Raw genomic sequence first — 57,671 nt, forward strand, 5'->3', positions numbered from 1 at the left:
TGTATGAGGCAGCTGAGATTGACGGAGCGAACGTCTTCCAGCGGATCTGGCATATCACCTTGCCGAACCTGTTCCCAACCGTTATTATTCTGGTGCTGCTTGCGGTCGGCAATATTTTCAGAGGCGATTTCGGGATGTTCTACAATATGGTCGGCACCAATGGCTTGTTGTTCTCCTCGACTGACGTTATTGATACTTTCGTCTTCAGGTCGCTGACGACCTCGAACGAAATCGGATTATCGGCGGCAGCCGGCTTCTATCAATCCGTGCTTGGCTTTGCAACGATCTTGCTGGCTAACTATGCGGTACGCAAATACGACAAAGATCATGCTTTGTTCTAAAAACACATGCTTACGAAGCAAGAATTATCACGAACAGCCTAACTCACTCTGTTTGTGTGCTAATTCTTTTGAGGAGGGATTACAATGAGTGCAATTGCCCAAACAGGGAAAAGCGGGGTTAAACGTCAGGCGGACATTGTGCTGCTGCAAGTGATAGGCTATATCTTTATATCGCTCTTGGCTGTCATTTGCTTCATACCATTCCTGCTCGTCGTATCATCCTCATTATCGCAGGAAAGCTCCATTGTGGAGAAAGGTTATCAGCTCATACCGGCAGTGTGGTCCACCGAGGCCTACAGCATGCTGTTCAAATATCCGGAGCAGATGCTTCGGGCGTATGGGGTCACCATTATGGTGACAGCTATCGGAACGCTGGTCGGATTATTCGTAACGGCGATGACGGCTTACGTCCTGCAGCGGAAAGATTTCAGATGGCGCAACCAGTTTGCTTTCTTCTTCTTCTTTACGACATTGTTCAGCGGAGGTCTTGTACCCTGGTATATGCTGATCGTTACGTATCTGGATTTGAAAGACAAATTGCTCGTGCTTATCCTCCCGATGCTGCTGAACGTGTTCTATATTATCGTGATGAAAACGTTCATGAGCAGTATTCCGGAGGCGATTACCGAATCCGCCAAGATCGACGGCGCAGGGGACTTTCGCATTTTCGTCCAGCTGATCCTGCCCTTGTCCAAGCCTGTGCTTGCCACCATCGGTTTATTCATCGCTTTGGCTTACTGGAATGACTGGTACAACGCGCTGCTGTTTGTCAGCGATGAGAAGCTGATGCCGCTGCAGTATTATTTGTACAAGATGCTTGGCAACATGGATGGCATGCGCAAGGCGATGGTTGCATCAGGAGCTGTCGTGACGACGAACATTCCGACCGAGAGCCTGAAGATGGCGATGACCATTGTCGCAACCGGGCCAATCCTGCTCGCTTACCCGTTCATTCAACGTTATTTCGTGCAAGGTCTTACGCTTGGCGCAGTGAAAGGATAGGATGACCTCAGGGCAACCTGGTTATCATACATGACTACCATTATTAGGGGGATACACATGCGAAACAAAAAATCGGCCATGATGCTGGCAGCAACATTTATCGTGTCTGCTTCAGTTCTAGGTGCATGCGGCAACAACAATGGTAATAACGGTGGAACAAATGCAGAAGCGACACAATCGCCGGCTGCAGAATCGCAATCTCCAGCTGCATCGGCTGATGCCGGCGCTGTCGACACATCCGAAGAGCTCAAGATTAAAATGCTCATGGTTGGCGGCAAACCCGTTGATTATGATGCTGTCTTCGGAGAGCTGAACAAAAAGCTGAAAGAAAAAGTAAACGCAACCGTTGAAGCCGAGTTCCTCGACTGGGCGGACTGGACGCAGAAGTATCCGTTGAAATTCGCAGCGAATGAAGATTTCGACATTGCTTATACAGCAAACTGGGCGTTCTATAACGACCAGGCGCTTAAAGGCGGCTTTATGGAGCTGACCGACGATATGCTAAGCAAATTTATGCCGCTTACGATGAAAGCAATGCCTGCGGTTGCCTGGGAGCAGTCGAAGGTGAACGGCAAGCAATTCATGGTGCCAAACAATAACCCTGAAGTAACGGACAAAGCGGTACTGATCCGCGAAGATCTGCGCAAAAAATATAATCTCGAGCCGGTTAACAGCCCTGAGACTTATGCAGCATACCTGAAGGCGATTGCGGCTAACGAAAAAGGCATCAACGGCTTTAACGCAAAAGGCGCTGACGGCTGGAAATGGCATGAGCTTGACCAAGTCCTGCTCGAGCAGGCGAACGACTTCAACCTGGTAGACTACAGCATGCCGCTTGCTTACAAGCTGGATGATGCGACAGGCAAAGTATTCAACATTTATGACACACCGGAATTCAAATCGCTTCTTGCTTATTATAAAGATCTGGCGGATAACGGTGCATGGTCCAAGAACATCGTCTCCAACAAAAATGACGTATGGCAGGACATGAAAGCTGGTAAAACCGCTTCTTACTCACATAACCTTGGTACTTTAGCGATGAACCTGGCCGAACTGAAACGCGAGCAGCCGGATGTTGAGCTGGCTATTGCGGATTTGACGCCTAACAACAAGAAAATCGCGGCGATCTCGACGCAAAACGGCTTTGCGATTCATGCAACGTCGAAGAAAGCAGAACGTTCGCTGATGGTGCTTGACCTGCTGCAAAATGATAAAGAGATTCACGACCTGTTCATGTACGGCATTGCCGGCACGAACTATGAGCCGGTAGGCGATGACAAATTTAACGCTTTGCCTGGCACACCTAACTACACGGGCTTCTCCAACTGGGGCTCGAACTCCCCGCTGAACCGTAAGGATGCCTCGTATCCGGCTGAAGCGGATGCGATTGCAAAAGACTGGGAGCAAAAGGTATATCACTTCAAGCTTGAAACCTTCGTCTTTAACGATGCCAATGTGAAAAACGAAGTCGCTAACGTTGGCAACGTTATGCTCCGTTATGCGATTCCGCTCGAGTACGGCCTGATCAAGGACATCGACAAAGGCCAAGCGGATCTGATTGCGCAGCTGAAAGCGGCTGGTATCGAGAAAGTGCAGGCAGAGCTGCAGAAGCAGATCGACGCGTTTTTGGCGGCTCAATAAACTGAAGAGAACGAGAGTTGCGCAGGTAAGTGGTATCCCCTTCGGTCGCTGTTGTCTGCAGGAAATTTGAATTTAACTTTCAAAGGAGATTTCCCGCAGACAAAGGCGAACGCTTACGCTCCTTAGTGGACACCACTTTTCCTCGCGCAAAACCGTTCTCAATTATGACACTTCTTACCGGTAGTAGGAGGGGACTAATGTCTCCTCCTTTTTTAAAACCTTCAAAGGAGGAAAAAGGATGAAACGAATGGCACAAAAAGGCATTCTTTTATTTTTTATATTTGCGTTAGCGCTTACATCGCTACTGGGTGTGGGGCCGGTGAAGAAAGCCGAGGCAGCGGAGAGTAATTTGTCCGATCCCGACACGTTTATCAAAGGCGTAGATATTTCGACGCTGCAGGCGCTTGAGGACAAGAATGTGAAGTTTTACGATGGAGGCGTTCAGCAGGACCTGCTGACAATCATGAAAAATCATGGCGTTAATTATGTTCGGCTTCGCCTCTGGAATGATCCGGTGCAAGCGGATGGTTACAATGACAAAGAGCATTTGCTGGCGATGGCGGAACGGGTGAAGGCTGCGGGCCTAAAGCTGCTGCTGGACTTCCATTATTCTGACTTCTGGGCGGATCCGGGACAGCAGGTGAAGCCGGCGGCCTGGAAGGATCTCAGCTTCGCCGATCTGAAGACGGCGGTGTATAACTATACGCAAGAGGTGATGAGCGAACTGGCTGCAGCGGACGCTTATCCGGATATGGTGCAGATCGGCAATGAAATTAACAGCGGCATGCTGCTGCCCGACGGCTCGACCGGTAATATGGATAATCTTGCTCAGCTCATTAGCGAAGGCGTGAAAGCGGTAAGGGATACAACGCCTAATGACCAAACGACTCAAATCATGCTTCACTTGGCGGAAGGCGGCAATAACGGCAAGTTCCGCAGCTTCTTTGACGCTATGGAAGCGCGTGACGTAGATTACGATGTTATCGGCATGTCTTATTATCCGTTCTGGCATGGCACGTTCCAGCAGCTCAAGTCCAATATGGATGATGTGGCGGCAAGATACAGCAAGCAGATCGTCGTTGCGGAGACGTCTTACCCGAATACGCTGGAGAACGGTGACGATCATCCCAATACGGTTGGCGAGAATGAAACAAAGCTGGTTGGTTTCGAAGCATCGGTTGCCAATCAGAAGCTAGTAACCGAGACCGTGCTGAATACCGTAGCGCATGTTCAAGACGGACTTGGTCTTGGCGTCTTCTACTGGGAGCCGGCATGGCTTGCGGGAGTAGGCTGGAAGCAAGGCGAGGGCAATGCCTGGGAGAATCAGGCGATGTTTGATTATGAAGGCAATGCTCTTGCTTCACTGGACGCGTTCCAATATGTACCGGGAAGTATCGGCACGGTTGATCCGATTCTCGTCTACCCGGCAACTCCAGTCACGATTGCGACAGGGGATGTCCTGGTGCTGCCGGCAGACACGAAGGTGCTCTATAACGAAGGCACAATCACGGCGATAGCCGTTGAGTGGGACGAATTTGATTCGGAGCAGCTGAATACACCGGGAACATTTACGATTGAAGGCGATGTAACGGGCACGGATCTTCGGACCTCTGTTGAGATTACGGTCACGGGAAGCCCGAATCTGCTGAAGAACGGCAGCTTCGAGAGCGGTACACTAGCGGATTGGACGGTAACGGGCGATTCCGGAGCTGTGAAGATCGAACATAATGCGGGTAATGCCAAATCCGGCGAATATTCCTTGAATTATTGGTCGGGTTCCCCTTTCTCCTATCAGGTAGCCCAAACGGTAACCGGCCTTGAGAACGGAACCTATGAGCTCCGTGGTTATGCATCCGGCGGGGAATATGCGGAGCAGGTCATTTCGCTAACGGCAGAGACTAGCGGCCAGACTTATAGCACTCCGGCAACGAATGCCGGCTATAACGTTTGGAAGCAGTATACGATCGGGGATATTCAAATTGCGGACGGTCAGGTGAAGGTTGGTATCAGCGTGAGCGGTCCTGCAGAAGCATGGGGCTATTTTGACAAGCTTGAGCTGGTAAAGGTCGAAGCAGCAGAAGTTAACGTTGTGCAAAATCCCGGCTTTGAGAGCGGCGCTCTTGCACCATGGACAGTAACCGGGGAGACGGGTGCGGTAAAGGTTGAGCATAATGCAGCTAATGCCAAATCAGGTGAATATGCACTAAATTATTGGTTTGGTACGGCGTTTAAGTACACAGTAACGCAGTCGCTTGAGAACCTTGAGAACGGTGTATATGAGCTTCGCGCATCGGCGTCCGGAGGTGTCTACGATGATCAGAAGATTGCTTTGATCGCAAAATCCGGCGGGAAAACCTACACTACCGATGTGGTGAATACAGGCTGGAATGACTGGCATTCCTATACGGTCGGCCATATTGAAGTGAGAGACGGGAAAGTTTCCTTTGGCTTTGATGTAGATGCTCCGGCTGGCGCTTGGGGCTACATGGATGATATGGCATTGGTTAGAGTTGGCGATCTGCCGCCTGGTGGTACGGATAGTGGAAACGGTGGCAACAGCAACGGTAATAGCAATGGCAATAATGGCGTTGCAACCATCACCCCTTCGCAACTAACCGCAGACGGAAAAGGCGGCTATTCGGTTGCATTGCCGGCAGGAACAACGCAGGCTGTTCTGTCATCCGGTTTGTATGATCAATTGGAGAAGGGGCCAATCACACTTGCAACAGGAGACTTGTCGGTAACAATCCCTTCGGCGGTTATTGCTGATCTGCTTGGAAAGCTGAAGACGGAAGCGGGGAGCAAAATTACCCTAAGCTTTGTGCCTGTAAAGGAAGAAGCCGTGGATAAGCTGCTTGATAGCAGCAAAGGTGTGGACGTGAAAGCACTTGGTACGATTTATGACTTTGAATTGTCCGTTACTGACGAATCCGGTAAAGTAGAGAAGTTGTCTAGGTTTGGCAGCCCGCTCACCTTACGGATGAAGGCATTGCAAAATGGTAATGCGGAACTTACCGGCATCTATTATATCGCCGAAGACGGAACGATCCAATATGCTGGCGGACAATTGGTTAATGGCGTATGGGAAGCTCCGGTAGAGCATTTTAGCCCATATGGATTGCTTGAAGTGAAAAAGTCCTATACGGATGTGCCAGGCAGTCACTGGGCAGCGCAAGCCATTACGTCCCTTTCGGCAAAGCAGATTGTGAATGGTATCTCCGCAACAAGCTTTGAACCGGAACGTGTAATTAGCCGTGCGGAATTTACGTCGATCCTCGTTCGCGCATTGAAGCTTGCAAGCAGCAGCGATCATACCTTGCACTTTAGCGATGTGCCAGCTTCAGCCTGGTACGCTGACGGCGTATCTACTGCTTATAAAGCGGGTCTTGTGCAAGGACGGTCGGCAGAGCTGTTTGAACCAAACGGTTCAATTACACGCCAGGAGATGGCTGTTATGCTGAAAAAGGCTTATGAGATTAGTCATCCGGGTTCTGCAAAACCAGTGGCTGGGGTTGATCTCCCGTTCCTGGATGAAACGTCGATTGCAGATTGGGCGCTGCCTTCTGTACAATGGGCTTATGAGCAAGGACTGTTGAAGGGACGCGGTGATGACCGGTTTGCGCCGGCAGCCTCGATGAAACGTGCGGAAGCAGCGGAAGTGATCTACCGCTTGCTTAAATAGAATCAGGAGTTTTGAAATGCAGCTTGATGAACTTGTATTTGTATTTATGATTGTTCTGCTTGCGGGCTTTGTCCAAGGACTTACGAGCTTTGGCTTTGCCCTGATCTCCATGCCTCTGCTTGTGAAGCTGATGCCGATGCAGCAGGCTGTACCGATTGTGGTTGTATTAAGTTTGCTGACCAATATTGCCGTATTGTACAGCAGCCGAAAGCATGTCCGGATCAAGCAGATTTGGCCGCTTCTTATTGCCAGTCTGCTTGCCGCACCGCTTGGAACCTATGCGCTGATCTATGTTCCCGCCCATTCGCTGAAGCTTGGCGCAGGCTTGCTTGTAGCCGTTGTATCGATCCTGATGCTGAGCGGAAGAAGCTTTCCGCTCAGCCGGATCGCGTATGCGCCTGTTGGTGCATTAAGCGGCTTCCTGAACGGGAGTATTTCGATGAGCGGACCTCCGGTAGCCCTCTTTTTGACCAATCAAGGCCTCGACAAGATGACTTTCCGGGCGAATATAACGGCCTATGCTCTTATCCTGAACATCATTACGATAGGGACCTACGTGTATGAAGGACTGCTTAACCAGACCTCCGTGGAGACTGTCGGGTGGTCGGTTCCTGCGCTAATTCTCGGGGTGATCATCGGGATCAAAGCGGTTGGAAAGCTTAATGAACGGCTGTTCAAAACAATTGCGTTATGGCTGATCCTGGTTACGGGCATATGGACAGCGGTCAACGGAGTCATTGGATAAACGGCAAAAAACCTTGGAGATAAGCTTCTATCTTCAAGGTTTTTTTCTTGTTTGCTTCATCTGATACATCGCTTGATCGGCGTCCATAATCAGCTGTTTAAGGCTGGCATACCGGCCTTGGTTAGAGCTGACCCCAATACTGGGCGATATAAAAACCGGCTGACCGTTAATGATAAACGGATCAAGGAAAGAGGCGCTGATCTTATCGTAAACAGCCCGAACGCCGTTTTCTTCATTCAAGTTCTGGAAGCAAATAATGAATTCATCGCCTCCATAACGAATGATACGGTCGCTTTGTCGAATTTGCTGCTTGAGCCGTTTGGCGATTTCAATCAGTAACAGATCACCAAAATCATGGCCGTAATTATCATTAATCTGTTTGAATTCATTCAGATCGATAAATATGACGCCAAGCGGAGCATCAGTATGCCGCTGAAATAACTCATCCAGAAATCTACGGTTGTACAGCCCGGTTAGACTGTCTGTGACCGTTGCGTATTCCAGATCAATGGTGTAGCCAAGCAGCGCAGCCATGGAATTCAGGACCGTAACATCATCCCCGCTAAGGGATAAGCGATCCCGGTCAACCAGATAGATCGCGCCATGAATCAAATGATCACTTGCAGATATAGGGACAAAATAGGTTGATCGTTGTCCGATAATCGTGCTGACATCCGTGCGATAGGTCATTCCGCTTTGTACGATCACATCCTTGCGGTTATAGGCTTGTACAATCCGGTGGCCTGATCCTTCTTTAATCGCGATGAAGAGAGTGTCGACATGAAAAAATCGGGTCAATAGCTGTAAGACATGTCCGGCTGCATCGTCGAGTGAGCGAATGTTGCTGGGCATTTGTGTTTCATCTCCTGCGATAAATGGCGAACCATCTGGAAAATTACCTGCTGATCCCAGTTTAGTCGAAACAAGCGGCAGACTCAATAAAGAACTTCTTAATAATGGGCATATCAGGAAGGTAGAGGGAATTTATAGATATAGGATTAATGTATTTATTAATTTATCTATATTTGAATTCGCTATTGAATTATTGCACTCACTGGTGTTTAATAAAGATATTCTTCCTAAAATTCCATTTTTCACGAGGTGATTCTTTAATGGCGAACCATGCAAAAATGATCGTTGACAAAGATTTTATCGTTGGAGAAGTAGATAAACGAATTTATGGCTCTTTTATCGAGCATCTGGGGCGTGCGGTTTATGGCGGTATTTATGAGCCTGACCATCAATCCGCAGACGAGCAAGGCTTCCGTTCCGATGTGCTTGAGCTTGTAAAAGGATTAAACGTGCCGATTGTCCGCTACCCTGGCGGTAATTTTGTATCCGGTTACAACTGGGAGGACGGGGTTGGCCCGGTTGCTGACCGTCCTAAACGTCTTGAACTGGCATGGCGCACGGTCGAGCCGAACCTGGTAGGCTTTAATGAATTTGTTGACTGGTGTAAAAAAGCGAATACCGAGGCGATGATGGCTGTTAATCTCGGAACCCGCGGACCGGAGGAAGCACGCAATCTGATTGAGTACTCCAATCATGCTTCCGGTTCCTATTGGTCGGATCTGCGCATTAAGCATGGTTATAAAGATCCGCATAAGGTGAAAACCTGGTGCCTGGGCAACGAGATGGATGGCCCATGGCAGATTGGCGCCAAGACTGCCGTGGAATACGGCCGTATCGCCAATGAAACGGCAAAGGTAATGCGTTGGGTTGATCCAACCATTGAGCTGGTTGCCTGCGGCAGCTCGGCGCTTGGCATGCCAACCTTCCCGGATTGGGAAGCTACGGTGCTGGATTTGACGTATGATAACGTTGATTACATTTCGCTGCATCAGTATTATGGAAATAGAGATAAGGATACGGCGAACTTCCTGGCCCAATCCATGGGCATGGATTCCTTCATTCAGACCGTTATTTCTACAGCCGATTTTGTAAAAGCGAAAAAGCGGAGCAAGAAGAACATTAATCTCAGCTTCGACGAATGGAATGTCTGGTTCCATTCCAATGAGAGCGACCGCAAGATTGAGCCTTGGTCCATTGCACCGCCGCAGCTGGAGGATATTTATACGCATGAGGACGCGCTTGTTGTCGGCTGTATGCTAATCAGCCTGCTGAAGCGTGCGGACCGGGTGAAGATGGCTTGTATCGCTCAGCTCGTCAACGTTATCGCGCCAATCATGACCGAGAACGGCGGAGCTGCCTGGAAGCAATCGATCTACTATCCGTACATGCATGCATCCGTGTTTGGACGCGGTACGGTGCTCGTGCCTTTGCTTAAGTCGGATAAATACGACTCCAAGGACTATACGGATGTTCCTTATGTGGAAGCCGTTGCGGTTCATAACGAAGAGCTTGGAGAAGTAACGGTATTTGCAGTTAACCGCGATCTGGACAATGCAAGAGCGTTTGAAATTGATCTTCGCAGTTTTGGCTCGTTCCGCGTAATCGAGCATATTGTCCTTGAGAATGACGACCTGAAGGCTGTTAATACAGCGGCTAATCCGGATCGTGTGAAGCCTCACGCTAACGGCAATGCCAAGCTTGAGCAGAACGGGACGATCGAGACTTCGCTTGGCAAAGCCTCCTGGAACGTCATTCGCATCAAACTTTAGGTAACAGGATGTGAACCATGTTAATCAAAGCCGATACAGACCTTGCCTGGCTTCCGCTTTATGAAGCACTGGCTAGTCCTGTACGATTAAATATTCTGGATCTGCTTGCGGCAGCCCCTGAGCCGATGAACGTGAAGGATTTGGCTACCGCGCTTGGGTTAAGCAGTGCCATCGTCACGATGCATGTCCGCAAGCTCGAGCAGGCGAATGTCATTCAGACGAAGATGGTCCGCAAGCAGGGTGGCACGCATAAAATTTGCGAGATTTCCGCCTCCCGGATCCAGATTGATCTGCCGCAGGCCGGTTTTATACCGAAGAAAACTCATGAGATCAGCATACCGGTCGGACATTTTACCGAGTTTGAGGTGTATCCGACCTGCGGCATTGCGACTACGGAGAAGGTTATCGGTCAATTCGACGACCCGAGGTATTTCATCGAGCCGGAGCGGATGAATGCCGGTATTCTATGGTTTGGCAAAGGCTATGTCGAGTATCGAATCCCAAACTATCTGCTGCCGGGCCAACGTCCCGAGGAGCTGGAGATTGTGCTGGAGATCAGCTCGGAGGCGCCGGGCTATAACGAGAACTGGCCTTCAGATATCGTATTTACGTTAAACGGTGTCCGGATAGGCATGTGGACGAGTCCCGGCGATTATGGCGCTGCTAAGGGGAAGTATACACCATCGTGGTGGCAGGATTTTGTCAACCAATATGGACTTCTCAAGATCATCCGCGTCCAGAAAAACGGCACCTTCATCGATGGCCAGCAAATTTCGGACATCGGGATCGACCAGATTGGCTTAAGCCGCAATCAGTGGGTATTCCGTCTTGCCGTCGAAGACAACGCCGTCCATGTCGGCGGCCTGACGTTGTTTGGCAAAGGCTTCGGCAACTACAATCAGGACATGATTTTCCGTGTGCATTATAGTGAGTGAGTGGTGGGCTCGCAGATGGTGTCTCTACGTAAGTGAATATTCTTACGATTGCTGTGGTTTTCGGATTCCTTGAATTAAGTTTATTATTGTTAGAATCCGAAAACCAAGGCAAACGCTCCGCTTCTCCAGAACATTCACTTACTCCGTTCCAAAGTTGCTCGCCCCTGTGGGGTGGGCCGTTTAAGGACTGCTGATGACCCAGCAGTCCTTTTTTCTTTTTGTAATCTTTTCTGGGCTGTCGGCAGGAGCGAATGAGCTGCATTTAAATAAACAGGGGACGTTCCTTGGTCATTTTAATGACTTAAGGGACGTCCCTTTTTTACCTCTGACTTTACAACTTCATTACAACTCAACCATATTGCGAATATATCCCCGTCCTATACTGTGTTTGCACCAGGGAAGACAAGGAGGAGCTTAAAGTGGGCAATAAAGCAGCAACAGGGGCTCGAAGGAAATGGATGATTTGGGTTAGTATCGCTGTTTTGATTCTTATTGTTTCAGGCTATATCGGGTATCAAAGTGTGGGAGTGTACAGGGTGCTCGATAGTTTTGATGCGCCAAAGAATGAACTTCAAATCGGCGCGCATCAGGAGGATGAATCCATGAAACCCGAAGAGTGGACGGGAGCAGAGCCCGTTAACATCCTGCTGATGGGAGGGGATAACCGGGAATTAATGAAGAACGAATCCGCGCGTTCGGATTCCTTGCTGGTAGCTTCGATTAATCCCTTAACGAAGCAAGCCCGTTTGTTTTCTGTGCTGCGGGATACTTACGTCGCTATCTATAGAAGGCCACGGTGAAGGACGAATCAATACAGCCCTTGCACTCGGCGGTCCAAATTTGGCGATGAAGACCGTGGGGGATTTGCTTGGCCTGAATATTCAATATTATGTATATACCGATTTTGAGGGTTTCAAATCACTGGTCGACGCTATTGGCGGTATAGATTTCGACGTAGAGAAGGATATGAATTATACAGACAACGCGGACGGCAACTTATACGATATTCATTTGAAAAAAGGCATGCAAAAACTGGATGGGACAAAAGCCCTGCAATATGTCCGTTTCCGCCATGACGCAATGAGCGATTTTGCCCGCACCGAACGGCAGCGCAAGTTGCTTGCAGCCGTTGCAGACAAGCTGAAATCCGGCTGGAATTTGTCCCGTATGAAACAAATAGCGGAAAGTGCCGCCCCTTATATTCAAACGAATTTGGATATCTCTAACATGCTGAAGCTTGCGTCCCTTGGCTCCAAAACTCAAATGGCAGGAACCGCGCAAGTGCCGCCAATGGATCTGCTCGAAAGCAAGAAAGTGAATGGTGCCTCCATTCTATCCGTCAAAAGCGAAGATAAGGTGCAAGAATATGTACAAGAATTGCTTTCCGGTGCAAACGCAAGGAACGGAGGGGAATAATGTGCCGCAAACGAAAAACCGATATATGCCTGGCCTGGATGGTTTGCGTGCCATCGCCGTACTCGCCGTAATCGCTTATCATTTCGGTTGGCCTGTGGCATCAGGAGGCTTGCTCGGGGTTGGAGTTTTTTTCGTCTTATCCGGTTACCTCATTACCGATTTGCTTCTGGAAGAAAGAAGAAGAACCGGAAGAATCAATCTCCGTCGGTTCTGGGTCAGGCGGTCCCTTAGGCTGCTTCCGGCTTTGCTGCTGATGCTGTTTGCCGTAACCGTCTATCTGGCGCTTACCGCCCCCGGAAGATTGCCCGATATTCGCGGGGAGCTGTTGTCCGCCCTAACCTACACGAGCAACTGGTATCTTATCTACCGGCAAGTTTCTTATTTCGAGAGCTTTGGTCCGTTATCGCCAATTGGCCATTTATGGTCGCTGGCGGTGGAGGAGCAGTTTTACCTGCTATGGCCTTTGTTCCTATGGGGGATAATCCGCTTCATTCCTTTCCCGACGCGAGGTAAGCTGGCAGCAGTGACTTTGGTTGTTGCAGCCGCTTCTCTCATAGCCATGGCGTTCATGTACGTGCCGGGGACTGATCCGAGCAGAGTCTACTATGGTACAGATACACGTGCATTTGGGCTGTTGATTGGTGCAGCATTCGCCATTTTCATTCCTAGCCGCAAGCTTGCCGAGTCCCTCGGGAGGGTAAGCGTTTTGCTGGATGTTATAGGGGCAATTGGACTTTGTATCTCGCTTTGTATGATTGTGAGCGTAGACAAATATGACGATTCGCTGTACAGGGGCGGTATGCTTGTCCTGTCGGTGGCTTCCGGACTTGTCATTGTCGCTTCAGCGAGCCCGTTTAGCAAGATAGGCAAGTTCTTGTCCTGGAAACCGCTGCGTTGGATCGGGATTCGCTCCTACGGCATTTATTTATGGCATTATCCGGTGCAAGTGCTGATGAGTCCAAAAAATCCTTATGAAGATTCCAATTTTCTTTATCAGCTTGCTCAATTTATCATGACTGTTCTCTTATCCGCTCTGTCTTATCGTTACTTCGAGCAGCCGATTCGTAACGGCAAACTCTTCAAATACAAGAAAAAGGAGAAAAAAAAGATGAAATCCAAATCCATGAAAAAAGTTATTCGCATAATCACATTGCCGGCTATCCTTATGATCGTTATGATTTGCGCAGCATGCGAGGGAGCAGGAAACAATCAGCCTGTCCATTCCATTGAACCAACCACTGAGGCAAATGCAGATGATACGGGAACAACGTCGGACGTTACTTCGAGTCCCACGCCTAGCGGGACGCCGGAGTCGACATCCAGCATGGCGCCGGAAACACAAGAATCCGGCGGAGTAACAGCGATTGGCGATTCTGTAATGGTGGGAGTAAAGGCGGAATTGGAAAAGCTCATCCCCGGCATCGTAGTTGACGGCAAAGTCAGCCGGCAATTATCGGATGCTGCTGAAGTAGTAAATTTACTGAAGTCAGAAAATAAGTTGGGGCATGCGGTAGTGGTCGAGCTGGGCACAAATGGACCGTTTACCGCAAAAAAACTGAATGAGCTCTTGGAAACAATCGGAGACGATAAGCAAATATATCTTGTTAACACGAGTGTCCCAAGAGATTGGCAGGATACGGTGAACAAGACGCTGGCCAAAGCGCCGGATGAACATTCGAACGTGAAATTAATTGATTGGCACGCTTTAAGCATCGGAAAATCGGAGTGGTTCACGAAAGACGGCGTTCATCTGCAGCCAGAGGGAGCCAAAGCTTACGTGAAATTAATCGCTGATACGATTGGTTAGTTAAATGGAGTTATTAGGCAGCTCTTGGGACAGGTCCATCTCAGCTTCTTTTAAGATTTGAAGTATACAATGAGAGTTGCCAATAACTTGATAAGCGGGGAGTCCGGCACCATGGACAAAAAAATTCTGATCGTCGAGGACGATCCCAATATTTCGAACATTATTAAGATGAATCTTACTCTCGTTCATTATCAGACGGAGCAGGTTTACGATGGAATGGCAGCGCTTGAGATGCTTGAACGGGAAAGGTTCGATCTCATTATTCTGGACGTTATGATACCTAAGCTTGATGGCTTTACTCTGATGGAGAAAATCAGGCCCAAAAATATACCTGTTATTTTTTTGACTGCAAAAACCGCGGTATTCGAGAAAGTCAACGGCCTGAAATTAGGCGCCGACGATTATATGGTAAAACCATTTGACGGAATCGAGCTGCTTGCGCGGATTGAAACCGTGCTTCGCAGATACGGCAAGGAAGACGCGGAGATTAGTATTGACGATGTTCGTGTGTTTCCGGACAAGCGATTAATTACTTTAAAAGGCGAGCCTGTAGAACTGACGCCTAAAGAGTTTGATCTGCTTGTTGTTCTCATTATAAACAAAAATATCGCGCTTTCGCGTGAGCAGTTTCTCGATAAAGTATGGGGCATCGATTATTACGGCGATACGAGGACCGTAGATATGCATATTAAGTCGCTGCGCAAAAAGCTTGGATTTCAGGACCGGATTAAAACCATTTTCAAAATTGGTTACCGGTTGGAGGATTAGCCATGAAGTTTTGGCTAAAGATTTTTACGTTCTCGATCGTCATCTTCATTCTTATATTTAACGCGACATCTTTTATTGTTATCGAACGGAATCATAGCAAGATGCTTAATCGTGAAATCAATAACGCTTTAAGCCAGAACATGAATATTCATTCTAGCGTAAATGCTATCGTGCCCATTGTCCTTATCTATGATTCCGAAGAGTATGAGGAGAAAGTACTCGCGAATATTGCCAAAGGATTCGTTGGGAAAGTCGGGGATCAAGGCGTCTATATGACGATTACAAACGATAAAGGAAAAACGGTCTATAACAATACAGATTTCGAGATGCCTGTAGACCGAAACGAATTGGAACAGGTGAAGGAGGATGAAATTAAATATATTTTGTGGGATATCGGTAATCGCACAATTCTGTTTACATCGAACCTTGTGAAGATCAACCGGAAAGATTACACGTTTACCTATATGAAAGACATTACTTCCGTGTACAAGGAGCATGCTGATCAATACCTTTTCTATTTGAAGGTTGATGTCATTGCATGTTCAGCTTATATGCTCATTATGTTTTTTGTCAGCAGAAGACTGACGATACCTATCTACCGTCTTAATCGTACTGCACAATTTATTGCTGCCGGAGCTTTTTCCGAGCGGGCCGAGTCGAGGTCAAAAGATGAAATCGGCGTATTAGCAAACAATTTCAACGTAATGGCATCGGTTGTCGAGGATAAGATCAAGGATCTCGAACGGCTTAACCGGGAAAAGCAATTGTTCATCGATAACTTCACGCATGAGCTAAAAACGCCATTAACATCGATAATCGGATATGCGAACATTCTTAGAACGGCAAAAATAGACCCCTCTCAGCTGCTTGAAGGATTAAACGTCATTCTATCGGAGGGGAAGCGTCTGGAATCCCTTTCCTTAAAGCTGATGGATTTAATCATGCTTGAGGGATCCGAATTTCCGTTGAAGGAGCTGGATTTCTGCTCTATTCTTGCTGAGATTATGCCTGTTCTGGAGATGAAAGCAAGTGAAAAACAAATGACAATTAACATGCATTGCGAGAATGCACGCTTGAGACTGGAAAAGGATTTGATTAAAGCCTTAATTTTTAACTTCGTCGACAACTCCATCAAGGCATCATCCGAGAATCAAAACATAACAATCCGGGCATTCCGTCAAGGCGTAAATTATGTTCTTGAAATCGAGGATGAAGGGGTCGGTATTGAAAGCGAGCATCTAGACCGCATCTTTGAACCATTCTATATGACGGATAAAGCCCGATCGAGGAATAACAACGGCGCCGGACTTGGGCTTTCAATATGCAAAAGCATAGCGAGTCTGCATAATGCCGCTATCGGCGTGAGAAGTGAACCGGACCGGGGAACGACGTTTATAATTACGTTCAAGCCGGGAGGAACGACCATATGAACAAGCTGGCGTTACTATTCGCTTCTGCTTCACTCCTGATTTTCATATCCGGCTGCAGTTCCTTTATGGATCCTGTCCCGAAGAATGTCTTTATGATTAAAAAATATAATGAAGGCAATAAAAATAACGCAACTTCAATAACCGGAGGCGTGCTTTCAGTAGAAACAACAAAATCTCTTGGGCTCAATGCGGTCGAAAAATATTTAGGGATTAGGCTTTTGCCGGATGAAGTTCAATTTGATGTGACCGTCGTTGATTTAAACGCGCTGAAAGAGCTTGTAGAACATGATATACGCCAGGATGAAAAACAAAATGCCGAAGAGAGTCTTAAAGAAGTACCGGAAGGTTTATTTTATCTAACCATTACCTCCCCGAATAATGAAAGATACGAGCTTGTATTAAACGCGGGAACCGGCGATGTGCTGAAAATCTCAAATGAACCGCAAATGAGGGAAGTGAGCGGTGGTATTCCCAGCGACAAGACAGTAAATTCTCATTCAGAAATCACGAATAAGTTCCTTCAAGAAAAGGAAGCTTTAAATCCAAGAGACTTTCAGGAAGATGGAGGATTGTTTGTCGAGGATAAGAAAATTGCCTATTACTGCTTCAGGAGCATTAAAGACAATAGCTTGAAATACGTGATCGAGATTGATTTAGCCAAGAACAAGATAACGGGGTTCAATAAAGACATCATGGCCTTGCTTACTTGGAATGCTAAAGTCTCAGTAAAGATGCCATCCATGCAAGAATAAAAATAAAAAGGGCCGTACCCAAGTCATAACGACCAGGTACGGCCCGTCCTATATTAGCCTTCTAGAAGAAGAGTTTCTGGATCTTCGAGCATTTCTTTCACTTTCACAAGGAAGCGAACGGCTTCTGCGCCGTCAACGATACGGTGATCGTAGGTGAGGGCGATGTACATCATTGGACGGTTCTCCGAGCGTTCAGCGTCGATCGCTACCGGACGAAGCTGGATTTTGTGCATACCCAGAATACCAACTTGCGGAGCATTCAGGATTGGAGTCGACAAGAGCGATCCGAACGTGCCGCCGTTAGTGATCGTGAACGTGCCGCCTTGCAGCTCATCCAGGGACAGCGAGTTGTCGCGTGCTTTTTTAGCCAGAGATACGATCGATTTCTCGATCTCGGCGAAGCTCAGGCGATCCGCGTCGCGTACGACTGGAACAACCAAACCTTCTTTTGCCGATACCGCAATGCCGATATCGTAGTATTGTTTTGCAATGATGTCGCCGTTGTTGATTTCTGCGTTCAGAAGAGGGAACTCTTTCAGAGCGCCAACAACAGCTTTCGTGAAGAAGGACATAAAGCCAAGACCAACTTCATGTTTATCCAGGAACGATTGCTTACGGCGTTTACGAACATCCATAATCGCAGTCATATCAACTTCATTGAAGGTTGTCAGCATAGCTGCTGTATGCTGCGCTTCAACGAGGCGGTTAGCGATGGTCGCACGACGGCGGGACATCTTCGTGCGCGTGAAAGGCTTGTTCGACGTGAATTCAGGTTGCGCTGCTTTTGCCGCAGGCGCCTGAGCTGCCGGTGCTGCTGCAGGAGCCGCAGTACGGAGGTCAACGCGTCCAAGCGTCGATTGAGCTTCGTTAATGTCGATGCCTTTTTCTCTTGCAAGCTTACGCGCTGCAGGGGAAACATTCAGCTGGCTTCCAGCAGTTGGTGCTGGAGCAACTGCCACTGCCGTAGCTGGAGCAGCAGCTGGTGCCGCAGGAGCCGGAGCTGCTGCCGGCGCAGGCGCTGCTTCAGCTGTAGGAGCAGCCGGTGCCGGAGCTGCAGCACCGCTGCCAGCTCCGATTGTGCCGATAACTTCACCGATTTGAACGGTGTCGCCTTCGTTCTTTGCGATTTCTTGCAATACGCCGTCAGACTCGGCGCTGATTTCAATGTTTACTTTGTCCGTTTCAAGCTCAAGAAGCACATCGCCTTGTTTAACAGCGTCTCCTACTTTAACTACCCATTTGGAGATTGTGCCCTCCGTAATTGATTCACCCATTGCCGGTACTATGATTTGTTGCACGTGAGCTTACCTCCCAGTGTTATATGTCAACGACGGACTATATTTTAATGTTTGCAGTAAAATGTGCTGCTGCTCGAAGCTGTGTACTTGCTGGAAGCCGCTTGCCGTACTCGAGCGTTCCGGACGGCCGATGTAGCTTACGCTTGCAGCGGCTGGCGCGATTTTACGCAGACGAGGCTCCATGTAGAACCACGAACCCATGTTTTGCGGCTCTTCCTGTACCCAAACGATTTCTTTCAGATTCGGCAGGCGTTCGATAATCGCTGCGATTTCTTTGTCAGGGAACGGATACAGCTGTTCTACGCGTACAACATGCAGCCAATCCAGATTTTGATCGCCGTTTTTCTCGATCGCTTCTTCAATATCAATCGCCATCTTGCCAGTAGCAAGAACGAGGCGTTCTACGCGGTCCGGCTTAGCACCGAGACCCTTCTGTTCCACAACAGTCTTGAACGATCCGTTGCTGAGCTCCGTAATTTCCGAAGCAACGCGCGGGTTACGAATCAGGCTCTTAGGCGCCATGATGATCAGCGGACGAGCAGCATCGCTCTCTGTGATCGAAGCTTGGCGGCGAAGCAGATGGAAGTAGTTCGCTGCGCTCGACAGGTTCACAACCGTCCAGTTCTCTTCAGCGGACAATTGCAGGAAGCGTTCCAGACGGGCACTGGAGTGTTCCGGACCTTGACCTTCATAACCGTGCGGAAGCATCATGATCAGGCTCGATTTTTGCTGCCATTTTGCACGGCCAGCCGAGATGAACTGATCGATCAGCACTTGAGCAACGTTCGTGAAGTCACCGTATTGTGCTTCCCAGATAACCATTGTTTCCGGAGCGTGCACGTTGTAGCCGTATTCGAAGCCAAGAACCGCTGCTTCGGACAATGGGCTGTTATGAATCGCAAACGATGCTTTTGCTTCAGGCAGATGGTGGAGAGGGCAATAAGTATCGCCAGTCTCTGCATCATGCAGGACCAGGTTACGGTGAGCGAATGTTGCACGTTCAACGTCCTGTCCGCTGATCCGGATCGGCTTGCCTTCTGCCAGAATGGATGCGAACGCAAGCGTCTCAGCATGGCCCCAATCCATTTTTTCACCGTCGTTCACAGCAGTTGCGCGGCGTTCCAGGATGCGCTGCAGCTTCGGATAAACGGTGAAGTTCTCCGGCCATTTCAGCAGGTTCGCATTGATCTCGCGAAGCTTCTCGACCGAGACGGGAGCTACTGCATCGCCAGCTGCCAGATCGTTTGGCAAACCTTGCGTTTGATGAACAGGCTCTTGGCCTTCGCGGCTCTTCATTTCATCGTAAGCTGCTTTCAGGCGGCCGATAACTTCCTGCTTCAAGCCTTCAGCTTCTTGCTCGGTAAGGGCGCCTTCCGCAATCAGTTTATCCGTGAAGATGCGGCTTACTGTCGGATGAGCTTTTACCTTTTTGTAAATCGTTGGTTGCGTTGTTTCCGGATCATCAGTTTCATTGTGGCCGTATTTACGATAGCCGATCAGGTCGATAAGGAAGTCCTTTTTGAACTTCGTGCGGTATTCGCTTGCCATACGGGCCGCCGTAATAACCGCATCCGGGTCATCTGCATTAACGTGAACGATTGGAATCTCGTAGCCCTTCGCAACGTCACTTGCGTAATGCGTCGAACGGGAATCGTGGCTTTCTGTAGTGAAGCCGATTTTGTTGTTGACGATAATATGAAGCGTGCCGCCGTGCGAATAGCCGTTAAGCTGCGACAAGTTCATCGTTTCTGCTACGATGCCTTCGCCAGGGAATGCGGCGTCACCGTGCATAATGATTGCTGCAGCAGAATCCAGGTTTTGCGTCGGATAGCCAGGTGCCGTACGGTCATCTTGCGCTGCGCGAGTAAAGCCTTCGACAACCGGGTTGACGAACTCCAGATGGCTCGGGTTGTTCGCCAGCGTAATGCGGGTCTTAACCGTTTCGCCGGTACCGATCGAGCGGTTTGCGCCAAGGTGATATTTCACGTCGCCGGTCCAGCCGTAGTTGATACCGATGGAGCCTTCGGACGGGCTCATTTTCTTGTTTGTTGCATTATGGAACTCGGAGAAAATTTTGCTGTACGGCTTGCCAAGCACATGCGCCAGAATATTCAAGCGGCCGCGGTGTGCCATGCCCATCAAAATATGTTTAACGCCGTCATTGGACAGCTCATGAACCATCTCGTCAATGAGAGCCACGAGAACGTCGTTGCCTTCTACGGAGAAACGTTTCTGGCCGACGAATGTGCGTTGCAGGAAATCTTCGAATTGTTCGGCTTCGAACAGCTTCGTCAGCAATTTCTTGCGCTCGTCTGTGCTCAGCTTAGCTGCCGGAATTTCTTTCTCGACGCGCTGCTTCAGCCATGCGCGTTCTTCTTCGTTATGAACGTGGCTGAATTCGAAAGCGATCGTGCCTGTATAGGCTTTGCGCAGCTTTTCGATGGCATCCCAGCCATTGGAAACGTCAGCAGGCGCTTTTGTCCAGACAAGCTCTGCCGGCAGTGCAGCCAGATCAGCTTGCGTCAGGCCGTAGGTTTCCAGTTCAAGCATGTTTGTGCTTACTTTCGGACTGATACCGAGCGGGTCGATATCCGCAGCTAAATGGCCGAAAGCGCGTATGTTCCATACAAGCTTACCAGCCGCTACTAGGTTTTGAAGTACTTTTGCATCGATAGCTGCGCCGCCGGAAGCTTGTGCTGCTACGATTGGTGCCGTTTGCCCTGCATATTGAGGCGGTTCGCCATGTTGCTCGAACAGCTCGCGATACTCGGCTACGACGGATTCGGGATTTTGCTTATACAATTCATATTGTTCTTGGACATATCCAAGATTGGGTCCGTAATAGGAAGCCCAAGGGTCTTGCTTGTGCAAATTGCCAGATGACATCGACAGATACCTCCGTCTAGGATTTTGAAGTTCAAGGGACGGAAATTAGAACTTTCTTATGCATCTATTATAGTATAAACATGCCTTAAAACTTAAATAACGAATATGTATCATTATTATCTTGAATATAGATTGATTCAGCGGGGCGGGCGGCATTTTTCATTCTTATTATGCTCATGTTGGCAATTTCCAACACCTAAAGCGTACAGAAAGCTGTCGATTTCGTTTAAAGCGCATTCATGATCGAGAACGATTCCGGTTTCTCTCTTTTGTAACGATAGAAATTTCCCCCACCTGCCGCAAAAAAATAACCCTATTTCACGCAAATCAAGGACTATAATGGATAGGGATGGACATATTGATCAGCGGGAGTGAGGAATCGTGAACGTATCAATTGGAGGCTATTCGTTCAACAACACGAATTTGGAAGGCAAGATGGATGTATTCGGTTATTTGGAAACGGTAAAATATCGCTACAAGCTGGATGTTGCCGATCTATGGAACGGCTTCTTTATCGACCGCAGCACAGGGCCGATCTACCGGCTTGCCGAGGAGAGTTATATCCGCAAGATCCGCGAGGCGCTGGATGAGAAGGAAATGTCGGTAGTTAATTTTGCCGTTGACGGTGCTCATCTGTGGGATCCGGACCCGGAGATCAGAAAGCGTCTTTATGAGAATGCGCTTGTCCATCTGCGCGCTTCGGTTATTCTCGGGGCGAAGACCGTCCGTATAGATACAGGCGGCAGCTATCATGACGTTGAGACGATGAGCGAAGAGCAATTGGACTATACGGTCAGGACGTACCGGGAGTTTGCGCAGTTTGCTTCCGATAACGGCTTCCTCATCGGCCCGGAGAATCATATGGGCGCATCCTTGCTGCCCCGCGAAATGAAGCGGATCGCTGAAGCCGTTGATCATCCGGCCTTTGGCTTCCTTGTCCATCTTGGACGTTGGAGAGCCGACCAGGAGGAAGGCGACAGGCTGGTTGCGCCATGGGCATACCATACTCATTTTGATGAAGGGACTGCCGTTTCAGGCAATGCCTTGAATACGATTACAACCCTGAAGGATGCAGGCTATAAGGGTTATTGGGGAATCGAATATAATGCGCCAAAGCGGCAGTATTTGGAGACAGAGAGACTGCTTGGCATGGTCAAGAAGCTGCTTGCTGACGAGGCTGACGTAAGGAGTGAAGCCTGATGGAAACGATCAAAATCGGGATTATTGGCGTCGGTCAGATCGGCAAACAGCATATTGAGAAATACCTTTCGATTACCGGCGTTGAAATTGTTGCGGTCTGCGATGTGAACGAGTCTGAGGCAAGGCGCGTGGCGGAGCAGTACGGAATTGCGCATGTCTATTCGGATTACCGCCAGCTGCTTGAGCGTGAAGATATCGTGGCTGTTGATGTCTGTCTGCATAATAACTTCCATGAGCCGGTGACGATTGCTGCTCTGCATGCCGGCAAGCATGTGTATTGTGAGAAGCCGATAGCGGGTACATATGAAGATGGCCGGAAGATGCTGGAGGCTGCGGAGAAGACGGGCAAGCTGCTGCATATTCAGCTGTTCACGCTGTACGGAAAAGATACGAAAGCGGCGAAAACCTTGATTGACGGCGGCAAGCTGGGCAGGCTGTACCATGCCCGTTCCACCGGATTCCGCCGGAGGAACCGTCCGTACGTAGACGGTTACGGGACGCCGTATTTCACCCGCAAGGAGACGGCTGCGGGAGGTGCACTGCTTGATATGGGCGTCTACCATATTGCACAGCTGCTTTATTTGCTTGGCAATCCGGAGGTGGAACGCATCTCGGGTAAGGTGTATCAGGAGATGGCCATGCTGGAGGAGCGAAAAACAAGCAGCGGGTTTAACGTGGAAGAGCTGGCAACCGGCTTTATCCGCTTCACTGGCGGCTTGACGCTGGATTTGATTGAAGCCTGGTCCGTTCATTTGGGCGGATTTGAAGGAAGCAGCATCCTTGGATCGGAGGGAGGCGTAAGGCTCCCGAACGGAATGCCGGGAGAAGCAACGCAGCGATTCAGCTACCACAGCACGGTGTGCGACATGGACCTGGACAGCACGATTGACCTGGATATGATGGATCTCCGCTGGCACCGGATCCGTGAGAATGAAGATGCGTACGACTCCTCGCAGCATCACTGGATTGCGGCTCTGCAGGGACGTGTTCCGTTATTGCCGACGGCGGCTATTGCGCTGCGTACGATGCTGATCAGCGAGGGGATTTATTTATCGGATGAGCTCGGCCGTGAAGTGACAGCGGAGGAAGTGATCGCCGGTTCCAACTCTACGGCCATTCCCGTCTAAGCTTTGTTGAAAGCGGTGGTGGACAACATGAGTGAAATAGAAGGCAGGGAAGCGAAGTTAAGCTTTCGCTTCATCAAGGCGTTTAATTTTTTCAGTTATGGCACGATAGCGATATACAGTACGTTTTTTGCGCTTTATTTGCAGTCCATCGGAATTTCTCCCTTGAAGATCGGGGCACTGATGGCAGGCGGTCCGATAGTGTCTCTAATCGCGAATCCGTTATGGGGCTTTCTGAGTGACAGAACCCGGAACATAAGGCTTATCCTCATTCTGATGCTGGCGGGCAATCTTGTCGCGATGCAGCTTGTCTTTTTAAGCGATTCGTACACGTTTATTTTTGGCTGCATGCTTCTGTTTTTCTTTTTCCAAATGCCGTTATTTTCGCAGAGCAACAGTCTCATCCTGAACAGTATCGAAGGGACGCGCCATAAGTTTGGTGCGTTCCGGTTGTGGGGATCATGCGGCTGGGCGATGCTCGCGCTTGCTACAGGGCCAATTCTGGGGCAGATCGGCATTGGCCGGTTATGGATCGTCTATACCGTTATGATGCTCGTAGCCATCGGATTTGCCTTTACGCTTCCGCGCGGCTCCTCTCCTAAGACGTCAGAGGGCGTGAATTACCGGCAGATGCTTGGCAACCGTGTGTTCCTGGTGTTTCTTGTTATTGGGCTTCTTCTGTCGATACCAAACTCGATGAATACAACATTTATCGCGCTGTACATGGCAGAGCTTGGCGGTAAAGCGGATCTGGTGGGCTGGTCGGCTTTTCTGTCGTCGATCTTTGAAATTCCGGTATTTCTGCTACTTGACCGTTACTTGTCCAAAAATGTCCGGACGATGGTCAGCTGCCTTATTCTCGTCAGTGTGTTGTATGGGCTTCGCTGGTTTCTGATGGCGGGAGCGGGCGATGCGCAGCAGATCATCTATATCCAGGCGCTGCACTGCCTTACCTTCGGAGCGTTCTATTATATCGGCACGCAGCTGACGGCGATGATTGTTCCAAGTGAGCTGCGGGCTTCGGGGCAGGCGGTCTATGCGCTTACATGGGGCGGATTGTCGGGTATCGCATCAGGGTTTCTTGGCGGATATCTGTTTCAGCAAGCAGGACCGCAGGCGATTTATTGGGCTGGAACAGGCATGGCTCTGATCGGTATGGTCGGTTTTACCCTGCTGTATGTATATATGAGGATGATGGCGGTCAAAAAGCCGGAACAGAAAATCAGCTTCTAGCAACATTTCCCGCCGAGCCTTCGTCCAAGACTATGAACAGTTGTTCAACAACTCAGCCTAGAGGATGAAGGAGGACATACAGAATGAAAAAACGCATAACCGCTGCGGCGATTTCCGCCGCTGTATTGTTCGGAGCAGTATCCGGGCAGGCTTTGGCCGCTGACAATTCCAGCTTCACGGACATAGCAAGCACAAGCAGCAGAGCACAAATTGAAGCGCTGCAGGAGCTTGGCATTGTAAAAGGGGTATCTTCATCGGAGTTCAATCCGGAAGAGAATCTCACGGGCGCGCAAGGCGTCGAGCTGATCGTCCGGGCGATGCAATTAAGCCTTGCGGCGATTGATTTCAAGGAAGCTCCAACCGCGGAAGGCTTTTTCACCAATGTGAAAAATGATGCCTGGTACGCGGAAAGCTTCGTTATCGCACACCATAACGGGCTGGATCTGCCTGCCGACATTGATCCTGCGAAGCCGCTGACGAGAGAGCAATTCGCTCATTATCTGGTGCAGGCACTGGAGAAGACCGGTCAATATCCGCTTATTAAGATGTACATCAATATCCAGGATGAGAAGGATATTACCGTCGATTATCAGGGAACGATCCAGCGCGCGCTGCTGTACAAGATCGTATCGCTTGATGCTGACGGCAATTTCCACCCGCAGCAAGTTGTAAACCGCGCTGAGGCGGCAGCCATTCTGTACGAGGCTCATCAATTTGTGGAGGCTCATAAGGATAACGGCGAGGTAGACCCTGAAGCTCCTGAATCTCCGGAAACACCAGCGGCTTCGGCACCTGCGGAAGCTGTAGAATAACCATGCTGTAACGGCAGAGGCTGCCGCAAGACCATATGGTCCTGCGGCAGCCTCTTTCTTTTTCGCGCCGCGATGAACGCTTTCATAGTATAATAGAAGCATCATGGGCTCGTAACAGTGTTTTTGCAGCAATGCTGCGGGCAGTTGGAGAGAGGAACACGAATGACGCAAATTAAGGATCTTCGCAATCAGGACGACTTCACCGGCTTCTATCTGCTGAAGGAGCTGGATGTGAAACAAACGAACGCAACAACGCCAAAGGATTATTTCGATATCGTTTTGGCTGATGCCAGCGGGCAGCTGGGAGCCAAGTTCTGGGATGTCTCGCAGCAGGACAAGGAAACCTTTTTCCCTATGGGACTGGTCAAGATTCAGGGGAATGTCCATTTGTACCGGGAGAAGCTGCAGATCAAGATTTCGCGGATGCGTCCGGCTGTACCGGAAGACGGTATTACGCTTACAGACTTCATTCGTTCGGCGCCAGTTGCTTCAGATGATCTTATCGACACGATAAATCAAGCGAAAGATAGCATTAAAGATCCAGAGATTCAGGCGATTGTCACCTATTGCGTGGCGAAGGTGGAAGAGAAACTAACGCATTATCCGGCGGCAAAGACTCATCATCATGCTTATTTTGCCGGTCTTGCTTACCATATGGCGAGAATGCTGGAGATCGGGGAGTTTCTGTGCAAGCAGCGGCCGTTCCTGAACGCCGATCTGCTCAAAGCCGGCATCATTCTTCACGATATTGCTAAGCCGGAGGAGATGATTGCGCAGCTTGGCATCGTATCCGACTATAGTCTTTCGGGCAAGCTGATGGGACATATTTCGCTGGCATCGACATGGATTACGGAGGCGGCCATCCGCTGCAATATTCATTTGGACTCGGAAAAAGTGCTGGGATTGCAGCATATGGTGCTGTCTCATCATAATCTGGGAGAGTGGGGGAGTCCCGTTCAGCCGCAGACGGCGGAAGCCGTGGCGCTGCATCACATCGATGCGATGGATGCCAAGCTGCAAATGGTTGAGGATGCCCTGCAGACAACCCCGGAAAGCGAGCCATGGACGCCTGTTGTTCGCGGACTGGAAAATAAACCGATTTATCGGATGAAGCTGTAATTATTAAGGGTAATGGGGTGAAGGACGGGTGTGATGCACCCGCTGCTACCGATGACCGATAACTTGCAAACTACTCGATATAAGCAATGCGTGCATTGTCTGGAGCAAAAGCCGGAAACGGATTTTCTTCGTCGTACAGGCCGGCGCTCAGGAACGGGATCGCGCCGCGGTGCCTGCCGTACCTGCCGGAAGCAGCGTGGCCGGATAACGCCGGCTGTTATGTTGCATGCTGCAGATGCGGACCAGTCGGCAGGTAAGCCGGCTGCGCCAATATCCGTACCCGAGCTGGCGGCAGCCGAGTCTGTCAGCCAAGCTTCTGTTACGGCTGCGGTACCAACAGTGGCATCTGAGCCTGCAATAGCAACCGCTCCTGCAGCACCAAAGCGTCCGAGACCGCTAAAGTCTTCGGCGCGGGGTGCCGGAGGAAGCGGGAAACCGCGTCCCCGTCCGCTGCCGGCGAATTATTCGCCGTCGGATGTCAGTCTGCTGAGGACGACGCGCAAAGGGACGGTCTGGATGCGCGGCAAGACCGATAAAGGACGGCGCTGGCATCAGGAGATTGAGCTGGAGCTTGCCGTTACGCTCGTGAACGAACGGGCAGCTGTTATTGTGAACCGGACAACAATCCGGCGTTTGTTCAGCAACAAGGATTTTCGAAGCTATATCCTGACGAGAGACAATTACACCTGCCATTTCTGCGGGCAATATGGCGATACGATCGACCATATGCTTCCGCGGGCAAAAGGCGGCCACACGACACCGGATAACTGTGTATGTGCCTGCAATGAGTGCAATCAGTCCAAGGCGGATAAAGATATTGAGGATTTTATGCGTGAGCTGTAATTGGAAGAAGGGTGTACGGAACGAGTTTTGAACTCGGACTCCGTACACCTTTATTTATTTGACATTAAGGTCCTTCAGGCACCTTAAGTGAGCAGGAATGTGCACCAGATGAGCAGAATTTGCTCGTTTTCGGCAGTTAAGGTCCCTCAGGGACCTTAACTTCTCAAAGCTGCCACGTTACCGGGTACTTAAAGTCCTTCAGGGACCTTAAGCGAGCAGGAAGGTCCACCAGATGAGCAGAATTTGCTCGTTTTCCGGAACTTAAGGTCCCTGAGGGACCTTAACCTCGCAAAGCAGCCACGTTGCCGGATACTTAAGGTCCTTCAGGGATCTTAAGCGAGCAGGAATGTGCACCCAGATAACAAAGCAGCAGCTATGAATGGGGAGATATGACCCTCGCAGGGTCTTATTGTTTTCGATAGTCAGTAGGGGGTTCACATCCGGTTAATTCCGTTTAGAATAAGCTCCAGTCCAGTTCGCGGGAGATTGTCTCAAGCAGATGAACACCTGCAATGCTGTTGCCTTTTACATTTAGCGCAGGACCAACAACCCCTATGCCTAGCCTGCCCGGCACCATGGTCAGAATCCCGCCGGATACGCCGCTTTTTGCCGGTAGACCAACCTGTATCGCGAATTCCCCGGAAGCATTGTACATCCCGCATGTGATCATGAAGGTCTTCGCTATTTGCACATAACGGCGAGGGATTAGGGTAACCCCCGTTACCGGATCGGTACCATTGTTAGCCAGGACAAGGGCCATTCGAGCGAGATCGCTGCATGTAACTTGAATCGAGCAATGGTGGAAGTAGACGTCCAGTACCTCCTCTACCTGCCCTTCGAGAACACCGTTATCCTTTAGCAGGTAAGCCATCGACCGGTTCAGATTAGCCGTGTCTGATTCCGACCGGTACACATCCATGTCATAGGTTAAGGTGTCATTGCCGGCAAGCGCTTGGAAGAAGGAAAGGATGCGCGAAGATTTTTCAGCCGAGTCCTTGCCGTGAATTAGGGAAGAGATGGCGATTGCACCTGCGTTAATGAGCGGGTTAAACGGAATGCCGGGACGGACAAGCTCCAGCTTCAGCATGGAGTTGAAGTTATCGCCGGTAGGCTCCATGCCAACCTTTTGAAACACGGCTTCTTCGCCGTTGTCCATTAAAGCGAGAATAAGCGTAAATACTTTAGAGATACTCTGCATGGTAAAAGAAAGACTGCAGTCGCCGCTCGAAACAGCGGTTCCGGTCGTATCGATCAAATGAATGCCAAGCGCATGCTGAGGAGCTTTTGCCAGCTCCGGAATATAGGAGGCTGTCTTGCCGTAGGCGGATCGTACTTTGCTTGCCTCGACCCATAACGGGAGCTGGCGGCTTAATAGTTCGACTTCTTGCTCTGTAAATGACATTGTATGTTTCCTCCATCCCAAGCCTGTCGAGAAGCTAATGCTTTCGAAGCACGTTTATTTCAGAAACGTTAGCGTATGCTTCCGAAGTACGTTTCTTTCAGAAACGTTTAAGTTAATGCTTTCGAAGCACGTTTCTTTCAGAAACGTTAGCGTATGCTTCCGAAGCACGTTTCTTTCAGAAACGTTTAAGCTAATGCTTTCGAAGCACGTTTCTTTCAGTAACGTTTGCTGATGCTTTTGAATCACGTTTCTGAAAGAAACGTTTTAATCAATTATATTTCATATTCCAAATTGCGAACAGTGCGTGCGAATCTCTAGATTGATTTATGAATGGGACTCGCTTAGACTATGGTCTTACAGGCGGCTGACTGCCGAATTTGGCATAGAGAGATAATAAGCAAGCCGGATAGATAAAGCGGGAGGAATGGAAAGTGAGAAGGAAAATAACGTGGCTCGTCATGCTCGCACTTCTTGTGGCGATTGTCGCAGGATGCGGTCAAAATAATAATGCAGACAAGCAGAACAATCAGGCAGCAAATGAAGGAAAAGACGCGCAGGAAGTAAACCTGAAGGTAGCCGTGCTTATTCCGCCAATGAGTGAAATCCTGGAGCTGGTTAAGCCTTTGCTGAAGCAGGACGGCATTAACCTCGAAATTGTGACGCTGTCGGATAACGTTCAGCCGAATACGGCTCTTCAACATAAAGAGGTAGATGCGAACTTCTTCCAGCATGTTCCGTATATGAATGATTTTAATGCAACAAACAAGGGGACGCTGGTGCCGGTCAAAGCGATCTATAATGCGGTATACGGCGGCTATTCGAAAAAGTATAAAAAAATTGAGGATCTTCCGGACGGCGCAACGATCGCGATTGCGAACGACCCGTCCAATATCGGACGCTCGCTTCTGATGCTGGAGAACAACGGCTTGCTTAAGCTGAAAGAAGGCGTTGGCATCAAAGCAACACAGGCCGACATCGTTGATAATCCGCATAAGTTCAAGTTCCAGGAGGTCGATCTGCTTATGCTCGCCCGCGTCATCGATGACGTGGATATGGTTCTCATGACACCGGCTTACGCGAAGCCGCTGGGCTTAACACCAAAGAATGATGCTCTGATTACTGAAGGCAAAGATTCAGACTTTGTTATTACGCTTGTAGCACGCGAAGACAATGTGGACTCACCCGCTATTCAGAAGCTCGCAGAGCGAATGACTGGTCCAGAGGTGAAAAAATTCCTTGACGATAACTATAGTGACATTGCGCTTCCCGCGTTTGAATAATCTATAAAAAGAAGGCAGCCCGTCCGGGCTGCCTTTAAAAATGCCCGTAAAGCTGTCTTTACGGGCATTTTGCGTATGTTGGCACTATGCTCGAGATGCCGCTTATCGCCTTCGTTGCACTTTCTGCAGCATATTGGTGCTTATCAGCCCAGTTGCCTTCAATATCCTGCACGTTGTGCCGGATATTGAGAGTAAAATAGCTTATCTAGGCTAACATCAACGAAATATGCTGCACTCTGTACAACATATTATCCGGCAACGTACCCATTAAGCCAAATATCCTGTATTCCGTACAATATAGGAATTTAGCGGATCGCCCTCTATATAACCAAACTTACGATTAATAAACGGTACCGGCTGGGAGGGTAATGTACCCTCCATTCTTGCTGCTTTTACTGTTCTGACCCCTGTAGGCTTCAGACTCAAGATGATATTTGGAATGGTCATTTGCAGCATGGACATGATTACTGCAAAGACTCCTATTAAGGTTAAGGGATTCATAAATTCCCCCTAAAAGCTAGTTACACTCTCTTCAAAAACTCCACAATCGTGAGGAGCCCTTTGTCGAAGTTCTCGAGGTTGAAGTGCTCGTTTGGAGCATGCAGATTCTCATCCGGCAAGCCAAAGCCCATCATAATAACAGGTGCAGACAGCTGGCGGGAGAACGTCTCGACGATCGGAATGGAGCCGCCGTCTTTGGTGAACAACGCGCGAGTGCCGTATACCGCTTCATAAGCGTCCGCTGCCGTTTGCAGAAGCGGGATGGATGGATCCATATCGAAGGCGCGGGCTTTCTCGCCCGGCTTAACCTTTAGCGTAACTCCCGGCTGAACATTCGCATGAAGATGCGCGATGATCGCATCCAGAATCCGCTGCGGATCCTGCTGGCCGACCAGGCGGCACGTAATCTTCGCATGCGCTTCTTTCGGAATAACCGTCTTCGTGCCTTCGCCTTGGAAGCCGCCCCAAACCCCATTCAGCTCCAGCGTTGGACGGGCACCAGTCCGTTCGACAAACGTATAGCCTTCTTCACCGTATGTCGTGCTGAGTCCAAGCGTTTTTTTGAGCTGCTCTTCATTGAAGTTCTGCTTTTCAAACTCCTCATGCATGGCAGCCGTCAGCTCGGGAACACCTTCGTAGAAGCCTTCCACTGTAATACGTCCCTGCTTGTCATGAAGGGAAGCGAGCAGCTCAACCATGGCATGAAGCGCGTTTGGAACGCCGCCTCCGTAGGTGCCAGAATGCAGATCCGTATTGGAAGCCTGAATAGAAACTTCAAGCGAACATAGTCCGCGCAGGCCGATGGAAATGGCAGGCTTGCCTTTTTCGATCAAGGAAGTATCCGAGATAAGAACGGCGTCCGTCGCCAGCATTTCTTGCTGCTCGTTCAGGAAAGTAAGCAGGTTTGGACTCGAGATTTCCTCTTCGCCTTCGATGCAGAATTTCACGTTTACAGGAAGCTGTTGCTCCTGCTTCAGCAATGCCTCAATCGCTTTAATGTGCAGGAATACCTGACCTTTATCATCCGTAGCTCCGCGCGCATACAGCTTGCCGTCCCGTTCTGTTGGTTCAAATGGCGGCGTCTCCCACAGATTAAGCGGATCAACCGGCTGTACATCATAATGACCGTATACCAGAATAGTCGGTTTACCCGGTGCATGAAGATGCTCGGCATAAACGATCGGGTGACCGGCGGTCTGATGAATTTTTACGTTCTCAAGACCTGCCGACTCCAGTTTGCCTGCCACCCACTCAGCGGCTTTGATCATGTCCTGCTTATGCTCAGACAGCGCCGAAATGCTTGGAATGGTCAAAAACTCTTTAAGCTCACCCAGCTGCTGCTCTCTACGTTCTGCAAAATACGATTCATAACTCATCAATTATGTACCTCCCACAAAAAGAATGATCACACAAACAGCTAGGATTAGACTGTTCGTGATGATTCTAACTTCGTAAGCATAAGCTTTGTAGCTGCTGACTTACAAAAAGCATAACCCCAGTATACGCTTACGGGCAGCCAAAAAAAAGCAGCCCTGCCGATGGGCAGGAGCTGCAGGCTTGCGATTACTTGTTCAGCATGTGGAACACTTGCTCGACGTCTTTGTCGCCGCGGCCGGACAGATTAATAATGATGATCTGGTCCTTGCTCATCGTTGGCGCAAGCTTTTTCGCATGAGCAACCGCATGCGCGCTTTCGAGTGCAGGGATGATGCCCTCGATACGGGACAGCTCCTGGAAAGCTGCAAGGACTTCTTCATTGCTTATCGTTACGTATTCCGCCCGCCCGCTGACCTTCAGATGGCTGTGCTCAGGACCGATACCCGGATAGTCAAGGCCGGCTGCAATGGAGTACGTTTTTCTTGGATTGCCTTCCTCGTCCAGCAGGACGAGGCATTTGAAGCCATGAATCATGCCAGGAACGCCTTCCGTCAATGTTGGTGCTTGATCGGGTTCAACGCCAATGAGGCGTACGGATGGTTCGTCTATGTAATGAGCGAATGCGCCAATGGCGTTGCTTCCGCCGCCTGCGCAGGCGATAACGGCATCCGGAAGACGGCCTTCTTTGGCCAAAATCTGACGTTTAGATTCTTCACTAATGATCGATTGGAAATGCTTCACCATCGTAGGGAAAGGATGCGGACCAACCGCCGAACCCAGCAGATAGAATGTATTTTTATAGTTGGCAACCAGATCGTTCAGCGCTTCGTCAACGGCGTCCTTCAGGCGGCCTTGACCTTTGTCTACCGGTACAACGGTAGCGCCAAGAAGCTCCATCCGAAATACGTTCAGCGCCTGACGGCGTGTATCTTCCGCACCCATGTAGATGACGCAGTCCATGTTGAACATCGCACAAGCCGTAGCGGTTGCTACGCCGTGTTGACCGGCGCCAGTCTCAGCAATGACGCGTTTTGCCCCCATCCGTTTGGCAAGCAGAATCTGTCCAACAACGTTGTTGATTTTGTGAGCGCCGGTATGATTCAGGTCTTCACGTTTCAGGTAGATTTTCGCGCCGCCCCAGGCGTTTGTTAATTGCTCCGCGTAAGTGAGCGGATTCTCGCGTCCGACATATTCTTTGAGATAATAGTTGAGCTCTTCTTTAAATTCCGGGTCATCCTTAAACTTGTTGAATTGCGCGCTTAAATAGTCCAGTACTTCCTTCAGCTCCGGCGGAACAAAGCTGCCGCCAAACTCTCCAAAATACCCTTCAGCCACTTGCTCTTGATTCAACATGTAGGCGCCTCCAATTGGATATGTATTCTATTAATTCGAGTCTATCGTAGCATAAATGATAGATTATATCTTGTAAAAAAAAGGAAGCAGCAAGCGTGTGGGTTAGCTGGCGTTCAACATTTTCACCATTTATTGTTGCGCTTTAAAGTAATTATGATTACTATATAGAGTAAGGAGGTGCTAAAAAATGGATGTGGAGTTACAGCTTAACGTTCCGCTATTACGCCGCCTGGTTCCCAATCTGACTTCAGCGGCACAGAAGGCTGGTCTAAGAGCAGCAACCGTATCAAATCTTTGCACGGGGAAGATTCCGGTTGGCCGTGCGGAAGTTCGTACGCTGGTCGCATTAGCCACATTAGCAGGATGTAGTCTTGATGAACTCATAATTAGAGGGAGCGGGATGAGGATGATTGAAACGGGGATTAAGGCGCTGGATTTGCTCGCACCGGTTGTTCGGGGCGGTACGGTTGGATTTGTAGCCAGACCTAATATGGGGCAGCTTGTGTTATTAGCGGAATTGATGCACCGGATGAACAAACGCGGGTACGCCACGATTTTCTGGGATCCGGGTACAGATACTTCAGGGATTAACCATGTCCAAGCACAGTCCGGATTTGTCCTCTCCACAAGAGAAGAAGTGTACAATCAGATCGTCAATCTCCGCGAGGAGAAAGATATTTTGCTTGGCGTAGACCGCAGCGCGGTTCTGTCGGGAGAACTCTTTTCGTTATGGGAAAGCCTGAAAGAGGCGGGAGCCAGACCCATCACGGCTGCACTTGTAGATATGGCATGCGAGGCTGCTGATGAGTCTGTTTCAGAAGCTTATGGCCCGCTGGACACGCTTTGGCGTTTCGATTCGGATTTAATCAGCCGCGGCATTTATCCTGCGATTGATCCTATCATCTCCACCTCGACGATTACAGAAGGCAATTATTTGGATGCCGCCCATCTTGCGGTCCAACAGCGGTCGCGTAAGCTGCTTCGACGTTACAGAGAGCTGAGATCACTGGTACAAGTGCATGGTCTTGGAAAAATAGCAGAGTCCGATGTGCCGTTATACAAGCGGGGAGAGCGACTGGAAGCCTATCTTGCGCAGCCGTTTTTTGTCTCGGAGCCTTATACGGAGAAATCCGGCGAGTGGCTGTCGCTCTATGAAACGCTGGATGACGTGAAGCGGATTTTAGACGGCGAGATGGATGACGTAGAATCGGCGGAATTGTTTTTTAAAGGACGGCTTGAGGTCAGAAGCTAATAGAAATAGAAAGTATAAGGTTGGGCCTGTTATCGGGACCGGCCTTTTTTTGTGGGCAGAATATGCCCTGAAGAGAGGGATATGGCGCAGCTAACGGTGAAGCTGTTTCTCCTAATAACCGAATCTCGAAGCGAAAGCAATCATTGCGGGTGAATACGGCAGAAGATTATAATTGTATAAAAATAGAAGGCAATCTAATTGGAATTACGAGAGAGGGGCGGTAATGTGAGTCAAACTGGTGTAAATCCGATCCTGATGACGATTCCTGAAAGCTTTGAAAGTGTCCGGCTTATCATTCGTGCTCCATTATATGGAGACGGAACAGCGGTTAATGAGGCAGTCATCGAAAGCCTGGAGGAGCTGCGGCCGTGGATGCCTTGGGCAAAAGATGCTCCTACCATTGAAGAATCCGAGATTAGTATACGGAAATCCCGATTGGAGTTTCTGGCGCGGACTGATCTCAGACTTCTGTTGTTTCATAAAGAGACAGGACAGCTAGTCGGCAGCAGCGGCCTCCATCGGATGGATTGGCAGGCTCGTTCATTCGAAATCGGTTATTGGGCGAGGACTTCTTATGCGGGACAAGGGTACATAACGGAGGCGGTGGAAGCCATTACGAGCTTTGCCGTTCAAGTGCTGGAGGCGAATCGGATTGAGATTCATTGTGACGCCCGTAACCAGCGCAGTGCCAAAGTAGCCGAGCGATCGGGCTTTACGCTCGAAGGCGTAATGCGTAGTCACAAATGCGCAAATGACGGCTCGCTGCGGGATACGATGATTTTCTCGAAAGTGCGCGGAGCGGAGTTTTAAATGAACATTAAGAAACAGCGGCAGTCCAAGACTTCAAGTCCTGGTCTGCCGCTGTTTTATTTATTTGGCAGGCGGAATGCTCTGCGGATTATTAAATACATTTTGTGGATCGTATTTCGCTTTGACTCTGCGCAGTCTAGGATAGTTTTTGCCATAGTAGACCGGACCTGAGCATTTAATGCCTTGGTCTGGCACGTTGATATACGAGCCAACGATATAAGGCTGCAGCTTCGTGCGGGTATTCCGAGCCAACGCTATATTTCTGGCTGCATGAGACGGCTTCACCCATGAGCTGTTCCACTCGACATAGAATTGCGGTTTGCGCCAATAGAAGGCAGTAGCTTTAGGGGCGATTTTGCGTATAGCTCCACCCCAGTTGAGGAAGTAGAATCCGGCTGGCGTTCCCGCCTCAGCCTTCTCCAAGAACTTGCGCATCGTTTTATAGGCTTTGTCAGGGAAAGGACGATTGCCAAAGCCGCTGGAGAACTGGTTGCTGTATTTTTGAGTAAGCACCGGATCGGGAGCTAACAGAAATTTCGTGGCTTCCAGGTACGGGAGATACTTGATCGTTTTTTTCGTAGGAGTTCCAACGCTTAGAATAGGCGCTAAATAGCGGAGAGCGTCTGTTTTAGAGCCAAGATACAGGCCTAGCATACTGACGTTGCCGCCTTTTTTTGGACCGACGGATAACTCGCTGCCAAGCTTGGTGCTGGTGCCGGGAGCCCACCTTTGCCATCTCTTCACGACCGCTTCGAACTGGTCCCATGGCCAGGTTACGCTGAATACGGTAGCCTTGACCGGAGCACGCCGCACTTTGAATTTATATTTGGTGTATACGCCAAAGTTACCGCCGCCACCTCCGCGGGAAGCCCAGAGAAGATCGGAGTTGCGTTTTTTGCTCGCCCGGATCACTCTGCCCTTCGCATCAACCATCTCAACCGCAAGCAGATTATCGCTGATCAAACCTGTCGTCCGTTGGAGCGGACCGATGCCCCCGCCAAGCGTTATTCCGCCAATCCCAACGGATGGACTGTCACCAAAGGGGGCAATAAACCCTTGCCGCGCAAGCGTATCCACGATTCTGCCTACCTGATTTCCTGATTCTACCACAGCTGTTCTGCATTTTTTATTCAGCGTAATTTTTTTCATTTCGCTGACGTCGATAACGATGCCTCCGTTAACCTGTGAAAGATTGGTTTCCAGTGCATGTCTGCCGCTTCTTGGCCGAATAGGGACATTATTTTTGCGTGCCCATTTGATGGCGTTTGCTACATCTCGTGTTTTTTGAGCAAATACAAATACCTTGGGAAAACGGTCCGTATGGGGATCCCAGTTCTTGCGCGCCGCATCGTAACCCGGGTCACCTTTAAAGATTACTCGCCCCGTAAGCTGTGTCTTGGATTTCACGAATCCAACTCCTTATACGTTAGTGACTATACTTACATTGCATGCAGTCCAATCATTTAGGCAGGTACCATATAACGTATGAGAGAGAGCAGTGAGGGGTATAGGCGAACATTTATTAAGGAGGATTAAAATTTTCACCTAATGAAAGTAGTGCCATGAAATTATACTCAGAGGAAGAAAAATATGGTAACCTATTTAAATGACATAAACTGGATAGGAGTGACTATGACTTTTCGCACACGTATTCTTTCTGCAGCCGGCGGACTATTTTTTCTGACCATCTTCATCTCATCCTTCGCAAACACCTGGGGTATCTATGATTCCGCATGGAAAATGATCACAGCGTTGGTTGCAACCGTAGTTGTAACTTTGCTCGTTATCCATTGGGCTACCACTCGTTTGAGCCGGAAAATGTTCCTTATCGTATTCCTCTTGCTTGGATTGGCTTGCCGGGTGGCTTGGATCATATGGAATCCGGCATCGCCGGAATCGGACTTCCTCTTTATGTATACGGCGGCTCAAGAAGCGGCCTCGGGGAATTTTGCTTTCAGCGATTCGGCCTACTATATCAGCTTCCCTTATCAGCTTGGCTTTACGATGTATGAAGCGGCAGTCATTAAGCTGTTTGGCAATCATCTAATTATTTTTAAGCTGTTAAATGCCTTGTTCAGCATCGGGACGGCGGTTGCTCTATATCTTTCAGCCTCAAAGGTGTTTCATGAGAGCTGCGGCAGAATTGCTGCAATGGTGTATCTCTTTTATATTCCGAATATCATCATGTGTTCGGTGTTAACAAACCAGCATTTATCGGTGTTTTTATTTTTATTAGGAAGTCTCCTGCTGTTAAGGGGGAAAGATTCGGTTAGCTACTGGCTGTTGGCCGGGTTAGCTATAGGTCTTGGTCATCTTATACGTCCAGTTGGGATTGTGTATTTGGCAGGCGTTGTTTTGTTTGTACTATTAATAATAGGGCAGCAATGGCGTGGGCCTATAAAAAGGCAGGCAGCCGTAACGGCGGGCAAGCTTGGTGCCGTAATTGTTATGTATTACTTGGTTCAGCTGCTTGCCAGCACTACACTGATCTCGTCCGGTGTCACCCAGCATTCGTTATTTGACGGAGATAAATATTGGAAGTTTATGGTTGGCCTTAATGCGGAGAAGAACGGCAGTTGGAATTTAGAAGATGCCAACTACACAAAGCAATATGCATTTGGTGAAGAGCGTCACAAGGCTGAGCTTTCCAAAATCAAAGAGCGTCTTGAAAACAAGTCTGAGCTGACGGCACTCCTCGGCAGGAAGCTTGTCACCATGTGGGGTTCTCCGGATTCCTCCCCTTATTGGAGCTTGCGGGGACTGGACAAGTGGGAGCTGGAGCAAAAGCTAAATCAATGGGAAGGTCCTATGTATGCGCTGATGTGCGCTTTTGGCGTTGTCAGTATGATAGCTTTATGGAGAACGGGCAACGACGGGGGTGAGGTTTTGTTGTACCTGTTCCTGTTGCTGCTCTATGTCGGAGCGCATTTGCTCGTCGAGAATCAGCCGCGTTACAGGCTGGATTTTGTGCCTGTACTGATTCTTTTGCAAAGCTATGGGGCTTACCAGATAGGTAGCTGGATGCAAGGAAGAAGATCCGCGACTTTGGACAAGAGCTGGAAAGGGGAACGCGGAGTTGGGATTTAGACATAATCCTTTTTTTTCGAGCATATACGTATGAGATTCAAGTTTGGACTAATGAAGGGATTTTCTATTTCGATTGGACAGCTGGAGATAAGAGTTTAGTAGGACAGACTTAATCATAGAACATTTTAAGGAGAGTATGATTCCAATTGCAAAATCAGGAGATATTTATGAAAGGTTATTTAAATCGAGGAATTAAGCTAACTTTTCTCGATAATTCAAATGTAATAGGGATATATTTAGATTATTATTATTTTAATAATGTTATAGTTATTATGCCACATGATGCTGGTGATGATACAAGGCTTTTAGCTCCATTGAGTTCTATTAAGATGATTGAACCTTGGGATCTTGAGAAAAGAGATTATTTAGATGGGGTAGACAGCAATTTAGTCGAAGAGTAAGGAATATCGGTACAAAATACAGTAAATAGGATGCCATTAGGCAGCTTATTTTGAAAGATGCACAAATAGTAAATAAATCTAATAGATATAGAGCTTATACAATAAAGTTCAAGGATAGTAATGGAAAAGCGAGCTTGGGGGACGACAATTTTCAAGGTCTTTTTTTATACCCAACCTAGTGCCAAATGAATCAGGTGGCTTATTCCATGTATTTTTTAAAAATGATTATTAAATTAGTTTAAAGAAAACATGATGACTTAACTGATTTTACAAAGATATACATCATTCCATTATAAAGAAAACTAAGCTGACCCCAACTGTTAATTGGTGTCAGCTTAGTTTAAGTTGAATTTATGAAGCAGGTATTATTCTTTACCCTACAACGCCTTCCCGCTTGCGGAAGAACGACTTCAGGGCGTTATATACTTCGCCTTTCTCGCGAATGACGTAGTACATGAAATGGTTCATGTTAATATGCTTATACGCGGACATGAGCGTACTCGAGCGGTTGTACTGGTTCACTTCGCCGTAGCCGAACAGGTTGGAGCGCTTGAGCAGCTCGCCGATCAGCTTGACGCAGCGTTCGTTGTCGCTCGTCAGGTTGTCGCCGTCGGAGAAGTGGAACGGGTAGATGTTGTACATGCTTGGCGAGAACCGGCTGTCGATAATCTCGAGCGCTTTGATATAAGCAGACGAGCAGATCGTGCCGCCGCTTTCGCCGCGGGTGAAGAATTCTTCTTCGGTTACTTCTTTGGCCTCGGTATGATGCGCTATGAATACGATTTCGACTTTCTCGTATTGATGCCGCAGGAAGCGGGTCATCCAGAAGAAGAACGAACGGGCGACGTACTTCTCGAAGGATCCCATGGAACCTGACGTATCCATCATGGCGAGAATAACCGCATTCGACTGAGGACGCACAATTTCCTCCCAGGTTTTATAGCGCAGGTCATCCGGCGAGATGCCGTGGATGCCCGGCGTGCCTGAGGTGGCGTTACGCCGCAGGTTTTCCATGATCGTCCGCTTCTTGTCGATGTTCGACATGATGCCTTTTTTGCGGATATCGTTGAACCGGATTTCTTTCGTTTCGAGCTGATCCTTATCCTTCTGGCGAAGGAACGGCAGCTCCAGCTCCTCGAACAGCATCGTCTCCAGCTCTGCCAGACTGATCTCCGCTTCGATAACATCCTCGCCGGGCTGATCGCCAGCGCCTTCGCCCTTCCCGGGACCCTTGGCTGCTTGCGGATCGACGCCTAGCACGTCGCCGACCTGGCTGTCACCGTCTCCTTGACCTACATGTTTATTTTTATTGTAGTTATACACAAATCGGAATTCGTCAAGGCTCCGAATCGGCACTTTGATTACTTGCTTGCCGTCAGACATGACAATGCTTTCTTCAGACACGAGATCGGGTAAGTTTTGTTTGATGGCTTCCCGGACCTTTTGCTGGTGCCTGGCTTGATCCTGGTAGCCTTTGCGATGCAGCGACCAATCCTCCTGAGATACAACAAACAGTCTATCTTCTGCTGAACCCATTTCGGAGCACCTCCTTGCACAGTTTTTTGGGTTTGTTATTCAATATATTCAAGTCCTCCCCGGATATGTGAAGCAAAAGTTGCCCGATTCTAGCAAACTTCCAGATAATTCGCCAAAATCTAACATGGACAGTCCCTTTATAATGGGAAGAAATCGGCTCGCTTTATCGGTTATAATGTACTTTACATATGTAAGTGCGAAAGGGGAACAACATGTCAAACTACTGCAAGCTGCTGATTGTTGATGACGAAGCCTTGATACGGCAAGGCATCAAGCACTACATGAATTGGGAGCAGGAAGGCTTTCAGATCGTAGGAGAGGCTTCGAACGGGAAAGAGGCGCTTGAGCTTATCGCGGAGCTGCAGCCGCATATTGTGCTGACGGATCTTGTCATGCCGATCATGGACGGCGAAGAGCTGACTCGGCAAATCAAGCTGCAATACCCGGATATTGAAGTGATTGTCCTTAGCAGTTTTGGAGATTTCGATTACGTGCGTTCCACCTTCCAGAGTGGCGTACGAGACTATATATTAAAGCCCAAACTCGACACAGGTCACATGCTGAATGTGCTGAAAGCCGTTGCCGATAAAATACCGTCTTTACATGGCGATGAGCAGGCGGTGAATCAGGGGCCATCCCTTGACTTTGTCTTAGAGAAGCTGCTATCCGGTTACGAGATGGACGACCAGCAGATCAAGACAGAGCTGGCCGATCATTTTCCTCATAGCGCCTTCTGCCTTCTTGGCGTCGATCTGCGCGGGAGGACGATCTCGAAGGAGCAGGTGAATGCGATCCGGCAAACGATGCTGGATGAACTGGACAAGCAGGCATTGCATGCCGATCAGCTGGTGTACCATGTGCTGAAAGCAGAAGCGCCAATGATTATGCTCCTCCTCAATTTGGACTATACGATGCTGAGTCTGCTGCCCTACTGGGGGAGGACGATGGCCAGCTCCATTGATCAGGTGAAGCTGGATGTGGCTGTTGTGGTTAGCGAGCCTTTTTCGGCGATTACCGAGCTTGAGCAAGCGCACAAGACCAGTCTGCTGAAAATGATGGACTACGCCTTTTATTTCCCGGACAAGCATCTGCTGTTGTTCCATGAGTTCCCGGAAACGGTACAGGCTGCGGAGCCTTTTAACCTAAACAGCTTCACGGAATCCTTCAAGCGCGAACGGTTTGACACGGCGTTTGATTATTTGCACGAGCATCTCGAATTGTTCAAAACGAACTATACGACGGATGTATTTGAATTCAAGTCCTTCCTAAGCAACGTTATTTTTAATATTACGGTACTTCTGGGCAATATGAACTACAGCACACAGCAGCTGGAGACGAAGAAATACTATTATTTCAAAGCGATCGAAGAATCCCGGAATGCGAATGCGGCAGCGGAGCTGCTGACGGAATTTATTGAGGAGGCGAAGCTCTGCATCGCCGAGAAAGCCGAGCAGTCCGGCAATGCCAATATGAAGCGGCTGCTCGATTATATTCATGAGCATTATGCAGAGTCGCTTAATTTGACGGAGATGGCAAAGCATTTTCATTTTAACCCGTCGTATTTGTCGAGCTATTTCTCTACCCATCATAACGAAGGCTTTGTAGATTACCTTCACAGGGTGAGACTGGAGAAAGCATCGGAGCTGCTGCGCGCGGGAGAAGCTTCAATATCGGAGATCAGCGGGATGGTCGGCTATTCGGATCACAGCTATTTCTGCAAAGTGTTCAAGAAGCATACCGGCTTATCGCCAAGCCGCTACCGGCAACAATCCCTAAGATGAGTGAGTGATAGCTTTGAGAAATGTACTCGACCGATTCAAATATAACGGCTTGTTCGTCAAGATGTTTATCATTATGGTGGCGAGCATCGTGGCCGTATCTATTACAGCGACATGGACGACGATGAACGTGTCCGGACGCGTCTTTATGGAAACCTTCAGCATTACGAATTCGAAGATCATCGCGCAGATCAGAACCGGCATGGACTCTTTCAATTATTCCATTGTCCTTACCTCGAACAAAATAGCCCAAAGCGGAACGATCAGGCAGTTTCTGACGGAGGGAGGCGGCGACTCGAGCACCATGGTGGGCAGCTACTTTCAGATGGGACAGCAGATGAACCGGATTCGCTCCAGTGTGGACGCCTATGAGGTAGGGATTACGGTAACGGGTGTTAACGGCCGCCGTTACTCGACAGACCGTTCATACTGGCCGGTACCCGATGACGCGCTTGCGAACCATCCCATAACGAAACGTTCGCTCGCCGAACCCCGCAAGTTGATGTATTCCTATGACGATGCGGAAGTCTCCGGAACTCCGGGCATAGAACCAACAATCATTGCATCCAAAGCACTCGTTGACCGAAGCGGCGCGGTTTACGGCATGGTGTATTTTGCTGTACGCGAGCCTTACTTCGCCCGGTTCTATGACAGCAACACGAGTCTCGGGAATGATGTAGCCGTTATGGACAAACGAGGGACGATTGTGTCCTCGAACCGGAATGATTGGATCGGACAGCGTTCTCCCGATCTTCTTCAGTATGCCATGGAGATTGATGAGAAGAATCTGGATTACAAAAATGCCGATATTATGGGCAAGGACCATCTTCTCTTGTCGGAGCATATTGCCGGATTAGATCTGTATATGGTCAATGTTATCGATAAGAAGAAGGTCCTGGGTCAATTGACGGATACGAAGCAGATTGCCTTGCTTGTAATGGCCATTATAGCCGCAGCGGTTATTATTGTTTTCTTAATCTCGAGCCGCATGACCAAATCTTTGACCCGGCTTGTAAAACAGATCTCAACGATCTCCAAGTATGAGTTCGACCGTCATGTGAAGGTAGACGGCAGCTATGAGACACGGCAGCTTGGCATTGCTTTTAACGCGATGATCGATGAGCTGAATGACTATGTCAGCAAGCTTGTAGAGACGCAGAAGCAGCAGCGCAACGCGGAGCTGGAAGCGCTGCAGCAGCAGATTAATCCTCATTTTCTATATAATACGCTCGCGTCTGTTAAATTCATGGTGCAGCAGGGCAATAAGGAAAAAGCAGCCGAAACGATTAATGCGCTGATCTCCCTGCTTCAGAACGCCATTGGCAACGTCAGCGAAATGATTACGGTACAGCAAGAGCTGGATAATATGAAGAATTATGTATTCATCAATCAGGTGCGGTACGGCGAGCGGATTCGCGTCAGCTATTTCATTACGCCGGATTGTCTGGAATACCGGATTCCGAAGCTGATGATCCAGCCTTTTATCGAGAACGCGTTCTTCCATGCTTTTAATGAGAAATCGGAAGGTTATATTTACATTATGGTCGCTCAGGAAGGCTCTTCATTGGTCTGTGAAGTTGTCGATAACGGCGATGGCATGAACATTAACGGAGGAATTCCTAAGCAGGTGAGCAAACGTCAGTTGTTCAGCGGCATTGGTGTTCGCAATGTAAATGACCGGATTAAATTGTTGTTTGGGGAAGAATACGGCGTGACCATTACAAGCGAGATAGGGGAGGGTACCCGGGTAAAAATCCGGATTCCGCTGCTTCAATCTAATAATGATCCAAATTTCTAAAGATTGTCCTAGTGCGAATAGACCACTTTCAAGCAACTCATAATAATATGACAATTCGTTGTAAAGATCGTTCTAACGAGCGCAATGGTGGGAATGCTATCATTAAAATCGTAAGACGGAAAACGCTTACAACACACATACAGATACGGAGGTCTTGAAAGTGAAGAAATTAATCACTGTACTTGCTCTTAGCGCGGTCGCTCTGTCGGCTTGTTCGTCCAACTCGGACAGCAACACGAATAACGGCGCAAACAGCGGCGGAGACAAAGCTGATTCTACAAGCAAAATTACCGTTTGGGCATGGGATCCTAACTTTAACATCAAAGCGATGAACCTGGCGAAAGACGCTTATGCGGCTACTAACCCGGATCTTACTATTGATGTTATAGAGAATGCTCAGAACGATATCGTTCAAAAGCTGAATACGGGCATGAGCTCCGGTACGACTAAAGGTCTGCCGAACATCGTACTTATTGAAGACTACCGTGCACAAAGCTTCCTGCAAGCTTACCCGGATATGTTCTACGATCTGAGCAGCGTCATTAAATCAACTGACTTCGCTGATTATAAGCTTGGACCAACAAGCGTTGACGGCAAATACTATGGCGTTCCATTCGACTCCGGCGTTGCAGGTCTATATGTAAGAACGGACTACCTGGAGAAAGCCGGTTACAAAATTGATGATCTTCAAGACATCACTTGGGACCAATACATCGAAATCGGCAAGAAAGTGAAAGAAGCTACAGGCAAGGACTGGATCTCCCTTGATCCGAACGATCTCGGCATCATCCGCATGATGATTCAATCCGCTGGTTCTTGGTACCTGAACGAAGACGGCAAAACGCCTAACATTGCAAACAACGCTGCAATGAAAGAAGCTTTCGAAGTATACAAAAACATGATGGACGCCAACATCGTGAAAATCCACTCCGACTGGAGCCAATTCGTAGCGAACTACAACAACGGTGACGCTGCATCGGTTCCAACGGGCAACTGGTTCACTCCTTCCATCACAGCCGAAGCTTCGCAATCCGGCAAATGGGCAATCGCTCCAATGCCTAAGCTTGCAAAACAACCTAACTCCGTACATGCAACTAACCTTGGCGGCAGCTCGTGGTACGTTCTGAACGTTCCGGGCAAAGAAAAAGCAGCTGAGTTCCTGAAAGCAACTTTGGGCTCCGATGTTGATCTGTACCAAAAACTCGTTACTGACGTAGGTGCAATCGGTACTTACAAACCAGCAACAACTGGTGAAGCTTACACTTCTGCTAGCGAATTCTTCGGCGGTCAAAAAATCGTACAGGATTTTGCAAAATGGACGAACGAAATTCCTAGCGTAAACTACGGCATGCACACTTACGCAATCGAAGACATTCTGGTTGTTGAAATGCAGAACTACCTGAACGGCAAGAAGATTGACGATGTTCTGAAAGATGCACAAGCACAAGCTGATTCGTCAGTAAAATAAAGAGAAAAATTGACCTTGGAACATGGTCCTCCGCGTTCCGCCGCCAAGTTTAAGGGCGCGCCCTGCGGGGGGCATGCTCCAAGGTCTTTATTATGATCGCTCATGATAGGAAGGAGCTGGCTGCCGCTGTGAGTAAAGTAAAAACAAACATGAATATTAACGCGAAAACAAGCGCGATCGGCTGGTCGTTTATTGCGATAGCTGTCATTATGATTTGCGCCTTTTACTTCTACCCGATGATCAAAGCGTTAAACCTGTCGTTCCAATCCGGAACAGGCACAAACCTCTCGTATGTTGGTGGAGACAACTACGCTAGGCTGTTTAAAGACCAGACTTTTATTACCGCACTGAAAAACACATTTATTTTCTTGATAATCCAAGTACCGATCATGATCGTGCTTGCCATGTTTATCTCGGTATTGCTCAATGACAGCAAGCTGAAATTCAAAGGATTTTTCCGTACGGCGATCTTCTTGCCGGCTGTAACATCGCTTGTTGCCTATTCGGTTATTTTCAAATATCTGTTTGGCAATGACGGTTTGATTAACTCGCTGCTGACCAATCTGCATTTGATTGATGCGCCTATTCAATGGATCACTGACCCGTTCTGGGCTAAAATTACGATTATTATCGCCATTACCTGGCGTTGGACCGGATATAACATGATTTTCTATCTGTCTGCCCTGCAAAATATCGATAACTCGATTTATGAAGCAGCACGGATCGACGGCGCTTCCGCGTTCCGTCAATTCAGCCAGATCACGATTCCGCTTCTCAAGCCGATTATTTTGTTCACCTCGATCACTTCGACCATCGGTACGCTGCAGTTGTTCGATGAGGTTATGAACATTACGAAGGGCGGACCGGGCAACTCGACCATGACGCTGTCGCAGTATATTTATAACCTTTCGTTTAAATATACGCCTGACTTTGGTTATGCCGCGACTGTCTCGTATGCCGTTGTTATTCTCATTGTAATCTTCTCGATTCTTCAGTTTAAACTGGCAGGTGATAAAAATGGCTAAACGGATATTCACCTATGTGTTCCTGAGCATTGCAGCCATTGTTTCGATCTTCCCATTCATTTGGATGATTATAAGCGCAACCAACAAATCGGTTGACGTAACGAAGGGCACTTTGCTGCCGGGCTCCAGCCTTGGAGCTAACTGGTCCAAAATTATGGACCAGGTCGATCTTGGACCGGCATTACTTAATTCAGCGAAAATCTCGATTTCGACAACCATTCTTGCCCTGCTTATTGCTTCGCTTGCCGGCTATGGCTTTGAGATTTTCCGCAGCAAGGCAAAAGACGTTGTCTTTAACATCCTGCTCTTGTCGATGATGATTCCATTTGCAGCTTTGATGGTGCCGCTCTACCGGATGTTTGGTACAATTACACAGAATATACCTGCTATCGGAATCAATACGATGACGGCAGTTGTGCTGCCATCAGTGACGACGGCATTCCTGATTTTCTTCTTCCGTCAAAGTACGAAGATGTTTCCGAAGGAAATGCTCGAAGCAGGTCGAATAGATGGATTAAACGAAATTGGCGTATTCTTCCGTATTTATGTTCCAACGATGAAAACATCGTATGCGGCAGCCGCCATTATTACGTTTATGTCCAGCTGGAATAACTACCTGTGGCCGCTTGTTGTGCTGCAGTCGCCTGAGAAACGGACGGTTCCGCTTCTGATCTCGAACCTGGGTTCCAGCTATTCACCGGACTATGGCGTGAACATGCTTGTTATCCTGATCGCGACGCTGCCAACGGCCATTGTCTTCTTCCTGATGCAAAAGCATTTTGTCGCGGGAATGACAGGATCGGTGAAATAGGGTCGTACGTAATGAATCATCACGATGGCCGAGCAATGGCCATCTGTGGTGATAATTCATTAAGCTAATGCTTACGAAGTATGAATCATCACGATGGCCCCCAATAGGGCCATTGTGGTGATAATTCATTAAGCAGATGCTTACGAAGTATGAATCATCACGATGGCCCCCAATAGGGCCATTGTGGTGATAATTCATTTTAGGGAGGAAAAAACAAGAATGAAAGCAACAAGGGCAGACATCAATTGGCTCAGCGATCCTACGGTTTATCGAGTAAACCGTCTGGACGCGCACTCCGATCATCGGTATTACCGTACGATGGAGGAAGCGGAGAGCAAAGCGCCAATGGCGATGCGCCATGAACTGAACGGCGGTTGGAAATTCAGCTATGCCGTAAATGCGGCGAGCCGAATTGAAAACTTCTATAAACAGGACTTTGATTGCACTGGCTGGGATGACATTCAAGTGCCCGGGCATATTCAGATGCAGGGCTACGGTCAATTGCAATATGTAAATACAATGTATCCTTGGGACGGCCTGGACGCTGTTCGTCCTCCGGCTATTCCCGTAGTGAGCAATCCGGTTGGAAGCTATGTGAAGCATTTCCGCAAGCCGGAATCGATGAATGGACCCGTCTATATCTCGTTCCAAGGCGTGGAATCCGCTTTCTATGTATGGCTGAACGGTGAGTTCGTGGGCTATGCGGAAGACAGCTTCACTCCTTCGGAGTTTGACCTGACACCGTTTATCCGTGAAGGAGACAACAAGCTTGCGGTGGAAGTGTACCAGCGCAGCTCGGGCGCATGGCTTGAGGATCAGGATTTCTGGCGTTTCTCGGGGATTTTCCGCGACGTCTATTTGTATACCGTGCCGGAAATCCATGTGCGAGATTTGTTTGTTCATGCGGAACTGGATGACAGCTACAAGCAGGGTACTCTGAAGGTTGATTTGGAGCTGCTGCAGCAGGCTTCGGCACAAGTGAAGCTGGAGCTGAAGGATGCTGACGGAGCGGTAGTCGCCGCAGGCGAAGGCGCCTTTGTTAATGGCAAGCTGTCACTTGCCGTAGATGCAGGAGAAGTGAAGCCGTGGAGTGCGGAGTCGCCGTACTTGTACAGCGTATGCTTGTCCGTATTGGACGCGCAGGGCGAACGGGTTGAAGCGATCGTGCAAAAGACAGGCTTCCGCCGCTTCGAAATGATCGATAAAGTGATGTGCCTGAATGGCAAACGGATCGTATTCAAAGGCGTAAACCGCCATGAATTTAACGTTCGCCGCGGCCGTGCGATTACGGCTGAGGACATGGTGTGGGACATCAAGACAATTAAGGCTAATAATATGAACGCTGTTCGTACTTCGCATTACCCGAACCAAACGCTCTGGTACGAGCTGTGTGACGAATACGGCATTTATTTGATCGATGAGATGAACTTGGAGTCGCATGGTTCTTGGCAAAAGATGGGCGCCGTTGAGCCGTCCTGGAACGTGCCGGGCAACCTGCCGGAATGGCAAGGTTCGGTTCTTGACCGTGCAGAGTCGATGCTGGAGCGGGACAAAAACCATCCGTCCATCCTGATCTGGTCTTGCGGCAATGAATCATATGCAGGCGAAGTGATCCTGAATGCGACGAAGTACTTCCACGCCAAGGATCCTAGCCGTCTTGTCCATTATGAAGGTGTATTCCATAACCGCGATTATGATGCGACAAGCGACATGGAAAGCCGGATGTACGCAAAGCCGGCGGACATTATGGAATATCTGGAGAGCAATCCTTCGAAGCCCTATATCAGCTGCGAATATATGCACGCGATGGGCAACTCGGTTGGCGGCATGCACAAATACACCGAGCTGGAGCAGAAATATCCGATGTATCAGGGCGGTTTTATTTGGGATTACATGGATCAGTCCATTATGACCAAGGACCGCTATGGCAAGGAGTTCTTCGCTTACGGCGGCGACTTTAATGACCGTCCGACGGACTACAGCTTCTGCGGCAACGGCATTGTGTTCGCTGACCGCCGCGTAACGCCTAAGATGCAGGAAGTGAAGTTCCTGTATCAGAATGTGAAGCTTGTTCCTTCGCGTACCGGCATTAAGGTAATCAACGAGAACCTCTTCGTGAATACAAATGAGTGGGCATTGTCCGTGCGTCTGTACCGCGATGGCGTTGAAGTGTTCAGCACGACAACTGAAGTGTCGGTTGAAGCGGGAAGCGAAGGGGAAGTGCCGCTGACTCTGCCAGAGGCGGTAACGAATATTGCCGGCGAATATGCGGTTCATGCTGCGCTTGTTTTGAAGCAGGATGAGCTGTGGGCGGAAGCAGGCCATGAAGTGGCTTTTGGCGAAGCTGTATTCATTGTTGCCGAGGAAGCAGCGGCTGTACCTGCAGGCTCGATTCGCGTTGTCGAAGGCGACGTGAATATCGGGGTAATGGGCGACGGCTTTATCATTCAGTTCTCGAAAGGTGTCGGCTCGCTGGCATCGGTCCGTTATGGCAGCCGCGAGTTTATCGCAGCGCCTCCGGTACCACAATTCTGGCGTGCACAGACTGATAACGACAAAGGTTATGCCCAAGGCTATGATGCAGGTCTGTGGTATGCAGCAAGCCTGGCGCGCAAATGCCTGAAGGTTGACCTTGATGTCGCTGCGTCCGGTGACCAAGTGACGGTTGCCTTCGAATATGGCTTCAGTATCAGTGCCGAGCTGCGTGTACGCACAACGTATACCGTGCTTGCGGATGGCAGCATTGAAGTGAAGACGGATTACAAAGGTGCAGCGGGTCTTCCGAATGTTCCGGTCATTGGCCTGACGTTCAAGCTGTCCGCTGATTATGATCAGACCGAGTGGTATGCGATGGGTCCGGAAGAGAACTACATCGACCGTGCATTTGGCGCACGTCTTGGTAGCTTCAGCCGTGCGGTGAAGGAGCTGCCAACTCCTTATCTTGTCCCGCAGGAGACAGGTAATCGTACGGGGGTACGCAGCGTCCGCATCACCGACAACCAAGGCTTTGGCCTGCAGCTAGCTGCTTCGCCTTCGGCACCGGTGGAATGCAATGTTTCGCCGTACACCGCGTTTGAGCTGGAGAATGCCGCTCATTGGTACGAGCTGCCGCAGCCTCATTACACGGTTGTGACCGTCGCTGGACGCCAAATGGGCGTTGGCGGCGACGACAGCTGGGGAGCTCCGGTTCATCCGGAATACCAGATCCCGGCTGATCAGGATATGAGCTTCACGTTTACCATTTCCGCGGTTGACCGTCGTACGAAATAGATTCATTCGAAATAGTGGTTGTTCCTAGCGGGACAGCCTCTATTTTTTTCGCGCAGGTGTATGAAAGGTTGGATTCAGCCGCACATTTACCGCCGTTAACCCGAATTGTCGAGGCGGTGTGAAGCCATCTCAATCGAGAGGTTTTTTAATGTAGGGTTGACAGCATGTGATGTAAGCGCTATTATTGTCTCATCACTAATTAAGTTGATTTTAGGAACGTTCCCATTTAGTTGAATTGTCTATCTTTAAAGATTCGAAGGGAACGAGCTATGTTGATCGAGAGAGGAAATGCGAGTTGTTTTCCTTCATTTTGGGAACGTTCCCAAAATGAAAAACTTACAACAATGTAAAAGAGATATCGGTTAACGATAGCGAGCATTTCATATGGCAGCCGATAAATTCTTAATCCATCCGGAACCGTTTTTCGTTTTTTGGGAACGTTCCCAATTTTAAAAGTATCTTTAATCCACCTCTTTTTGGTAAAATGGGAACGTTCCCAAAAAAAGTATTGGCAAGAATGTAACATCCTTGGGAAACGATAACAGAAATGAGTGATTGCAAGTGGCGCCAACGATTCATGATGTGGCAAGATTGGCCGGAACGTCCAAAAGCACCGTATCCCGCTATTTAAATGGACAACAGGTTAAAAAAGCAACGCAGGAAGCACTGGAGAAGGCGATCAAGGAACTGAATTTTCATCGAAACGCCAATGCGCGCAGGCTGGTCCTGGACAGGACGAATATTATCGCAGTCGTCGTCGACAACATTTCAAATATATTCTATTCCGGCATCATTCGAGGAATTGAAACGGTTGCGAATATGAAAGGCTACAATTGCATCTTTCTTAGCTGGACGTCCAATTATGAGGATGAGATTTCGTTTCTTAATATGCTTTACGAAGGCCAGGTGGATGGCGTCATTCTCGTCAGCTTCCAAAAGAGGACCAGGGAGGATCTGGTGCTGATCAGGGATTCCGACTATCCGATTGCGCTCATTGGCGATCATGGGGAAATGAATGATATTTTCTCCGTCGACGTGGACAACGCGGCAGGAGTATACGAAATCGTTGAATATTTGCACGGCCTCGGCCATCGCGATATCGCTTACATTTCAGGTCCCGATCATGCGGCCGCGAACAAATACCGTTTCAAAGGGTATCTGCAGGCAATGGAAACGCTGGGCATGAACTACCATCCCGAATGGGTTGTTCAATCCGACTGGAGCAATCAAGGCGGGTATCAGGCGATGCAGAAGCTGCTGCAGGCGAAAGGCTTTACTGCCGTCGTTGCTTCGAACGACGAGACGGCAATCGGAGCGCTGCGCGCCACGCAAGAACATGGCATTAACGTGCCTAAGCAGATGTCGATTGTCGGTTTTGACGACATTACGATTTCGGAATGGGTCTATCCGTCGCTCACCACCGTCAGACAGCCGTTTCAGGATATTGGCATGAAGGCGGCCCATGGCTTGTTCCAAAAAATCGAAGACAACGAAAACGCCGAACCAGACAATCATTACTTACTAAAGCCAAGGCTTATCATTCGCGATTCCTGCGGAAAATTATAGAAAGAGGTGAGAGAGAATGGGCTCGAAGATAAACAAAACGCATTACGGCTATTATTTCATCGCGCCTTTCTTCATCGGGTTTGCCGTATTCGGTTTGGCTCCGATTCTGTATACCTTGTACTTAAGCTTCATGAAATGGGACGGCTTCAACGATCCCGTCTATGTCGGAGTTGCAAACTACACGCGGCTGCTGCATGACAGTTTCTTCTATCAAACCATTTGGAACACGCTCATTATTTGGGTGTTATCGAATGCGCCTCAGCTCGTCCTGGCGTTGCTGCTGGCACTGATCCTGAACGAGAAATTCATTCGGGGCAAACATTTCTTCCGTGCCGTTTATTTTTTTCCGCACATCATTACACCGGTTACGCTTGGCGTTATCTTTAGTCTCATGTTTGATTGGCAGACGGGCAGCATCAACAAGCTGCTGATGAATCTCGGGATCGTCAACGATCCGGTCAACTGGTTCAATAGCCCGTGGTGGTCGCGCGTCATTGCTTCAGCGGTCATCTGCTGGCAGTACTTCGGCTTCAATATGATTGTATTCATCGCCGGCTTGCAGTCCATCCCGAGCGAGGTTTACGAGGCGGCGGAGATGGACGGTGCAACGAAAAAGCAAACGGCGCTGCATATCACGCTTCCGCTGCTTCGGCCGGTCTTCTTGTTCGTATTCATTACCTCCGTCATCGGCGGACTCCAGCTGTTCGATGCACCGCTCATGCTAGGAGACGGCCCGGGGAACACTTCGCGGACGATGGTCATGTACTTGTACCAAACGGCATTCAAAAACTTCGATTACAGTTACGGCGCAGCGGTCGCTTACGGCATTTTCATCGTCGTCATGTTTTTTACGGCAATTACCGCCAAAGCATCAAGGCTGAAGGATTAAGGAGGCGCAGCACATGGCCAAAGTCATTACCAAAGGAATTTTGTACCTGTTTCTCGTCATCGTGGCGGCTTCCTGCCTGATTCCGTTCTACAGCATGTTCGTCACCTCGACGCATGCCAATTCGGATATTGCGCGGAAGCTTCTCCTAATCCCTGGCGATCAGTTCTTCGACAATTACAATCGGCTTAAGGACACTGTGAACATATGGCGAGGATTCGCAAATACGCTCTTCATTACGGTTCTCTCGACGATACTGAACGTATATTTCGCGGCATTGGCAGGCTACGGCTTCTCGAAATATAACTTCAAGTACCGCAACGCGCTGTTCGTGATTGTACTGGGCACGATGATGATTCCCGGTCAGCTCGGTATTATCGGCTTCTTCAAACTGATGGATTCGCTGAACATGCTCAACACCTACTGGCCGCTGATTCTTCCGTCGATTCATAATGCTTTCGGGATCTTCCTGATGCGGCAGTTTGCCGATTCGTCGGTACCGACGGAAATCATTGAGTCGGGCCGGATGGACGGCTACGGCGAGCTGCAAATATTCAACCGCATCGTGCTCCCGATCATGAGTCCTGCGCTGGCGACTTTGGGCATCTTCGCCTTCATCGGCAAATGGAATGACTTCCTGACCCCGATGATTATTCTCTTCGACAACAATCTGCAGACGCTGCCGGTCATGATCGCAAGTTTGAAGTCGCAGTTCACTTCGGATTTCGGCGCGCAGTACGTCGGCATCGTCATTGCGGTCGTACCTGTTCTGGTCTTCTTCTCGTTCATGTCTAAGCGGATCATCGACGGAGTTGCGGCTGGCGCGGTGAAAGGCTGATACATTCTTCGGACTCCATTGAAAGAGGTGGTGCCTTCGCCAGCCAAGGCGTGTAGATTTTCCGTTAGCGGATTTGTACAAGCAGAACATTCCGCGTCGGCAAGTGTTTTGCAATCATGGGTTTCATTTCAAACGTCTCGACTATATTTCATATCCAAAGGGGAGATCGATTTTGAAAACGAGAAAATGGCTGACGATGGCTACATCGGTCGTGTTGGCTGCAAGTCTTATGGCAGGCTGCGGCAACAACGGCAACAATAACAGCGCGGCGGGCGATGCAAGCAATTCGAACAACGGCTCCGCGAATACGGGCGCTTCGAACGGCGGCACAAAAGAACTGTCCGGCAAGCTTGTTATTTGGACGTTCTTCGATCAGGTGAAAGACATGGCGGACCAATTCGAAGCGAAAAATCCCGGCGTAACCGTTGAGGTTAAAATGTTCCCGGGCGACCAATACCAAACGAAGCTTCTGACAGCGCTTCAATCCGGAAGGGACGTTCCCGATATTTTCGACCTGGAACGCGGATACATCGGCAAATTCATCGATTCCAAGTTTCTGACGGACTTGTCCGCCATGGGCGGCGATGATTTGGTGAAGGATTATATCCCATACGTTCAAGAGCTCGGACGTTCGTCCGACGGCAAGCTTCGCGCGATTTCCGACCATTCTTCGCCGGGCGGGTTCTGGTATCAAAAAGAAATCGCCAAGCAATATCTGGGTACGGACGATCCGGACAAAATCAGCGAAATGGTCAACTCCTGGGATAAAATCATAGACCTTGGCACAAAAATCGCGGCGGACAGCGGAGGCAAAGAGCATCTGATCCAAAACGCAGGCGACCTGTTCGACATCGAAGCGTACAATACGCAGCCATGGGTCAAAGACGGCAAGCTGAACATCGATCCGAAATGGCAGACGATTTTTGAGACGCAGCAAAAAATCCGTCAGGGCAACGTGGACGCGAAGCTTCCGTTCATGTCGGCGGGCTGGGGCAACGCCTTAAACGACGGCAGTGTCGTGCTGACTTCGATGCCGGCTTGGGCAGGCTTCATGATTGACAATAAAGACAATAAAGCAAACGGCAAATACGGCGTGGCCAAAACGCCGGAAGGCTTCTACGTCGGCGGCACGTACCGCGGCATCTACGACAAGTCGGAGAACAAAGATTTGGCTTACGAATTCATTAAGTACATCGCAGGCACGGAATGGCAGCAGCACAATCTGGAGAAAACGGGCAATATGCCTGGCAGCGGCAAAGTATACGAGTCGAACCTCGATACGTACACATCCACGTTCTTCGGCGATCAAAACATCTTGAAGCCTTACTACGAATCCGTTAAACAAATGCCGGCCATCAAGGCGGACAAATACGGCGAAGATATTCTCAGCAAATGGAGAAAAGCTGCAGGCGACGGCATCACAAACAACTTAAGCTACGAGGATGTCGTGAAGAACTTCAAGAAAGAAGTGAAAAATACGTTCCCGGAAATCAAAGTGGATTAAACGAGAAACAAAGAGAGCGGCTGCTTTCCAAAGAAGCAGTCGCCCATTTTTGGAAGGAGAATAGAGCCCGATGAGCAGCATTCATGAATACGTAAATCAACTTCGGATCATCGACGGACATGAGCATCTGGCGACCCCGCAAATTCGAAAGAAAGAGAATCAGGACTTTTTCTCATTAATGCATTATCTGGATTCCGATCTGGTTACGGCCGGCATGGAGCGAGGGGCGCTCGGCAATAAAAAAAGCAGTGACGAGGAACGGGCGGCAACATTCCTGAAATACTGGGAACGAACGAATAACACGACCTATGCGCGCATGTTTGGAAGCGCAATGCAAGATTTATACGGGTTTAATGACTGGAGCGTAAAGGGCATCCTGGACGTCAACGAGAAGGTGAAGGCGGCGACGCATGACCCCGACTGGTACAACGAGGTCTTGTTCAAGAAGTCGGGCATTGACTTGGCATTCACCCTGATTCAAACGACAAAGCTGGAATATGACTTATTTAGACCGATTATGTTTATGGACTTTACTTTCAGATTGCGAAATCGGAAGGATATTCACGACGTAGAACAAGGTGCCGGCATGAACGCGCACACGTTCCAAGGCTACTTGGACGCCGTGGATGCCTTATTGCATAGATACAAACAGGAAGGCATGGTTGCGACGAAGCTTGGGCATGCCTACTGGCGTTCGCTGGCCAGTTCGAAGCCGACCTTCCATGAAGCGGAGTCGGTATTCAACCGGCTGCTCGGCTGCACGCTTGCCGAAGGGCTGTCCCAGTTGGAGACGGTATCGCTGCAGGACTATCTCATTCATTTTATCATCCAGCGTTCGATTGCGTACGAGCTGCCAATTCAGATTCACACGGGCCACCACGAGACAAGCGTCTCGAGCAACGGAAACCTGATTCCTAATTCCAACGCGGCTCTGCTACTTCCTTTGCTGGCCGAATATGAGGATGCGAAGTTCGTGCTGCTGCATTGCGGATTTCCTTATCATGACGCTTACTTGAGCATGGCGAAGAACTATCCGAACGTGTATACGGATTTCACCTGGACGTACATTATATCCCCGACGGCGGCCAAAGGAATTCTTCACCAGATGATTGAGATGGTACCGCAGACGAAAATCCAAGGCTTCGGCGGCGATTACAATCACGTTGAGGGGACTTATGCGCATTTGAAGCTGGCGCGCGGCATCGTCGCCGACACGCTGGCCGAGAAGATCGCGGAAGGCGCGATGAAGGAAAAAGACGCGATGCGTTTTGCGGACCGGATCTTCCGGGAAAATTTGATCGAGCTGTATCAGCTGGATCTGTAGGCCGAAAGGAAGGGATGCAACATGGGGTGGAGATCGGAGTCTACTGGTAACGGCAAAGAGCTTAGGGTGTTCGAGCCCGGGAACGACGGCAGTTTGGCTTATATGCGCTTTGGCCGGCTGCTTGGGATCTGGAATGCCGAGGGACGCGAGATTGGCGAGCTGGCGATCGACGAGATCGCCGCGGACGACGAAGGCGGCCTTCGCATGTCGGGCTCGTCGGAGCTGTATGAAGCCGAGGCTGTCTGGAGGGCAGCTCCGGATGAACCTCGCGTCTATGACGTAACGCTGCGTTTTGTATATAAAGGAGACGCGCCGGGAGAATTCGGGCTTACGTTCGGCTGTGAGTTGATCGGACCGGGGAGACCGGACTGGATGATCCCCGGCGCGTTCTATAAGGAGAATCGGTTCGAGAAGAACCTCCGCATGTATCCCCGCTACGACTACAGAGGCGGGAAGCATAGCGAAATGGTATCCGATTATTGGTCTTTTCGTTCCGACCGGGCAGCGCTCCCGGCGGTATTCGCCTGGAATGACGAAGCATGCGGCGCGCTCTGCACGGACGAGATGTCGGAACTCGGCCTTACGGGTATCGGTTTCCGCGGGAACGAGGCGGGCACGTCGATCTGGCTGGACTATCCGTACCGCGAGGAACCGGTAACCTTTGTCGGCGATGCGCTGCCCCGGCCGGCGGATATTCTATGCGCCAGGTTTCAGCCAGGGCGGCAGGTGACACTGAAGATGAACGTATA

At 49.3% G+C, this 57,671-nt stretch carries 45 protein-coding genes (2 of these 45 only partly in view); 36 read left to right on the forward strand and 9 right to left on the reverse strand.

Going from position 1 to position 57,671, the window contains the following annotated elements; genetic code table 11:
• The 5 genes from BM200_RS11970 to BM200_RS11990 form a co-directional block, all read left to right on the forward strand.
• On the forward strand, positions 1-341 hold the end of the coding sequence (locus BM200_RS11970; RefSeq protein WP_091185459.1) for an ABC transporter permease. 580 nt of this gene lie to the left of the window's left edge; the window shows 341 of its 921 coding nt (coding positions 581-921); its start codon lies off the left edge, out of view; the stop codon is at positions 339-341.
• Positions 342-425: 84 nt separating this feature from the next.
• Positions 426-1,343 carry a carbohydrate ABC transporter permease gene (locus BM200_RS11975; protein ID WP_091185462.1) on the forward strand — a complete coding sequence of 306 codons (918 nt, stop codon included), beginning with the start codon at positions 426-428 and terminating at the stop codon, positions 1,341-1,343.
• A 57-nt stretch (positions 1,344-1,400) separates the two neighbouring features.
• Complete coding sequence (locus tag BM200_RS11980; protein WP_091185464.1) at positions 1,401-2,984, forward strand: ABC transporter substrate-binding protein; 1,584 nt, start codon at positions 1,401-1,403, stop codon at positions 2,982-2,984.
• Between the two features lie 238 nt (positions 2,985-3,222).
• A complete protein-coding gene (locus BM200_RS11985; RefSeq protein ID WP_091185467.1) occupies positions 3,223-6,666 on the forward strand; it encodes a glycosyl hydrolase 53 family protein in 3,444 nt (1,147 codons plus the stop codon).
• Between the two features lie 16 nt (positions 6,667-6,682).
• Positions 6,683-7,411, forward strand: a complete 729-nt coding sequence (locus tag BM200_RS11990) for a sulfite exporter TauE/SafE family protein (protein ID WP_091185469.1) — start codon at positions 6,683-6,685, stop codon at positions 7,409-7,411.
• Positions 7,412-7,444: 33 nt separating this feature from the next.
• Here the strand turns inward: BM200_RS11990 and BM200_RS11995 are convergent, their stop codons facing one another.
• The gene (locus BM200_RS11995) at positions 7,445-8,263 is read right to left on the reverse strand and encodes a GGDEF domain-containing protein (RefSeq protein ID WP_091185472.1); all 819 of its coding nucleotides are present in this window, start codon (positions 8,261-8,263) and stop codon (positions 7,445-7,447) included.
• A gap of 260 nt (positions 8,264-8,523) precedes the next feature.
• On the opposite strand from BM200_RS11995, the gene arfA reads away from it, so the two are divergent.
• From arfA to BM200_RS12030, 8 genes are all read left to right on the forward strand, one after another.
• On the forward strand, positions 8,524-10,032 hold the full coding sequence (gene arfA / locus BM200_RS12000; RefSeq protein ID WP_091185473.1) for an arabinosylfuranosidase ArfA: 1,509 nt from the start codon (positions 8,524-8,526) through the stop codon (positions 10,030-10,032).
• Between the two features lie 17 nt (positions 10,033-10,049).
• A complete protein-coding gene (locus tag BM200_RS12005) occupies positions 10,050-10,967 on the forward strand; it encodes an ArsR/SmtB family transcription factor (RefSeq protein WP_091185476.1) in 918 nt (305 codons plus the stop codon).
• 419 nt (positions 10,968-11,386) lie between these two features.
• Positions 11,387-11,767: a hypothetical protein gene (locus tag BM200_RS30350; RefSeq protein WP_245772983.1), complete on the forward strand. Its 381-nt coding sequence runs from the start codon at positions 11,387-11,389 to the stop codon at positions 11,765-11,767.
• A 46-nt stretch (positions 11,768-11,813) separates the two neighbouring features.
• Positions 11,814-12,383, forward strand: coding sequence for an LCP family protein (locus tag BM200_RS30355; protein WP_245773017.1), 570 nt, complete (start codon positions 11,814-11,816; stop codon positions 12,381-12,383).
• Between the two features lies 1 nt (position 12,384).
• On the forward strand, positions 12,385-14,190 hold the full coding sequence (locus BM200_RS12015) for an acyltransferase family protein (protein WP_245772984.1): 1,806 nt from the start codon (positions 12,385-12,387) through the stop codon (positions 14,188-14,190).
• A 111-nt stretch (positions 14,191-14,301) separates the two neighbouring features.
• On the forward strand, positions 14,302-14,958 hold the full coding sequence (locus BM200_RS12020; RefSeq protein WP_091185480.1) for a response regulator transcription factor: 657 nt from the start codon (positions 14,302-14,304) through the stop codon (positions 14,956-14,958).
• A gap of 2 nt (positions 14,959-14,960) precedes the next feature.
• Positions 14,961-16,388: a sensor histidine kinase gene (locus tag BM200_RS12025; protein ID WP_091185482.1), complete on the forward strand. Its 1,428-nt coding sequence runs from the start codon at positions 14,961-14,963 to the stop codon at positions 16,386-16,388.
• Positions 16,385-17,140, forward strand: coding sequence for a hypothetical protein (locus tag BM200_RS12030; protein ID WP_091185484.1), 756 nt, complete (start codon positions 16,385-16,387; stop codon positions 17,138-17,140). Before BM200_RS12025 ends, BM200_RS12030 begins: the two co-directional genes overlap by 4 nt.
• A 53-nt stretch (positions 17,141-17,193) precedes the next feature.
• Here BM200_RS12030 and odhB read toward each other — a convergent pair whose 3' ends face one another.
• Together odhB and BM200_RS12040 are read right to left on the reverse strand one after the other, a co-directional pair.
• Positions 17,194-18,438, reverse strand: a complete 1,245-nt coding sequence (odhB, locus tag BM200_RS12035; protein ID WP_091185485.1) for a 2-oxoglutarate dehydrogenase complex dihydrolipoyllysine-residue succinyltransferase — start codon at positions 18,436-18,438, stop codon at positions 17,194-17,196.
• Between the two features lie 6 nt (positions 18,439-18,444).
• Complete coding sequence (locus BM200_RS12040) at positions 18,445-21,324, reverse strand: 2-oxoglutarate dehydrogenase E1 component (protein WP_091185488.1); 2,880 nt, start codon at positions 21,322-21,324, stop codon at positions 18,445-18,447.
• Between the two features lie 381 nt (positions 21,325-21,705).
• Here BM200_RS12040 and BM200_RS12045 point away from each other — a divergent pair, with 381 nt between their 5' ends.
• From BM200_RS12045 to BM200_RS12070, 6 genes are all read left to right on the forward strand, one after another.
• The gene (locus BM200_RS12045; RefSeq protein ID WP_091185489.1) at positions 21,706-22,524 is read left to right on the forward strand and encodes a sugar phosphate isomerase/epimerase family protein; all 819 of its coding nucleotides are present in this window, start codon (positions 21,706-21,708) and stop codon (positions 22,522-22,524) included.
• Positions 22,524-23,651, forward strand: coding sequence for a Gfo/Idh/MocA family protein (locus BM200_RS12050; protein ID WP_091185491.1), 1,128 nt, complete (start codon positions 22,524-22,526; stop codon positions 23,649-23,651). Before BM200_RS12045 ends, BM200_RS12050 begins: the two co-directional genes overlap by 1 nt.
• Before the next feature lie 27 nt (positions 23,652-23,678).
• Positions 23,679-24,881 carry an MFS transporter gene (locus BM200_RS12055; RefSeq protein WP_245772985.1) on the forward strand — a complete coding sequence of 401 codons (1,203 nt, stop codon included), beginning with the start codon at positions 23,679-23,681 and terminating at the stop codon, positions 24,879-24,881.
• An 83-nt stretch (positions 24,882-24,964) separates the two neighbouring features.
• Complete coding sequence (locus BM200_RS12060) at positions 24,965-25,693, forward strand: S-layer homology domain-containing protein (RefSeq protein WP_091185496.1); 729 nt, start codon at positions 24,965-24,967, stop codon at positions 25,691-25,693.
• Positions 25,694-25,855: 162 nt separating this feature from the next.
• Positions 25,856-26,812, forward strand: coding sequence for a 3'-5' exoribonuclease YhaM family protein (locus BM200_RS12065; RefSeq protein WP_091185498.1), 957 nt, complete (start codon positions 25,856-25,858; stop codon positions 26,810-26,812).
• Positions 26,813-26,845: 33 nt separating this feature from the next.
• Positions 26,846-27,655: an HNH endonuclease gene (locus BM200_RS12070; protein WP_245772986.1), complete on the forward strand. Its 810-nt coding sequence runs from the start codon at positions 26,846-26,848 to the stop codon at positions 27,653-27,655.
• A 454-nt stretch (positions 27,656-28,109) separates the two neighbouring features.
• On the opposite strand, the gene glsA is transcribed toward BM200_RS12070, so the two are convergent.
• A complete protein-coding gene (glsA, locus tag BM200_RS12075) occupies positions 28,110-29,057 on the reverse strand; it encodes a glutaminase A (RefSeq protein ID WP_091185500.1) in 948 nt (315 codons plus the stop codon).
• 458 nt (positions 29,058-29,515) lie between these two features.
• Here glsA and BM200_RS12080 point away from each other — a divergent pair, with 458 nt between their 5' ends.
• On the forward strand, positions 29,516-30,337 hold the full coding sequence (locus BM200_RS12080; RefSeq protein WP_425434568.1) for a MetQ/NlpA family ABC transporter substrate-binding protein: 822 nt from the start codon (positions 29,516-29,518) through the stop codon (positions 30,335-30,337).
• 267 nt (positions 30,338-30,604) lie between these two features.
• On the opposite strand, the gene BM200_RS12085 is transcribed toward BM200_RS12080, so the two are convergent.
• From BM200_RS12085 to trpB, 3 genes are all read right to left on the reverse strand, one after another.
• Entirely contained in the window at positions 30,605-30,838 is a 234-nt protein-coding gene (locus BM200_RS12085) for a hypothetical protein (protein WP_091185504.1), read from the reverse strand.
• 20 nt (positions 30,839-30,858) lie between these two features.
• Positions 30,859-32,214 (reverse strand): dipeptidase, encoded by a 1,356-nt coding sequence (locus tag BM200_RS12090; RefSeq protein ID WP_091185506.1) that lies wholly within the window; start codon positions 32,212-32,214, stop codon positions 30,859-30,861.
• Between the two features lie 187 nt (positions 32,215-32,401).
• The gene (gene trpB / locus BM200_RS12095; protein WP_091185508.1) at positions 32,402-33,568 is read right to left on the reverse strand and encodes a tryptophan synthase subunit beta; all 1,167 of its coding nucleotides are present in this window, start codon (positions 33,566-33,568) and stop codon (positions 32,402-32,404) included.
• A 187-nt stretch (positions 33,569-33,755) separates the two neighbouring features.
• Here trpB and BM200_RS12100 point away from each other — a divergent pair, with 187 nt between their 5' ends.
• Together BM200_RS12100 and BM200_RS12105 are read left to right on the forward strand one after the other, a co-directional pair.
• Positions 33,756-34,820 carry a P-loop NTPase family protein gene (locus BM200_RS12100; protein WP_091185511.1) on the forward strand — a complete coding sequence of 355 codons (1,065 nt, stop codon included), beginning with the start codon at positions 33,756-33,758 and terminating at the stop codon, positions 34,818-34,820.
• A gap of 225 nt (positions 34,821-35,045) precedes the next feature.
• Positions 35,046-35,630 carry a GNAT family N-acetyltransferase gene (locus BM200_RS12105; RefSeq protein ID WP_245772987.1) on the forward strand — a complete coding sequence of 195 codons (585 nt, stop codon included), beginning with the start codon at positions 35,046-35,048 and terminating at the stop codon, positions 35,628-35,630.
• Between the two features lie 60 nt (positions 35,631-35,690).
• Here BM200_RS12105 and BM200_RS12110 read toward each other — a convergent pair whose 3' ends face one another.
• Positions 35,691-37,037 (reverse strand): FAD-binding oxidoreductase, encoded by a 1,347-nt coding sequence (locus BM200_RS12110; RefSeq protein ID WP_091185512.1) that lies wholly within the window; start codon positions 37,035-37,037, stop codon positions 35,691-35,693.
• A 225-nt stretch (positions 37,038-37,262) separates the two neighbouring features.
• Between BM200_RS12110 and BM200_RS12115 the strand changes: the two genes are divergently transcribed.
• Together BM200_RS12115 and BM200_RS12120 are read left to right on the forward strand one after the other, a co-directional pair.
• A complete protein-coding gene (locus tag BM200_RS12115; protein ID WP_175532838.1) occupies positions 37,263-38,717 on the forward strand; it encodes an ArnT family glycosyltransferase in 1,455 nt (484 codons plus the stop codon).
• Positions 38,718-38,884: 167 nt separating this feature from the next.
• Positions 38,885-39,118 carry a hypothetical protein gene (locus BM200_RS12120; protein WP_139230782.1) on the forward strand — a complete coding sequence of 78 codons (234 nt, stop codon included), beginning with the start codon at positions 38,885-38,887 and terminating at the stop codon, positions 39,116-39,118.
• Between the two features lie 372 nt (positions 39,119-39,490).
• On the opposite strand, the gene yhbH is transcribed toward BM200_RS12120, so the two are convergent.
• Positions 39,491-40,654, reverse strand: a complete 1,164-nt coding sequence (yhbH, locus tag BM200_RS12125) for a sporulation protein YhbH (protein ID WP_091185520.1) — start codon at positions 40,652-40,654, stop codon at positions 39,491-39,493.
• A gap of 212 nt (positions 40,655-40,866) precedes the next feature.
• Here yhbH and BM200_RS12130 point away from each other — a divergent pair, with 212 nt between their 5' ends.
• The 12 genes from BM200_RS12130 to BM200_RS12185 all read left to right on the forward strand — a co-directional run.
• Complete coding sequence (locus BM200_RS12130; protein ID WP_091185522.1) at positions 40,867-42,435, forward strand: response regulator transcription factor; 1,569 nt, start codon at positions 40,867-40,869, stop codon at positions 42,433-42,435.
• A 13-nt stretch (positions 42,436-42,448) separates the two neighbouring features.
• Positions 42,449-44,230 (forward strand): sensor histidine kinase, encoded by a 1,782-nt coding sequence (locus BM200_RS12135; protein WP_175532839.1) that lies wholly within the window; start codon positions 42,449-42,451, stop codon positions 44,228-44,230.
• Between the two features lie 160 nt (positions 44,231-44,390).
• Positions 44,391-45,698, forward strand: coding sequence for an ABC transporter substrate-binding protein (locus BM200_RS12140; RefSeq protein ID WP_091185526.1), 1,308 nt, complete (start codon positions 44,391-44,393; stop codon positions 45,696-45,698).
• A gap of 149 nt (positions 45,699-45,847) precedes the next feature.
• Positions 45,848-46,723: a carbohydrate ABC transporter permease gene (locus tag BM200_RS12145; protein ID WP_091186297.1), complete on the forward strand. Its 876-nt coding sequence runs from the start codon at positions 45,848-45,850 to the stop codon at positions 46,721-46,723.
• Positions 46,716-47,534, forward strand: a complete 819-nt coding sequence (locus BM200_RS12150) for a carbohydrate ABC transporter permease (RefSeq protein WP_091185528.1) — start codon at positions 46,716-46,718, stop codon at positions 47,532-47,534. Before BM200_RS12145 ends, BM200_RS12150 begins: the two co-directional genes overlap by 8 nt.
• Before the next feature lie 219 nt (positions 47,535-47,753).
• On the forward strand, positions 47,754-50,804 hold the full coding sequence (gene lacZ, locus BM200_RS12155) for a beta-galactosidase, LacZ type (RefSeq protein ID WP_091185530.1): 3,051 nt from the start codon (positions 47,754-47,756) through the stop codon (positions 50,802-50,804).
• Positions 50,805-51,365: 561 nt separating this feature from the next.
• Positions 51,366-52,370 (forward strand): LacI family DNA-binding transcriptional regulator, encoded by a 1,005-nt coding sequence (locus BM200_RS12160; RefSeq protein ID WP_175532840.1) that lies wholly within the window; start codon positions 51,366-51,368, stop codon positions 52,368-52,370.
• Between the two features lie 16 nt (positions 52,371-52,386).
• Entirely contained in the window at positions 52,387-53,259 is an 873-nt protein-coding gene (locus BM200_RS12165) for a carbohydrate ABC transporter permease (RefSeq protein WP_091185534.1), read from the forward strand.
• Positions 53,260-53,272: 13 nt separating this feature from the next.
• Complete coding sequence (locus BM200_RS12170) at positions 53,273-54,094, forward strand: carbohydrate ABC transporter permease (protein WP_091185536.1); 822 nt, start codon at positions 53,273-53,275, stop codon at positions 54,092-54,094.
• Between the two features lie 172 nt (positions 54,095-54,266).
• On the forward strand, positions 54,267-55,598 hold the full coding sequence (locus BM200_RS12175; protein WP_091185538.1) for an ABC transporter substrate-binding protein: 1,332 nt from the start codon (positions 54,267-54,269) through the stop codon (positions 55,596-55,598).
• Between the two features lie 70 nt (positions 55,599-55,668).
• Positions 55,669-56,922, forward strand: coding sequence for an amidohydrolase family protein (locus BM200_RS12180; RefSeq protein ID WP_091185541.1), 1,254 nt, complete (start codon positions 55,669-55,671; stop codon positions 56,920-56,922).
• 21 nt (positions 56,923-56,943) lie between these two features.
• Positions 56,944-57,671: the start of a hypothetical protein gene (locus BM200_RS12185; RefSeq protein WP_091185543.1), read on the forward strand. It continues 1,303 nt past the right edge of the window; only the first 728 of its 2,031 coding nucleotides appear in the window; its start codon is at positions 56,944-56,946; its stop codon lies off the right edge, out of view.

The organism is Paenibacillus catalpae, assembly GCF_900112695.1.
GTDB lineage: Bacteria > Bacillota > Bacilli > Paenibacillales > Paenibacillaceae > Pristimantibacillus > Pristimantibacillus catalpae.

Excerpts from the sequence above, each read along its gene's own strand:
- yhbH (WP_091185520.1), bottom strand. The coding sequence starts at position 40,654 with ATGGGTTCAGCAGAAGATAGACTGTTTGTTGTATCTCAGGAGGATTGG.
- BM200_RS12080 (WP_425434568.1), top strand. The coding sequence starts at position 29,516 with ATGCTCGCACTTCTTGTGGCGATTGTCGCAGGATGCGGTCAAAATAAT.
- lacZ (WP_091185530.1), top strand. The coding sequence starts at position 47,754 with ATGAAAGCAACAAGGGCAGACATCAATTGGCTCAGCGATCCTACGGTT.
- BM200_RS12170 (WP_091185536.1), top strand. The coding sequence starts at position 53,273 with ATGGCCAAAGTCATTACCAAAGGAATTTTGTACCTGTTTCTCGTCATC.
- BM200_RS11985 (WP_091185467.1), top strand. The coding sequence starts at position 3,223 with ATGAAACGAATGGCACAAAAAGGCATTCTTTTATTTTTTATATTTGCG.
- BM200_RS12060 (WP_091185496.1), top strand. The coding sequence starts at position 24,965 with ATGAAAAAACGCATAACCGCTGCGGCGATTTCCGCCGCTGTATTGTTC.
- BM200_RS12070 (WP_245772986.1), top strand. The coding sequence starts at position 26,846 with ATGCACCCGCTGCTACCGATGACCGATAACTTGCAAACTACTCGATAT.
- glsA (WP_091185500.1), bottom strand. The coding sequence starts at position 29,057 with ATGTCATTTACAGAGCAAGAAGTCGAACTATTAAGCCGCCAGCTCCCG.
- BM200_RS12055 (WP_245772985.1), top strand. The coding sequence starts at position 23,679 with ATGAGTGAAATAGAAGGCAGGGAAGCGAAGTTAAGCTTTCGCTTCATC.
- BM200_RS11980 (WP_091185464.1), top strand. The coding sequence starts at position 1,401 with ATGCGAAACAAAAAATCGGCCATGATGCTGGCAGCAACATTTATCGTG.
- BM200_RS12020 (WP_091185480.1), top strand. The coding sequence starts at position 14,302 with ATGGACAAAAAAATTCTGATCGTCGAGGACGATCCCAATATTTCGAAC.
- BM200_RS11990 (WP_091185469.1), top strand. The coding sequence starts at position 6,683 with ATGCAGCTTGATGAACTTGTATTTGTATTTATGATTGTTCTGCTTGCG.
- arfA (WP_091185473.1), top strand. The coding sequence starts at position 8,524 with ATGGCGAACCATGCAAAAATGATCGTTGACAAAGATTTTATCGTTGGA.
- trpB (WP_091185508.1), bottom strand. The coding sequence starts at position 33,568 with ATGTTGAATCAAGAGCAAGTGGCTGAAGGGTATTTTGGAGAGTTTGGC.
- BM200_RS12040 (WP_091185488.1), bottom strand. The coding sequence starts at position 21,324 with ATGTCATCTGGCAATTTGCACAAGCAAGACCCTTGGGCTTCCTATTAC.
- BM200_RS11975 (WP_091185462.1), top strand. The coding sequence starts at position 426 with ATGAGTGCAATTGCCCAAACAGGGAAAAGCGGGGTTAAACGTCAGGCG.
- BM200_RS12065 (WP_091185498.1), top strand. The coding sequence starts at position 25,856 with ATGACGCAAATTAAGGATCTTCGCAATCAGGACGACTTCACCGGCTTC.
- BM200_RS12100 (WP_091185511.1), top strand. The coding sequence starts at position 33,756 with ATGGATGTGGAGTTACAGCTTAACGTTCCGCTATTACGCCGCCTGGTT.
- BM200_RS12115 (WP_175532838.1), top strand. The coding sequence starts at position 37,263 with ATGACTTTTCGCACACGTATTCTTTCTGCAGCCGGCGGACTATTTTTT.
- BM200_RS12180 (WP_091185541.1), top strand. The coding sequence starts at position 55,669 with ATGAGCAGCATTCATGAATACGTAAATCAACTTCGGATCATCGACGGA.
- BM200_RS12145 (WP_091186297.1), top strand. The coding sequence starts at position 45,848 with ATGAATATTAACGCGAAAACAAGCGCGATCGGCTGGTCGTTTATTGCG.
- BM200_RS12030 (WP_091185484.1), top strand. The coding sequence starts at position 16,385 with ATGAACAAGCTGGCGTTACTATTCGCTTCTGCTTCACTCCTGATTTTC.
- BM200_RS12090 (WP_091185506.1), bottom strand. The coding sequence starts at position 32,214 with ATGAGTTATGAATCGTATTTTGCAGAACGTAGAGAGCAGCAGCTGGGT.
- BM200_RS12005 (WP_091185476.1), top strand. The coding sequence starts at position 10,050 with ATGTTAATCAAAGCCGATACAGACCTTGCCTGGCTTCCGCTTTATGAA.
- BM200_RS11995 (WP_091185472.1), bottom strand. The coding sequence starts at position 8,263 with ATGCCCAGCAACATTCGCTCACTCGACGATGCAGCCGGACATGTCTTA.
- BM200_RS12130 (WP_091185522.1), top strand. The coding sequence starts at position 40,867 with ATGTCAAACTACTGCAAGCTGCTGATTGTTGATGACGAAGCCTTGATA.
- BM200_RS12150 (WP_091185528.1), top strand. The coding sequence starts at position 46,716 with ATGGCTAAACGGATATTCACCTATGTGTTCCTGAGCATTGCAGCCATT.
- BM200_RS30355 (WP_245773017.1), top strand. The coding sequence starts at position 11,814 with ATGAAGACCGTGGGGGATTTGCTTGGCCTGAATATTCAATATTATGTA.
- BM200_RS12085 (WP_091185504.1), bottom strand. The coding sequence starts at position 30,838 with ATGAATCCCTTAACCTTAATAGGAGTCTTTGCAGTAATCATGTCCATG.
- BM200_RS12120 (WP_139230782.1), top strand. The coding sequence starts at position 38,885 with ATGAAAGGTTATTTAAATCGAGGAATTAAGCTAACTTTTCTCGATAAT.
- BM200_RS12165 (WP_091185534.1), top strand. The coding sequence starts at position 52,387 with ATGGGCTCGAAGATAAACAAAACGCATTACGGCTATTATTTCATCGCG.
- BM200_RS12025 (WP_091185482.1), top strand. The coding sequence starts at position 14,961 with ATGAAGTTTTGGCTAAAGATTTTTACGTTCTCGATCGTCATCTTCATT.
- BM200_RS12050 (WP_091185491.1), top strand. The coding sequence starts at position 22,524 with ATGGAAACGATCAAAATCGGGATTATTGGCGTCGGTCAGATCGGCAAA.